Raw genomic sequence first — 57,130 nt, 5'->3', positions numbered from 1 at the left:
ACGTCGATATCGCTCCGCGCTGGTTTCAACTCTGGCATTGAGGGGAGTAAGTCGCGACTTACCGAGTTTTTTCACCAAGGCGACATCTTCCATCAGGGCAAGTTCTGGATAGCCACCCACCGCCTCATACAGGCTACGCGATATCAGAAGCCCTTGATCTCCATAAGGAAGGCCGAGGAGGCTGGCGCGCCAATTGGCCCAGAAAGCAATGCGCTTCGCAGACCGCTCTTGGCCATCAAACTGTAATCGAAAATATGCGGCTTGGTCTGGTCCATGAGCCAGATGGGCTTCACAGGCGCCAATCCAGCCTTCTAAGGGGATTGAATCGCCATGAAGAAACAAGAGCCAGTCTCCCTTGGCGGCCTTGGCCCCCGCGGCTAGCTGTCGCCCCCTACCCCGGCCCTCGGGTCCTAATTGTAGAACATGGCACCCCATATCGAGGGCAAGCTCCGCACTTTGGTCGGTTGAGCCTGCGTCCACAACGACCACATCGCGAATGAGGCCTGCCCCCAGCCCTGCCACTAAGCTCGCTAAGCAATCAGCCAATCTGGGCATGGCATTCAGGGTTGGGATGACAATGGAGAGCGGGGCAGCAGTCATGCTCGCACTAGAAGGGCTTGCGCGAGCCGGTTGCAAGAGGGTTAAGTGTAAGCCGCCTCGAAATGGGGTCGAGTGAGCAGAAAGGGCACGCCATGCGTTTGGATGACATCCGCCGATCGAGCAATATTGAAGATCGTCGTGGCGGGGGCGGTAGTGGCAACTTTGGCGGCGGGGGTGGCCCACGGCTTCCATTGCGGGGCCGCGGAGGCCTCGCCATGATTGTCATTGTCTTGCTGCTGGTCTTTTTTGGTGGGGGCGACACTTTAGGCACCTTCATGTCGATTTTGGGTGCCAGCTCTGGATCTGCAAGCCAATCAGGAGGTTTTCAAGCTGAGACGGGTCAACCAAACGGTCTCGACCAAAAAGCCAATTCAAGCCGAAGCGAAGCTGTGACCGCAGACCGTGTGGCGGCGGTATTGGGCTCAACTGAAGACTTCTGGACCCGTTATTTTGCCAAGAATGGGGCCACTTACACCCCAGCAACCTTGGTTTTGTTTAACGGCCAAACCAGCTCGCCCTGCGGGGCGGCCAGCGCCTCGACTGGCCCCTTTTACTGCCCGGGTGACAGAAAAATCTACTTAGACATAAGCTTCTTTGAAGAAATGGACCGGGGGCTGGGGGCTAAAGGCGATTTCGCCCAAGCCTATGTGATCGCTCATGAAGTTGCCCACCATGTCCAAGATGTCACGGGAATCCTGCCCCAAGCCAACCGCGCGATGCGTCAACAAGGGCAAAGCAAGGGCGCGGACTCCATGGCGGTTCGAACCGAGCTTCAAGCCGACTGCTATGCCGGCCTCTGGGCAGCCCAGTCCAATATTACCCAAGCCCTCGAGCCCGGTGACTTTGAAGAGGCGCTGGGAGCTGCCAGTGCTGTTGGCGATGACCGCCTGCAAAAGCGCGCGCAAGGCTTTGCGGTGCCCGATAGCTTCACCCATGGCACAAGCGCGCAACGCGTGGCTTGGTTTAAGAAGGGATTTGAAAGCCGCGATACACGCGCTTGCGACACCTTCGCCGCACGTGATCTCTAGCAAAGGCTTTAGGCGGTTTCTTCGCCGGGCCAGATTTTGATACGCCGGACCAAATGGCGAACTTTAACCTTCCCTTCTGGAACTGTCTGGTTCTGAACGCTCATACCTGCCTTATGCACACTGTCGGAGTCCCCACTGACCAAGGGATGCCAATCAAACAGGGGCTTGCCTTCTTGCACCAGCCGATAAGCGCAGGTCATGGGCAGCCATGTGAGCTCTCCCAAGGTCTGAGGCGTTAACTTCACACAATCAGGTACGCGGGTCTTACGCTCGGCGTAATTGCTACAGCGGCACGAACCTGAATCAAACAGCTTACAATGCACGTCGGTTGTGTGGATGTCGCCCGTATCTTCATCTTCTAGTCGGATCAGGCAGCATTTGCCGCAGCCATCGCACAGACTTTCCCACTGGGCCTCGGTCATATCGGTGAGTTTGGTGTCGATCCAGAAGGGCATGTGGGCTACCGCACAAATTTGGCCGCAATTTCGACATGCGGCGTGAAGCGAAATTGATCAAAGGTCTCTATTTCCGCAAGGCGATAGCCACCGTCGATCAAAATACGGGCATCGCGGGCAAAGCTGGCTGGATCGCACGAGATCGCCACCACCAGATCAATTTTGGATCGTGCAATCTGGGCGCTTTGGGCTTCCGCCCCCGCCCGTGGTGGATCAAAAACAATGGCGTCTAGCCCTTTCATCTCCAAAGGCGCGAGAGGTGCCCGAAACAAGTCACGGGCCTCAGCAGTCAATGTTTTTCCCCCCGCTAGACCGTCAGAAGCCTTCTTCATCGCGGCCACTGCTTGCACGTCAGATTCAATGGCACGCACTTGGGCCTTTTCCTTCAGCCGCAGCCCAAAGGTGCCAATTCCAGCAAACAGGTCGGCAACATGCTTCCGGCCTTCAGTCCACTTCAGCACGTGGGCTGCCAAAGCCTCTTCACCAGCACGCGTCGCCTGCAAAAATGCCCCAGCGGGCAATTCGACAATCGCTTGACCCATTTTTACGCGTGGAGTGACCCGGGTTAATGCTGTCTGGCCGTGAAGTGTCAGTCGTCCAATGTCTGCCGCTTCTGCAAGGGATGCCAAACGTTCGAGCCCTTTACGTTCAAACTTATCAATCCTGCCGGCATTGCGTACATCGACATCAAGACCCACTGGGGTCTCCGTAACCAGGAGATCAATTGTTTCCTGTTTGGGCGCAAGCGCTTCTGCAAGGATTGCTAAGCGGGGAATGGCAGCATTGAAGCCCGGCGTTAAAACGGGGCATGCGCTGATCGGCGCAATCTGATGGGTTTTGGCTTGGGTAAAGCCAAACAAAAAACGTGGGCCTGCTTGCTTGCCATGAAAAGTTGCCCGTCTGCGCCCGTGCCCCCAAGCTGGCTGGGTTGGCGGTAGGGTTATGTCGATACCAACGCGTTGCAATGCCCGCTCAACCAAACCCGCCTTCCACGCCAGATAGGGTCCTTCCGCCCAATGCTGCAGGGAACAGCCGCCACAGATACCAAAGTGGCCACAAACCACCTCGACCCGCTCTTTCGAAGGCTGCAAGACTTTGACCAAAGTTGCCCGATCGCCGCGTTGGTTTGCTTCGACTTGTTCGCCTGGCAAGGTGAAAGGCACATGGACCGCACGGTCCTGATCACGCGAAACACCATGGCCGCGTGCACCTATATGCTCAATGTTGAGCGTGAGAGTTTCCTGAATGCTTTTGTTCATATCTGCTCATGCGCCGTTCAGGGAGGATGTTGCAAGTTAGCTTTCACAGAAGGCCTGCACCTGCCCCCTCTATCTCATGGGTCTTCTCTGTAAAGGAGCATCGTGATGCGTACATTGATTTTCTCAAGCTTGGCTGCCGCGCTGGCCCTTTCAGCCCCCGCCATGGCTTCTGCCCAAACCTATGACAACAGCTATCCCACCTATGGATCGATCCCCCAAGACTGCCAACAAAGCCTGAACAATAATCGTTTGGCCGGTGGTGCCATTGGTGCGGTTGCTGGCGCGGTTTTGGGTAAGCAATTGGCTGGACGTAATGCGCGCAAAGAAGGCACAGTTCTGGGTGCGGTTGTCGGTGCGGTTGCTGGCTCGCAAATCGCCAAGGGCCGCGTTACGTGCGACGATCCCGTCTATCGCGGTTATGAGCCTAACCAGCGCCCTGCGCGCAAGGAAGGCTATCAGAACAACGGCTATCAAGACTATGGCTATTCGCGCGACGATCGCTTTGTCGACTATCGTTCTGGCCGTCGCGACCACCGCCGCGATCATGATCGCGCCTACCAAGCCACCTACACCCCACCTGTCGCAAGCCGCCAAGAATGCGGTTGGGGTGAAGCCGCTTTGCGTCGTCCAGACGGTCTTTATGAGCGTCAGCAAGTTTGGATGTGCCGTGATAACCGCGGCGAATGGCAAGTGGTCAACTAAAGCCAGAGCCCAACGCTTTGCCGCCCCCCTCTTCACAGGGGGGCGGCTTTGTCGTGCCAATTCGACTTCCATAGATCGAAGCTATGCCTGTGTTTTCTTTTCCCTGTTTTGGTGAAGAACAGCGCAAAATGGTGAAGAGTTTGGCATAGTGAACCGAAGTGACGAAAGAATTTCGTCGAGATTTGATTCGAACGTCCCAGAAAAGGACTTGAATATGCGCGGTGTTTTACTTGGTGTGGCACTTTCGGGCTTGTTAGCGGCCCCGGCCTTTGCTCAATGTGTTTACATGACCTGTCCCGGCGCTTCGGGTTCAAGCGCGATAGGCAGTAGCAGTAGCAGCAGCAGTTCAAATGCGTCGTCCTCCACATCAACCGTGTCGCAGCATGAAGTCAGACAAAATGTGACCGTGGCACCGGCTACAACCGAAACTTTTGTGCGCGAAGAGGTCGTGCGTGAACCAAAAGCCCATGGCGGACATCACGCAGCCCATCACCAACACACGCAGAAAGCCTATCGAGACGGTTACCGTGATGGCTATCGCGATGGCTATCATGATCGCGGCAAACCAAAGGCCCGCGCCACAAAGGCCCGGACACGTGGTACCACGTCCCAGTCAAATCACCGTCGTCCCCAGCCAAAACCGAAGCGCGCTCAGACCACGCACACCCATTCTTCCGCCTGGGTGCGTGAGAGCCGGCCCCATGTTGACCCAATCAAGGACCGTGCAAGCAGCTATGAAGCTGCCGCCCATGGCTCATCGATTGCTTTGGTGCAAGAAAGCAGCGCATCGAGCAGTTCGTCCTGGTCATCTTCTTCCTCGATAAGCAGTTGGTCGAGCCAGGGGGGTATGTCGTCTTGGCCTGCGCCTGCCGCGACGATGCAACAGGGCGGCATGATTTGTGGTTGGAGTATCCAGACCGTAACGACGCCAGATGGGCAGACCTTGCCGCCGCAACAAACCTGGGTCTGCCAATGCCCGCAAGGCTGGCGTCCACCCGGCTATTGATCGCCACACATTGATTTTTGACTTCCTCGGAGACGACAATGCGCCAAGCCATCCACCCGATTCTGATTGCAACCCTATGTGCGACCGCCATTTTCGGAGTGACTCCCGCTGTAGCCCATGGCGATCCAGAGCGCGCCGCTATGCCGCGCGCCATGGGACAGCCAGAAGCCTTTTCGGGTTCCTGTGCTGAGGCCAAATCCGGTGCGCGGGCAGCCGGTGGCGTAATTGGGTCTGTTGGTGGGGGGATTGCAGGCAAAGCTCTGGCGGCCGCAGCCGTTCAGCCTGAGGGAATCCTAGTCGGCGCTGTGGTCGGGGCCTTTGTGGGATCACAAATTGGTGGTGCCAACGTCACCTGCCCAACCGATCTTTCTGAGGATCAAGACCTGCGCCCGCATGCGCCTCGACTGACGCCACCTGAACCGCGTGTGCAGCGCGTCGTTGGTGGGGATTGGTATCAGCCCTCGCCACATTCCTATTATGGTCGAGAGCGGCGTGGGCCTCTCTATGCCGCCCCAGCCGATGTTCCCCGGCCGGCGCACGTGCCGCGCGCGTCCTATGTCGGCACCCAGCCGGTTCCAATGACAGGCGGCTTGCATCCTGGCAGCTTCCCGCCGCCCTGCATGGTTTGCACGCGCTAAAGCGTCTGTGCGGCCACGCGTCGCGCATGTAACAGATATTCCCGATTGCCATCGCCCCCGGCAATCGGGCTTTCAATCACACCCAAAACCTTGAAGCCACACAGGCCGTCTAATTCTTGGCGAACTTCCTCAGCAATGATTGCGGCTATGGCTGGATCGACGAGGCCGCGCTTGCCAACGCGTGCAGGCCCTGCTTGAAACTGCGGCTTTACCAGCGCCACGAGGTCGGCGCTTGGTGCGACAAGGGCGAGAACAGAAGGCAAGACTTTCTCCAACCCGATAAAGCTCACATCCACCACGACAAGGTCAGGCACAGGCTCGCCCAAATCGGCAGAGCTTAACGTGCGAGCGTCAGTCCCTTCAAGCGATGTAATGGCGGGATTACCCCGCAGGCTGGCGTCCAACTGATCCCGCCCGACATCAACCGCGACAACATGGGCTGCACCGCGGCTCAGCAGCACTTGGGTAAAACCTCCTGTGGATGCCCCGATATCCAAGGCATAGCGACCGGTCGCCATCACACCAAATGCGTCCAAAGCGGCGATTAACTTCAGCCCAGCCCGCGACACCCAATGATAAGCCAGTTGGGCCGTTAGCGGGCAGTCTGGCTCTAGAAGTTCTGAAGGTTTTACGATGACGCGGTCCCCAGAGCGAACCAAACCGCCCTCAATGGCTTCCCGCGCCTTGGCGCGGGTGGCGATCAATCCACGGGCCACCAGTAACAAATCTGCTCTCATGCGTTCCATGGCCAAGGGCCTATCCTGCGCAGCCTGGTTTGACCACCCCGGGCACGCATGCCCCTCAACTGAAAACGGCGGACCCGAAGGCCCGCCGCAGAGGTTTCACCTAGGCGGAGATCCTAGTCGAGTTTGTGGGGCAATTCGTTTGCGGGAGGCTCATGACCCGTCACGAATTCACCTTTGGCAAGCTTGGAGTTCCACATCCCATAGAGGAAATAGACTGCTGTGGCGCCGACTAGGAAGATAAAGAAGAAGTGCAAAACGCGCTGTTCTACCGTGAAGATCAAAGCCCCGCACGACAAAATGCCGAAGATTGGCAAAATGGGGTACAGGGGGACCTTGAAACCTCGCGGCAGGTCTGGACGCGCCTGACGCAACCAAATTACCGAGACGCAGACGATGGCAAAGGCGGCCAAGGTTCCAACCGAAGTCACATCGCCCAAGACGTTGATGTCGAACAAGCCGGCCGCAAATGCCACAATGATACCAACCACAATCGTGTTGATCCAAGGGGTTTGGAACTTGGGATGCACGCGTGAGAAGATCTTTGGCAGGAGGCCATCGCGGGCCATCGCGTAGAAGATCCGGGTTTGGCCATACATCAGAACCAAGATCACCGAGGTCAGACCAATGATCGCACCAGCCTTAATGGTCATGGCGAACCAAGCCCATTGTGGACCCATAGAATCCACAGCTACGGCCACCGGATCAGGCACGTTCAATTCCTTGTAATTGACTAGCAAGGTCAAAACGGCTGCCACCAGCATGTAGAGGATCGTACAGACCAGCAAGGACCCAATGATGCCGATTGGCATGTCTTTTTTCGGGTTTTTCGCTTCCTGGCCAGCGGTCGAAACCGCTTCAAAGCCGATATAAGCAAAGAAGACGATAGAGGCAGCGCGGAAGACACCTTCCCACCCGAACTTGCCCTCACCTTCATTTTCCGGGATGAACGGCACCCAATTCTTTGACAATTCCGGTAAGTGGGTCAGGACTTTATAGCCGCCGATCAGAATGAATGCCACGATCACCGTGACCTTGATCGCCACAATGATGTTGTTGACTTGGCTGGATTCAGAAATCCCGATGGTCAATAAGCAGGCCAGAATCAAGGTCACCAAAAAGGCTGGGACGTTGAATATGGTGGTCAAAGTCGTGCCATCTTTTAAAGTCGTCACATGGTTCATAGGACCGGTGAATTCTGGCGGTATGATAAGGCCAAAGTCTCCCAGAAGACTGACAACATAGCCTGACCACCCCACCGCCACGACAGAGGCCGCAAGCCCATATTCCAGCAACAAGAGCGCGCCCATGATCCAGGCAGCAAATTCGCCCAAGGTCGTGTAGGAATAGGTATAAGCAGAGCCTGAAACCGGCAAAGTTGAAGACAATTCTGCATAGCAAAGACCGGCACAGGCACAGACGAGACCTGCGACGACGAAGGACAACATCACAGCAGGGCCTGCGTGCAAGGCAGCCGCATTACCCGTCCGAACAAAGATACCGGCCCCGATGATGCAACCAATTCCCAAAAGAACCAAATTGATAGGACCCAAGGTCCGCTTCAACTCACTCTTTTCGTTCTCGCTCATGATTTGAGCGACAGACTTACGCGCGAAAATTCGACTAAGTCCGGTCGCCGGTTTGGTTTCAGCCATTCAACCCCCCTTAAACAGGTTTCTGTGGGTGCGACACTTTTGGGTCGCTTTCACCCCCGTGACCTCACGCTAGTGCCCTCTGCCCAGATTGGCAACAAAACAACGTGCTAATCATCGCCTCTGCTGCACTCTTGCTCGGTTTGAAGCACAATTTGGCACAGTTGCGGAGTAATGATGTATGCGGCGTGCAGTGACGAGGTGCACGAAGTTCGATTTAGCGCTACATGAGCCCTATGAGCAATTCTTCTATTTATGAGGGTCTGGGCACCCTCGGCCAAGACGTTCGTGGTTATGCTTCTCCCGAAGAGGCTATACTGGAGCGCGTCGCCAATCCCCATTCAGGTACCGCCTATCTCGCGCGCTTCGTGGCGCCCGAGTTTACAAGCCTATGCCCTGTCACGGGACAACCCGACTTTGCGCATTTGGTTATCGATTATGTGCCTGGCGACTGGTTGGTGGAAAGCAAAAGTCTGAAGCTGTTTCTCACAAGCTTCCGTAACCATGGGGCATTCCACGAAGATTGCACCGTGGCAATCGGCAAACGCTTGGTTGAGCTATTGGCCCCAACTTGGTTGCGGATCGGGGGCTATTGGTACCCGCGCGGTGGCATTCCTATTGACGTCTTTTATGCGACGGGGCCCGTGCCAGAGGGCGTCTGGATTCCAGACCAAGGCGTGCCGCCCTATCGTGGGCGCGGCTAAGTGACTGGCTTGCTCGATCCCCGCGAAGCTAATCACGCCCATTTCAGCTTGGAATTGCAAGAAGCGGCGCAGGCACGGGCTTGGGAGACCTTGGCCCGCGCCGCAGCTATGATCGAGCCCGGCATGAATGATCTCGACGGCAAAGCCATTGTCGATCAAGCCATTCTCGATAGTGGCGCTGAAAGACTGTGGCATGCAAGCCAAGTGCGCTTTGGCCCCAATACGCTTTTGCCCTTTGGCCAAGCACCAGCCACGCCCCATGTTTTGGAGGCGGATGATATCTTTTTCCTCGATATCGGCCCTTGCTATGACGGCCATGAAGGCGACGTCGGTTCAGCGTTCACCTTAGGCCAAGTTCCCGCCTTTCACAGCCTGATCGAAGATTCTAAAGCGGTGTTTGCAGCGGTAAAGGCCCATTGGGCCGAAACTGGAGCCAATGGGCTAGAGCTTTATGACTTTGCCAAGACAGAAGCTGCCAAGCGCGGCCGGACCTTGGCACTCGAAGGGGCGTCAGGTCACCGGATCGGTGCCTTCCCGCACCGTGTCCATCACAGCGGTAAACTGAAGGCTTTTGGTAAGACGCCTTCACCTGCTTGTTGGATCCTTGAAATTCATCTTATCGATCCGACCTTGAAGGTCGGTGCTTTCTATGAGGACATGCTTTAGGCCGTCTCTGGCCCGATTGCGCCAGCGATCCTATTGCGGCCATCCGGGAAGTTAGCCTTTAGGCCTTTGCCGGCAAGCTGAGCGGTGCGCTCCACCCGCTCTGCCCGTGTTTCTGGGCGTTTCGCAGAACCAATCCACTCCAAAATACCGCGCCGGCTAGAGGCCGCCATCAAGTTCCAATTCTCCATGGCAAAGGCTGTTGCCGCCAAAGCGGATTTGAGGTCGTCTGGCTCAATCAAGGCATCGACTTCATTCAAACGGTCCCATGCGCCACTTGCTTTGGCTTGTTCAATCATGGAAAGCCCACTTGGGGTGATCAATCCCTGCTCTAGAAGTTTTTCGACCCGCCGTTTGTTCACAGCAGACCACGAACTGGACACGCGCCGAGGCGACAACAGCAACATCGTTCTGTCTTTATCCAGTTTAGAAACTCGAGAATCAATCCAGCCGAAACAAATGGCCTCTTCAACAATATCATCATAGCTGACGCTTGGGCCTTTGCCCTTTTTGAAGGTTACAAGCCAAATACTCTTGCCAACGGCCGCGGCATTTTCAGACAGCCAGGCGCGCAGCTCTGCCCGACTTCTTACTTCAACTTTTTCAAAATCCATCACTTCTACCGCCGGAAATCAGCCCAGAATCGCATTTATCAAGACTTTGTTAACCATGCCAAGCCATCCCATACGGGGCGAAACTAGAATTGGTTTGAACACGCCCTGAGTCGGAGAAGCTGACGATGAACGCCCCAGAAGTCCTCGATGTTGCCCGTGATGCAATCTGGCTGACGATCGCAATGTCGGCACCGGTCATGCTGGTTGGCTTGGCTGTGGGTTTGGTTATCGGGCTGTTGCAGGCCTTAACGCAGATCCAAGAACAGACCCTTGTCTTTGTTCCTAAAATCCTTGCGATCTTTGCGGCGCTTCTTTTATTTCTGCCCTTGATGGGCGGGATGCTGGGCGAATTTATGACGCAGATGATGACTAAAGTTGCGTCAAGCGGCGCGGGCTAAAGGGCCCCGCGGATGGAACTCCTGCCCCAGACAGTATGGGTAATTGGTCTCGTCTTTGCGCGCGTTGGCGCGCTGATGATGCTTGCACCGGGTATTGGTGACCAATTTGTGCCGACGCGTGCACGCTTGATGGTCGCCCTTTTCATTGCCTTTACCTTGGCACCCGTGGTTTCTAGCAAAATTGAACCCTTGCCGTCGGATATTTCTTTGATGTTTCTGGCCATCGGCAAGGAAATCCTAATCGGTCTGTCATTGGGGCTTACCACGCGCATTTTGTTTTCCGCTTTGGCCACGGCGGGGGCGATCGCAGGCATGCAGACAGGCCTAGGCATGGCGATGGCGTTTGACCCATCCCAGCAGCAACAAGGGGCGGTGTTCGGCACCTTTTTGGCGCTATTGGGGACAGCGCTCGTGTTTCAAAGCGATGTCCATCACCTTTTCATTTCAGGGGCAGCAAAGAGTTTTGAGAACTTCTTGCCGGGCGGACCTTTGCCCTTAGGCGACATCGCGCAATTTAGTCTACGCGCCTTCAGCCAAGCCTTTTCCTTGGCGATTCAAATCACCGCGCCCCTATTGCTGTTTGGCATCGTCATCAATGTCGCTTTGGGCATCATCAACCGCGTTGCGCCTGCCATCCAAGTTTTCTTCATTGCCCAACCGGTCCAAGTGTTGTTGGGCATCATGCTGTTTGCGATCACTGCAGGTGCCGGTATGTTGGTATGGCTTGAAGCCATCGCCGCCGCTGGTCGGTCTTTGAATTGAGGCCGCCCGATGGAAGAAGATGAATCCCAAAAAACCGAAGCCCCCAGTCAGTACAAACTGGATGAGGCACGAAAAAAGGGCGACGTACCCAAATCGCAAGACATTGCAACTTTGTTTGTCTTAACAGCGGGCGTTGCGGTTCTTTTGACCCTGGGCCTGCACAGCGCCCATGATCTGACCCGCTACATGACAATTTTCATCGAACGGCCAGAGCAATTTGCGGTCGATAGCGGCGCGCTGCAGCGACTCAGCCTAGATGTCGGCGGGCGCCTCGCCATTCTTATGAGCGCAACGGTAGGTGCCATTTTCATTGCGGGCCTTGCCGGACATCTGGTGCAATCAGGCTTCTTATTCACCGGCGAAAAAATGAAGCCGAAGCTTGAGAAAATCTCGCCCATAGCCGGCTTCAAGCGCTTATTCGGGGCTGAAGCCCTTTTGACCTTCGCCAAGACCGTGGTGAAATTGATCATTATTTGCTGGGTTGCTTACGCGATCTTGGCCCCCCATGCCAAGGAAATGCAAATCTTGGTGGCGATGGAGCCGGCGGCTTTGATGCCCGTTCTCGTCAAGATTCTTTTGGAGCTGTGTTTTGCGCTGATCGGCATTATCGCGGTCGCATCGGTTGCTGATTATGCAATCCAGCGTTTTTCCTGGATCAAGCGTAACCGCATGAGCAAGCAGGAGCAAAAGGACGAGTATAAGAAGCTAGAAGGTGATCCGCAGATCAAAATGAAGCTGCGTCAGATCCGGATGCAACGCGGGCGCAATCGCATGATGGCAAAAGTGCCAGAAGCAACCGTGATTATCACCAACCCAACCCACTATGCTGTCGCCTTACTCTATGTGGCAGGCGAAACCCCAGCGCCTGTGTGTGTGGCCAAAGGCGTCGATAATCTAGCTTTGAAAATTCGCGAAATCGCCACCGAGTCCGATGTGCCGATTATCGAAGATCCGCCCTTGGCACGTGCTCTCTATGCGAGTGTTGATCTCGAAGAGACGATCCCGGCTGAACATTATCAAGCTGTAGCAAAAATCATTGGAGTGATTTTGGGTGTAGCCGCGCGGCGCAAATCAGGTGATTCTCTCCAGAGTCGAGTCCAAAACGCCGCATAGGTGCATCTTTGGACCGGTTTGGGGCGCAGAAGCATGGCTGGACTATTGAAGATGTTTTCCCGGTCGGAGTCGCACGACTGGCTGGCAAGTATGGATGGGCCTGCTGCCCTCTTCACACGCTCTGGGCGCTTCCTCGCCGCCAATGCTGCATACGACGCCCTGTATCGACCGGTCTCAATTGATCCCCTCCTGATGAGCTTGTTGGATCAGGCCTGCGCTTTTCGGGCGTCTAAAGCGGTTCGCCGTGCGTTGAGCTTAGATGAAACCCAAGGCGACATGCGGGTCCGGGTGAGTGCGATTGGCGAGCATGCTTTGGTCCGCCTGACAAAGATCGAAAACCCCGCACAGCCCCAAGCACCAGCACAAGATGGGGCCGCTTCGGTTTCCCAAGCCGCTCTTGCCGTCCAAACAACCTCGTCTCTGTTAACAGGCCTTGCACGCCTGATTGCCGAAGCGCCGGTCGGCTTTGCCCGTTTGGACCGACGCGACGCGCGCCACGCAATTATTCAAGAAGCCAATCCGGCCTTCATCCGGATTGCTGGTGCCGGCAAAGGGGCAAAGCTGTCTGAACTTGTTGCCCCTGCCCATGTCGATGATCTGGACCGCCTCGAAGTGGGTGGGCAACGTGCCATCGAACTGGATATGGCCACGACCGGCGGTCAGACCTGCGAAGGCTGGCTCTTGGAAGACGAAAATGATGGTGCTGCTCTTCTCTTGGTTGACGTCTCAACCCGGCGGGAGATGGAACACCGCCTGGCCCAGACCAGCAAGATGCAGGCGGTTGGCCAAATTGCCGGTGGCGTCGCCCACGAGCTCAATAACTTCCTTTTGGTGATCACGCTGAATTGCGATGCCTTATTGGCGCGCCATCCAGTGGGTGACCCCAGCTATGGCGAATTGCAGAGCATTCAAAACACCAGCGCGCGGGCGGCGGAACTGGTCAAAATGCTGTTGGCCTACGCTCGCAAACAGACTTTCCGGCGTGACGTTCTCGATGTTGGAGCGGTTTTGACCGAGTTTGCCGTTTTGATGCGGCAAGTCTTGGACGAACGGATCGTCTTTGAAATTACCCATGGCCGTGACCTTCCCAATGTGCGTGCCGATAAGCAACAGCTTGAAACTGTGTTTATGAACTTAGTTACCAATGCTCGCGATGCGGTCTTGATGTCTGGCAAGGGTAAGGGCTCGGTTACCGTGCGCACAAAACGCGCAACCACCCAAGACGTGCGCGCCGCACTCAAGGGCCTCTCCATCGCCGATATTGAAAATTGCGATTGGGCGATGATTTCGGTGACCGACACTGGCACGGGTATGAGCCAAGATATTGCCACAAAAATCTTTGAACCCTTCTTCACGACCAAGGAACAAGGCAAAGGCACGGGCATTGGCCTTGCCACTGTCTATGGCATCATCAAACAGTCGGACGGCTTTATCGCCCTCGACTCAGTGGAAAATGAGGGTACGACTTTCCATGTCTTCTTGCCTGCCACGACTGCCGACGAAGTCAGCGACGACTTGCCCCAAGCCCAAGCCCAAATCGCTGAAGCCCGGCCGATGGATTTGGCTGGACGCGGACGGATCTTGCTTGTTGAAGATGAAGAGGGTGTTCGCAATATCGCGACCCGTCTTCTGACCCAACGCGGCTATCATGTGACCTCCGCTGGTGACGGGGAAGAAGCACTCGAAATTCTGGAAAACGACCCCAATAGCTTTGACCTCGTCTTATCCGACGTGGTCATGCCCGGTCTTGACGGGCCAGGTCTTCTGAAGGCCGCTAAGCCCTATTTGGGCCACGCCCGTATCGTGTTTATGTCTGGCTATGCTGAGCAAGACTTTGCACAGACCCTGGAAGATGAACGCTCCATCTCCTTCTTGCCAAAGCCATTTACGCTGGCACAATTGGCAGAACGGGTCAAAACAGAACTTGCAGCGGCTTGATACGTCAAAATCGGTCGTATAAATTATAAAAAAGTAGATTAATCCACTTTGTTCCACTTGTGTTCTAAGAACATATCAGATACAAACCCCTCATGATGTGACAAGGTCTGGTTTGCACACAGCTCCACTGAGCCCATTGTGCCGATGCAGGCGGGAATCGTGAAAAGGGGTTCAAAGATGGCTACTCAGGCTTCAAATGCAGCGCTTCGCTTGGTGGAAAAAAACGATATGGACAAAGAAAAAGCACTCGAATCGGCCCTGTCCCAGATTGAGCGTGCCTTTGGCAAAGGCTCGATCATGCGTTTGGGGGAACAAGGCGCAGCTGTAGAAATTGAATCGGTTTCGACGGGCTCTTTGGGTCTCGATATTGCCCTCGGGATTGGTGGGCTGCCTCGCGGCCGGATCATCGAAATCTATGGACCTGAAAGCTCGGGTAAGACCACATTGGCGCTGCACTGTATTGCCGAAGCCCAAAAGAGTGGCGGGGTTTGCGCCTTTGTTGACGCCGAACATGCACTCGACCCCATTTATGCCCGCAAGCTCGGGGTAGATTTGAGTGATCTGTTGATCTCGCAGCCAGACACGGGCGAACAAGCCCTTGAAATCACCGATACCTTGGTGCGTTCTGGTGCGGTCGACGTTTTGGTGATCGACTCGGTTGCGGCCTTGACGCCCAAGGCTGAGATCGAAGGGGACATGGGCGATAGCCTGCCCGGTCTACAAGCCCGTTTGATGAGCCAAGCGTTGCGCAAATTGACCGGCTCAATCTCGCGCTCCAAAACTTTGGTGATCTTCATCAACCAGATCCGGATGAAAATCGGCGTAATGTTCGGCAATCCAGAAACCACAACTGGCGGTAATGCGCTGAAATTCTATGCCTCGGTCCGTCTGGACATCCGCCGGATCGGCCAGATCAAGGACAAGGAAGATGTGGTGGGCAATGTCACCCGCGTCAAAGTGGTTAAAAACAAAGTCGCCCCGCCATTCAAACAAGTTGAGTTTGATATTCTGTACGGTGAAGGCATCTCCAAGCAGGGCGAATTGATTGATCTGGGCGTGAAAGCTGGGATCGTTGAGAAATCCGGCTCGTGGTATTCTTACGACAGCACGCGGATCGGCCAAGGCAAAGACAATGCCCGCGCTTTCTTGAAGGCAAATCCTGAAATGGCCGCTGAGATTGAGCATAAAGTGCGCCAAAACGCGGGTATTCTGGCCGAAGTCTTGGCGGGTGATCCTGTTTCTGATGATGGCGACATGGACGACATGTAGAGCAGGGTGAAGGGTAGTTTTCACCCTTCATCCTCAAGAATCGACAGACGGCAAATGCCGCACGGTGAGAACAGGACCAAGCCCCAAGGCTCTGGTCCTGTTTTCGTCTTGGGTCGGTCACCTATCAACAAGGGCGTCAGGCCGCTTTGCGTACCACAATCATATAATTCATGCTGGTATCTGCCCCTAAAGACCAGCGGTCCATCAAGGGGTTGTAATTGACACCGATTGGCTGATCGAGGGTCAAGCCCGCTTCGGGTTTTAGGGCCGCTTGAATTTCAGAAGGTTTGACGAGCTTGTCATAGTCATGCGTGCCCGGCGGCAACCAACGCAAGATTCGTTCGGCCCCTATGATGGCGAGCGCCAACGCTTTTGGGGTGCGGTTAATGGTCGCGATAAACATCAATCCGCCTGGTGCCACTAAGTGGGCAGTATTCTTTAGAAAAGCTGCTGCATCGGCCACATGCTCTACCACTTCCATATTGAGCACGATGTCAAAAGGGCCCTCGCCTGCCGCCAACAAGCCTTCGGCTGTGCCATGACGATAGTCAATTTCAAGGCCCATTTGGGCTGCATGAGTCATGGCGGTCTTGATATTGGGCTCGGTCGCATCCACCCCAGTAACCTTGGCCCCTAGGCGCGTCATTGGCTCACTCAACAGCCCGCCGCCACAGCCAATATCTAAAAGTTTCAGTCCTTTAAGTGGCATTTCAGCGCCGGGGGTCAACCCGAAATGCGCTTCGGCTGTTTCGCGAATAAACCGCAGCCGCGTGGGGTTGAACTTGTGCAACGGGCGGAATTTGCCATGGGGGTTCCACCAGTCTTCAGCCATAGCTGCAAATTTGGCCACTTCAGCCGGATCGATCGAGGGCGAGCGTGGCGGCATCTCCAGTGTCGCGTCTTGGCTGGCTTTCGGCATTGGGTTCAACTCACCTGTATGACAGTTTGCAACATGTAAAAGGATTGACCTTAAGACTTCATAGAGCGAAGAGCGCGCGCGTCGAGAGCCATCGTCTGTTTGTAACAGCAGATTTCTGCGTCTAATGGCATAGCTGAGGAGCAAGGAAGCATGTCGCGTCTGGTGATGAAGTTTGGTGGAACCTCTGTAGGAGACGTCGAACGTATCCGTCGCGTTGCGCGTTTGGTCAGTGCCGAGCGTGAAGCCGGGCGCGGGATCGCCGTGGTGGTTTCGGCCATGTCGGGCGAGACCAATCGCTTGGTCGAACTTTCCCGCCAAGCCGGCGAAGGCCTGCCGCCCGAACTATTCGACGATGAATATGATGTGGTGGTGGCGACCGGCGAACAGGTGACGACCGGCCTTTTGGCCCTGGCTCTACGCAGCATGGGTATCCCTGCCCGGTCCTGGCAAGGCTGGCAAATCCGCGTGGCCTCGAGCTCAACTCACGGCTCCGCCCGCATTTCCGACATTGATGCCGATGAAGTAGCTGCAGCGATTGATTCCGGCGAAGTCGCCGTCATCCCGGGCTTCCAAGGCGTGACCGAAGAAGACCGGATTACGACGTTGGGTCGGGGCGGGTCAGACACGTCTGCTGTCGCCGTAGCCGCAGCCCTAAAGGCAGAGCGGTGCGACATTTATACCGATGTCGACGGGGTCTATACAACGGATCCCCGCATGGTGCCTAAGGCCCAACGCCTTGAAAAAATCTCCTATGAGGAAATGCTAGAAATGGCCTCGCTTGGGGCAAAAGTCTTGCAAACGCGGTCGGTAGAACTGGCTATGGCCAAACGTGTGCCCGTTCGCGTCTTGTCGAGTTTTGTTGAACCCGGTGAACCTAACCCTGGAACTTTGGTCTGTGATGAGGATGAAATTGTGGAAAAGCAAATCGTGTCGGGCATTGCCTATTCGCGCGACGAAGCCAAAGTGTCGCTGAAGGCTTTGCAGGATCACCCCGGCGTCGCGGCCGATATTTTTGGCCGCTTGGCCGAAGCCAACATCAATGTGGACATGATCGTCCAAGCTCCGTCCCGCACCGAAGGCGCGGTCAATATGACCTTTACCGTCCCCGAGCGTGAAGCCGATCGCGCCATGGCGCTGATGAGTGCTGCCCAAGAGCAAATTGGCTTTGAGCAAGTGGAAGTCAAAAAGGACGTCTCGAAAGTCTCTGTAATCGGTGTTGGCATGCGCTCGCATGTCGGCGTTGCCCGTATCATGTTTGATGCCCTGTCAAAAAAGGGGATCAATATTGAAAATATCGCGACGTCCGAGATCAAAATCTCGGTTCTGATTGATAGCTCCTATACAGAATTAGCGGTCCGGGCTCTGCATACGGCCTATGGGCTCGACGCTGCCTAAGTTTTGTGCAGCTTGCAGCAAAAAATGCTGTCGCTTTGAAGGACAGTTTATCCCTTCTCTTGTATGAGGAAGGTGACTTATGGTGTGGTCCTGCCCGTGCGGGTGCCACACCGCACCGTTTCGAGGAAGTGAATGAGCCCTGTTTCTTCTGGCAATGCGGGGGGGTCACGCGTTCTATTGCGTCGCCTGCGCGATGTCATGGTACAGGACGTCGACACCCAAACCCGCTTAGACCGGATCGTCGCGCAGATTGGCACGACGATGGTGGCAGACGTGTGCTCAATTTATCTCCGTCGCTCAGATGGGTCGCTGGAGCTGTTTGCGACCGAAGGCTTGTCGCGTGATGCGATCCACCGCACGCGGATGAAGGCCGGCGAAGGCCTTGTCGGCCTTGTTGCCGAAGGGGTCGAGCCGATCAGTCTGGCCGATGCGCCAAAGCATCCCCGCTTTTCTTACCGCCCTGAAACTGGGGAAGACCCGTTCCAATCCTTCATGGGGGTGCCAGTTCTTCGCAGTGGCCGGGTTGTTGGGGTATTGGTTGTCCAGAACCGCTATGCGCGCACCTACGAAGATGATGAAATTGAAGCGCTCCAACTGATCGCTACGGTTTTGGCCGAAATCGTCTCGGTTGAAGACCTGACTGGGGCCTTATCAGAATTTCAGATCAAGCCCACCGCTCCAGAAACCTTGAAGGGCAAAGCCTATTCGCGTGGTCTCGCCTCTGGACAGGCGCTGCTACACGACCCAGACGTTGAGCCAACGCGCTATTTGTCCGACGATCCCGTTGCAGAAGAACAAAGGCTCGATGAAGGTCTGGCCAAATTGCGCTCGGGCCTGGAAGCGCTCTTAGCGGGGGATGTGCAGACCCTTGGGGGCACCTCCTTCGAAGTATTGGAGACCTTTCATCTGCTAAGCCAAGACCGCTCGTGGGAACGCCGGTTACGCGATGGGGTCAGAAACGGCCTGACGGCAGAGGCTTCTGTCGAGCAAGTGCGGTCTGAGCACCGCGCCCGCATGACAAGTGCCAAAGACGGCTATATTCGCGACCGCCTGCATGATTTGGAAGAACTGGATAATCGCCTGCTGCGCTATTTGTCGGGCGATGCCGGTGATCGCAAGGAGGCACCCGAGGATTCCATTCTGGTTGCCCGCGACATCGGCCCAGCCGAGCTGCTCGAATATGGTCGTGGCCGCATCAAAGCGATCCTGCTGGAAGAAGGATCCCCCTCCTCTCATGCTGCCATCGTTGCCAAGGCGATGGGCGTGCCAATGCTGGGCCAATTGCCCAATTTGCTCTCCCGCGTCGAAGCAGGTGACACCATTATTGTGGATGGCAATGAAGCCCAAGCCTATCTGCGCCCAGATAGAATGGTCTCCCAAGCTTTGCATAGCCGGTTTGAAGCCCAAAGTGCCGAGCAGCAATTGTTTGCCGCCTCAAAAGATTTGCCGAGCCAAACATTGGACGGACGAACAATCCACTTATTGCTGAATGCGGGTCTGGCCATTGATTTAGAGCAATTGGAAACAACCGGGGCCAGTGGGGTGGGCCTCTATCGCACGGAATTCCAATTCATGATTGCAGACTCGCTGCCCCGCCTTGACGCCCAGACCGCACTTTATACCGAAGCGCTCGACCTTGCCAAAGGCCGACCGGTCACCTTCCGGACCTTGGACCTCGGTGGCGATAAGGTTGCCGCCTATATGCCGACAGAGCGGGAAGAAAACCCGGCTATGGGTTGGCGTGCCGTGCGCATGGGTCTCGATCGGCCTGGTCTCTCGCGCTACCAATTGCGCGCCCTTGTTCGGGCTGCCGAAGGCCGGCTTTTGCGCGTTATGTTCCCGCTTGTGGCCGTGGTGGATGAGTTCCATCGCGCGCGGGAATTGTTGGAAAAAGAACTGGCTTGGGCGCGCGCCAATGGCCGGCTTGGTCCAAGTCGTGTTGAAGCAGGCGCCATGATTGAGGCCCCCGCCTTGGCTTGGGATACCGCCTCAATTGCCGAACATGCCGATTTCTTGTCGATCGGCACCAACGACCTGATGCAATTCTTTTTTGCCGCGGATCGAGGCACCGCGAAAGTCGCCGACCGCTATGACATTCTCTCGCGGCCAGCACTCACCTTCCTGAAGCATATTCGCGACAGCGCAGGCCAAACCCCGATCTCCATTTGTGGTGAGCATGCCGGCCGCCCTCTTGAAGCGATGGCGATGATTGGTTTGGGCTTTACGCGCCTTTCGATGCCCGCAGCGGGAATCGGTCCGGTCAAACGGATGCTGATGTCCCTCAATGGGGAAGAATTCTCCAAAACCTTGATGTCTTTGTTGCTCAAAGGCGACGGGCACCTCCGCAATGCACTGAAAGACTATGCAAAAACACACAAGGTTATAGTAAACTGACACGAAATCGCGCTAAGGATTTCTAAACTAAATGCCCGCAGTGTGGTGCGGTGTAGAGATTAAGGATTGACACGATGAGTCCGGCAGAGGCCGCACGCACGTTAGACGCAGCCAAGACGCTCCATGCAGGGCGCGCGCATTTGCGTCTGGTGGGCTCTGTAGACAATCCAGATGCGGATGGTCCTGGCGCTCGTTTGCAAGCTGCCCGCCGCGATCAAGAGCTATCCATTCATCAAGTGGCCGGTGCCCTTAAGCTTAAGCCAGAGCAGGTCGCCGCCATTGAGTCGATGCAATTCCAGAAGCTACCCGGCCTTGGCTATGCGCTGGGCTATGTGCGTGCCTATGGTGAGCTTTTGGGCCTGGTCGATTGCGATGGTTTGGTGAGTGAGTTCCGCGATGCGTGGGAACCCGTCCAACGCCGACGCGAGTCTGAAATTGCAACCCAACCTTCAAAATTTGTTGCCCCAGTCGGTGCAGTTGTCGCTTTGGCGCTGTTGGGTTGGTTAATCGTGTGGGCAAGCTTGCATGCGATTAAGCCACAACCGGTTGATGTCGTTACCCCGCCCGACGAGACGATCAAGGCGTGGGCCGAAGCGCAACCCAAGGGGCCCGTCCAAGCCACGGCCGATGTGCAACCCTTATCGACTTTGAAGGCCTTGCAAGACGTGCGCATTACGCTGCGGGGTGAAGACGGTGCCTTGGTGACAGATCGCATCCTGCGCAAGGATGAGAGTATTTCCACCGATGGGCTTGGACGCTGGTTCGTCTCGGCACCATTTGGGGGCGTGCTGGAAGCCAGCGGCTATGGTGAGACGGCGATTGTTGGTGAAGCCGGGATCAAAGTCGTCAATTGGCGCGTACCTGATTTTGAAGCGATTGCAACGGCCAAAGCGAAAGCCGAAGCTGAAGCCGCTGCAGCCTTAGCTGCTGAAGAGGCTGCCAAACTTGCGGCAAAACTGGCGAAGGATCAGCCCGCCGCAAACCAAACGATTCCTGCAGACGGGGTAGCACCTGCCAGCGCGACACCTGGACCGACAGGTGCGACAACTTCATCGGTCGTAGCGCCTCCAGCGGCACTAGCACCTGCTCCGGCAAAGGCCGCAGCCCCTGCCGCCCAATAGCCAGCCGCACAGGCTCGTGACTGGAACTTCTGTGAAAGCCGTCCTATAGTTGCGCCTACGCGATAGCGTGCGGGTGATGGACTTCGCGTCTTTTGGCTCTGGTCTCAATGGCCCGTCCCATCCCGTTTAGAGGATCGGCCTTTTAAGGCAAAAGGAAGCAAGAGGTATCGACGTGGCGACTGGTCTGGAACATATCCGCCCCTGGCGCACCATTGTGCGGCGTAAGTGCCGTCAGATCATGGTGGGGAAAGTCGCCGTTGGAGGCGATGCGCCCATTAGCGTCCAGACTATGACCAATACGCCTACGCCAGACGTCGGGGCCACGATTGACCAGATCCGGCGCTGCGAAGATGTCGGCGTGGACATTATTCGGGTGTCTTGCCCTGATGTTGAGTCTACCGCTGCCTTAAAAGCCATCGTGCGCGCTGCCAAAGTGCCTATCGTGGCAGATATCCATTTCCACTATAAGCGTGCGATTGAAGCCGCTGAAGCGGGGGCGGCTTGTCTGCGCATCAATCCGGGCAATATTGGCTCTGCCGAACGGGTGCGCGAAGTGGTCAATGCCGCGCGCAATAATGGTTGTTCAATCCGCATCGGCGTCAATGCCGGGTCACTGGAAGCCGATCTTCTTGAAAAATACGGTGAGCCCTGCCCTGAGGCCATGGTGGAAAGCGCGCTCGACCACGCACGCATCTTGCAAGATCTCGACTTTCATGAGTTCAAAATTTCGGTCAAAGCTTCCGATACATTCTTGACCGTTGCCGCCTATCAAGCCTTGTCCGAGGCGATTGATTGCCCGCTCCATCTGGGCGTGACAGAGGCCGGGGCCGCCCGCTCTGGAACCGTAAAGTCAGCCATTGGCATTGGTTCGCTCTTATGGGCAGGGATTGGGGATACGATCCGGGTATCGCTTTCGGCAGAGCCTGAAGAGGAAGTGCGCGTCGGCTATGATATTCTCAAGAGCCTAGGCCTGCGCACACGTGGCGTGAACATCATTGCTTGCCCGTCTTGTGCGCGCCAGGGCTTTGACGTGATCCGCACCGTGGAAGCATTGGAAAGCCGCCTGTCACATGTGTCAGAGCCAATTTCTCTGTCTATCATTGGCTGCGTGGTCAATGGGCCGGGAGAGGCACTCTATACGGACTTAGGTTTTACCGGCGGCGGCAAGGGTGCTGGCATGGTCTATATGGCCGGCAAAGCCCATCATAAGCTCTCCAACGACGATATGATTGAGCATATAGTGGAACTGGTGGAAGCCAAGGCGGAAGAAATGCGCGCCGCGAAGGCGGAGGAAGAACTCGCAACCGCCTCATAAGAAAAATGGGCCTGACCACATCGGACAGGCCCATCCTTATTCAACCACTTGGGGATCAATACAAAGTCGCCAAAGCCTTACCATCGTAATCCATCAGATCATCGGTACGGCCTTCCTTGACCTTCTTGGCCCATTCGGGATCTTGCAGTAAGGCGCGCCCGATGGCGACCATGTCATATTCGCCTTTCTCCAAGCGGCGGACGACATCATCAAGCGGCGCTTTGGCAGAGCCTTCACCCCGGAAAGAACCGGCAAAATCACTCGACAAACCGATGGAGCCAACGGTGATGGTCGGCACGCCGGTGACTTTCTTGGTCCAGCCTGCGCAATTAAGGCCATCCTCGCCATCCACATCGGGGAATTCGGCCTCCCAGACGCGACGTTGCGAGCAATGCAGCATATCGACGCCTGCTGCCACAATCGGGGCTAAGAAGGCTTCAAGCTCGTGCGGCGTATGGGCCAGCTTGATGGTGTAATCTTGCTGCTTCCATTGCGAGAAGCGCAAGATAATCGGCATATCAGGACCCACTTGCTTGCGACATTCGGCAACAATTTCTGCCGCAAAAGTCGCGCGCTCTGGCAAAGAGCCACCATAACGGTCGGTTCGGATATTCATGACATCCCAGAAGAATTCATCGATCAAATAGCCATGTGCGCCATGGATTTCGATCGCATCAAAGCCCAGCTTAGCGGCTTCGCCAGCAGCGCGTGCATAGGCCTGCACCATATCCCAAACTTCTTCGGTGGTCGGCGCAGGTAGAACGGACTTACCGGTATGGGTGAGACCAGAGGGGCTATCGGTCGGCGCATCAGGATAATGGCCTGTGCCGGGCTTGCGCATCATGCCTTGGTGCCAAATCTGGGGGGCGATTTTGCCGCCTTGGGCATGGACGTCTTCGACCACCTTGGCCCAACCTGCTAAAGCGTCTGCACCATGAAAGCGGGGCACGTTCGGGTCGTTGGATGCGCCTTTTCGATCCGTAACCGTGCCTTCGGTGATCAACAGGCCCACATCGGCCGCAGCCCGGCGCGCGTAATAATCGGCTACATTCTGTCCAGGGACACCATTGGGCGAGAAGGAGCGCGTCATGGGGGCCATGGCAATGCGGTTTGGGATCGTCACACCGCGAATGGTGAGGGGCTGAAACAAAGCAGACACGTCGGTCATGGTCACTCCTGAGCAGAAAAGTGGGCGGCTCTTTTGTCGGCTTGCCGCTTCCAATAAGGCGTTACGATGAAGTGGCGGCTAGGTCTAGACGGCCAAGGTCCCACCGTCGCAAATCGCTTGATAGTCCGCACTAAAGCGGCCCTCCCCCACAGGTGGATGCATGTCGATCCCAGCTAAGAGACGCAGCGGCGCGCGGGAACCTTTACGAGCAGAAACTAGGACCCGTTTCGCCGGATCCCCAGCTCGGGGTCGGACCGGGCAGATTCCAAGATCCCCCGCCCTTCCTCGAAGCGCTGCGAGAATGTCAGGCAAGCGATCTGCGCGATGGATCATCAGGAAACGGCCCTTCGGCTTAGCCATGGCCAACATGGCCTTGATCCACAGATCCAAAGGTGCCCCCAAAATATAGGCAGCCTGGCGCGACACATCGGGATCGCGGATCGCCTGATCGTCGTCGAAATAAGGGGGATTGGAAAAGACGAGGTCAAATTGGCCCAAAAGGGCTTCATCTGGTGCCAAAACATCGCCCAAGACAAAATGCACCTCACCAGCCAACTTATTGCGAGCCGCATTCGCCAAGGCCAATGACCAAGCGGCCTCATCTTTCTCAAGGCCGATCAGTGCGAGGTCCGAATCAGCGCGCAAGCAAGCAAGGCTTAGTAAGGCCGTACCCACCCCACAGCCTGCCTCTAGGATTTTTTTTGCTGGAATGGCGGCTGCCGCAGCCGCTAATAAAACAGCATCTGTACCCGCCCGGTATCCCTTGCTGGGTTGCTCTATGGTCAAAGCCCCCTTCAGGAATATATCATGAGTTGTTTCGATCATACGGGCGTCCAACTATGTATCCCAACTACGTGTACAGGCGCTTGGTTGAGACGGGAAATCGGGTCTCTGTCAACTAAACTGTTTTGAACGCCAAGGTTGGAAGCAGCACATGCTTGACCCAAGCCCCCTCAAGAGGGCATGGAATTAAAAGACTTATAAGGAACAAGTTGTCGTGAATGTCACCACTCGCCCAGTTGATGCCGTGTCGGTTAATCCGACTGAAGCGCTCGCGGCCGTGTTGGCATCGGAATTGGCGGCGACTGAAGCCGAAATTGCAGCACGTATGGACAGCCCAGTCGGCTTGATCCCCGACGTGGCCCATCATTTGGTCGATGCGGGTGGTAAGCGCTTGCGCCCCTTATTGACCTTGGCCTCAGCAAGTGCCTGTGGCGGAGGTGGGGAGCCTGCAATCAAGCTCGCCACGGCGGTTGAGTTCATTCACACGGCCACTTTGCTGCATGATGATGTGGTTGATGGATCGTCACTTCGGCGCGGCAAGCGCGCTGCCAATCTGATTTGGGGCGATAAGGCCAGCGTTCTCGTCGGCGACTTCCTCTTTGCCCGTGCCTTCAATCTGATGGTGGAAACGGGCTCTCTGCGGGTGTTGGATATTCTGGCCAAGGCTGCCAGCACCATTGCCGAAGGCGAAGTGTTGCAATTGGCCACCACCAATCGCGGTGAAGCCAGTCGTGAGCGCTATTATCAAGTGATCGAAGCAAAGACTGCGGCCTTGTTTGCCGCTGCTTGTGAAGCCGGTGCCATTACGGCAGGGGCTTCTGATGAGATGGTTGCGGCACTTGCTAAGTTCGGACTGAAACTTGGCCTCGCCTTCCAACTTGTTGATGATGCTCTTGATTATGGCGGCCTTACTCAAAGCTTAGGCAAGAATACCGGCGATGACTTCCGCGAAGGCAAAGCAACTCTGCCCTTGATCATCGCGCTCGAGCGCGCCCAAGGGGAAGAGCGCTTATTTTGGCAACGGGTTTTGGCGCGCAAGCATCAGGACGAGGACCTCGCCTTTGCAATCCAAACCATGCGTCTGCGGGGGGCTGTTGAGGCTACGTTGGATGAAGCCCGGGGCCATATTGCCGAAGCGAAGGCAGCCCTTGCCCTCCTACCCGAGGGGGTCATCCCGGCCCTTTTGGCAAATCTTGCCGATTATGTTGTCGCCCGCCTGAACTAATGGTCGAAGACGGCAGCCCTTGGAAGAAATGGCTCGCTACTATTGGTACTGCTTTGCCGATTAGTCTTGAAGCCATCATCGCCATTCTGGTCCTAACGATGGTTATTTTGGTGTTGCTGATTGAGCGTATTCGCGAGCCTAACAAAGAGTTCTGCCACCCCCTCCGCAGTTGCTCCGCACCCTTAGAGTCCAATCAAACACCACCTTCAGATTTCTGACAAAAAAGGGCGGGACTTTGCGGTCCCGCCCTTCTTGTTTGTTATGCGGCCGAGCCGATTATTCGGCTGGCTTGATATCTGATGACGCGTCGGTCTTGCGGGTCTTCCACAAAGAGTAGGCAATTGCGCCGCCCAAGAGCGTCAAGGTGGCAATCAACGACCAATGTGGCTCCATATAAGGCACCATCTTGAGCTCTTTCGACAGACCAAAGTTCCAGATGATCTTACAACCAATCAAAACCAGCACCAACGACAAGCCATATTTCAGGTATTTGAAGCGCTCGACAGCTTCAGCCAACATGAAATACATCGACCGCAGGCCCAAAATCGCGAAGATATTGGACGTATAGACAATGAATGGATCGCGGGTCACGGCGAAGATGGCAGGCACGCTGTCAACGGCGAAAACGATGTCGACCAACTCAACCATCATCAAGGCCAAGAACAAAGGCGTTGCCCATAGAACCAGCCGACCCGAACCGTCTGGATGCGGCTTCTTCACGAAGAAATTGTGGTTTTCGATCGTCTCCGTCACGCGCATACGCTTCTTGACGAACTTCAAGACCGGGTTGTCTTCCAACTTCATCTCATGGTCGCCACCGAACAACATTTTATAGCCGGTGAAGATTAAGAAGGCGGCGAAGATATAAAGCACCCAGGTGAATTCATTCACGACGGCGGAGCCCAAGCCAATGAAGATTGCCCGGAACACAATCGCGCCAATAATCCCCCAGAACAGCACACGATGCTGATATTCGCGCGGAACAGCGAAGAAGGTGAAAATCATGCCGATGACGAAGATATTGTCGAAGGCCAGCGCCGTTTCCAACAAATAGCCGGTGAAATACTGGATCACCGCCTGTTGGTTGAGATTGTCTGGGCTGTTGTAATAGCGCGGATCGGGCTCATAAACGAAATAGACATAGGCCCCGAAGGCGACGGCAAGGCTGGCAAAAGCCGCCCACATTTTGGCAGATTTCGATGCCGATACCACCCCGTCCTTATTGTTGATGACCCCAAGATCAAGCCACAATAAGAAACCGATGAATGACAAAAAGGCGAGCCACAGCCATATTGGCTGGCCCGCGTAAACGGCGGTTAAAAAAGGCAGAGCATCCATAAGCCCCGGTCCCCCCACTTGATGGCTGCGTCTTCCACGAGAACAATCAATCCGACATCACGATCAACGCCTTGATCGCCAGAGGGGCCCGGACTGCGGTAGTGGGCTGCATATGGGGCTATGGCCTCGATGCGCAAGGCACCGAAGCGTGAATACAGCTCGGGGCAAGTTCACAAGACTGTGATACACCTTGCGCCGCAGTATGCGTTTCCCAAAGCCCGCTCAATCAGACCGGAGCGGTGGCTTCTTGTCCATGCTCTGCGAGGAAACGCTCGGCCTCCAACGCCGCCATACAGCCGAGACCCGCAGCGGTAACGGCCTGACGATAGGTTTCGTCAGCGACATCGCCCGCAGCAAACACGCCTAGCACATTGGTGCGCGTCGTGCCAGGCTCAACAATGATATAGCCATTATCGCGCATGGCGACTTTGCCAATGAACAAATCCGTTGCAGGTTTGTGGCCAATGGCAACAAACACGCCATGGGCCGGCAAGTCAGAAAGCGCCCCGGTCTTGAGATTCTTCAGCCGCACCCCGGTAACAGACTTTGGTTCGGGGTCAGACAAAATTTCTTCCACCGCACTATCCCAAACCACTTCGACCTTGGGATGGGCAAACAGCCGGTCTTGCAGGATGCGCTCTGCCCGCAATTCCGCACGGCGGTGTACCAAAGTCACTTTGCTAGCAAAATTGGTTAGGAACAGCGCTTCTTCGACAGCGGTATTCCCGCCGCCGATAACAACCACTTCCTTGCCGCGATAGAAGAAGCCATCGCATGTGGCGCAGGCCGAAACGCCAAAGCCACAAAGGCCTTGTTCTTCAGGTAGGCCCAGCCATTTTGCTTGCGCACCCGTCGCAATAATGAGTGTATCGCCGGTATAGACTTGGCCACCATCGCCGATCGCCTTAAAGGGGCGGCTCGTCAGATCAACTTCCATGATCCAATCGGAAATAATTTGCGTGCCAACATGCTCTGCCTGAGCGCGCATTTGTTCCATCAGCCAAGGCCCTTGGATAACATCCGCAAAGCCTGGATAGTTTTCGACTTCGGTCGTAATGGTCAGTTGCCCGCCGGGTTGGGGTCCTTCGACCAGCACGGGCTGGCGCATGGCTCGGGCAGCGTAAATGGCGGCTGTATAGCCGGCGGGCCCAGAACCAATGATAAGGACGGGGGCATGGCGGGTTTCTGACATGAGAGGCTCCTTGAGCACACCTATCTAGTGATTCCCCCCACGAATAAGAAGGGCCCCTCAGTTCATGGCGCGCCACCATAAGCAAAACCTGTCTGGCTCCACCGAAGGGCTCTGAAGCGTTGACCCAAAGATGGCTCATCTCTTCATAACAACTGGCCCTGCAAGAACAGCAGTTCCTCGTTTAGCCAAGAAGCAACCGTTGCTTTTTTGCGCTCAGACTCAACGGGTCGATCGAGCGGGCGCATGGCTGACGCTGAAATGGAAGGGCTCTATCCGCGACGGGCACGGAAGAAAGTACGCAAAATGTCAGCGCAACGATCCGCCAAAATCCCCGTTGTCACTTTGGGTCGCCAATGACAGGTCTTTTGCTCAAAAAACCGTACCCCATGCTCCACGGCCCCGCCCTTTGGGTCAGACGCGCCATAAACCAAACGGGCAATACGCGCGTGGCTGATAGCTCCAGCGCACATGGTGCACGGCTCTAGCGTCACATAAAGGGTTAGGTCCGGGGCCAGCCGATAATTGGCTAAAGCCTCCCCTGCCCGCCGGATCGCCAAGATTTCAGCATGCCCAGATGGATCGTGCAAAGAAATCGGCTCATTATGGGCTTCAGCTACCAGGACTTGGGTTTTACTATCCACCAAAACAGCCCCAATCGGGGCCTCTCCCAAGCGAGCGGCCTGCTCTGCAAGCTCAAAGGCTCGCCCCATCCAATAGGCATCCCGCGCCTGATCCTGATCGTCCAGCATCCTGCTTTGTTAGCGGCTTTAGGCGGCCGAGACCAGCCTTAGCGTCGACAACCGGCAACGGGGCCTAGCGGGACCATCCGGATATAATTGCCGCGACGCACGCTGTGGGCGGTTACCTCTTCGCAGCGTCCGGGTTTGCGGCGCACCCAATGGCCATCAACACAGACTTGGCCAGTTCGGCTGCCATAGCAACGAGGCTCAATAAACCGCCAATTGCCATCCGAAGGCAGATTGAGCGTATAGCCATAGCCATAAGCCGGTCCTTCCATGCCATTCCACGCAAAATTGACCTCGGTCTCGGCCGGATAGCCCGCAGGGGTTGTCCGACGATTGCTGGAACGATCGGCATCCTCGCCCTGACCATGGGAAGAAACATTTTGATTTGGGATGGGGGCTGCAACACTTGCTGCGTCCATGGGCCGCCGATAGGCCCCCGCTTCTGCGGAAACACTGGCGAAAGCCATTAACCCGCCAACAGCCACAGCAACATTCCACAGTTTGATACGCACGACCGGTTTTCCCCACTCATTTTGTTTCGGGCTCGCAACAAAGCTGAAATCTAAGGAAGAAGCACGCAGGTTCGTGCAAGCGGGGTGGCGATACTGGCATTTCCCCAATCGCGTAGGGACGGTAACACTAAGATTTTACTTGACGTGTGCGTAAACGTAAGCCACACGCGAGTCCAAGGTCACCTCTGGAGGTCTTTTATGTCTGATCAAACTGAGAAGAACAGGGTTTGGACGATCGGTGAGTTATCGCGTGAATTTGGTGCGACCGCCCGCGCGTTGCGCTTTTATGAAGACAAGGGGCTGTTAAGCCCAGCACGCGAAGGCCTGAACAGACATTATTCGGTGCGTGACCGTGCCCGCCTAAAGCTGATTTTGCGCGGTAAGCGGGTCGGGTTTTCCTTGTCGGAAATCCGCGAGATGATCGACCTCTATGATCTGGGCGACAATCAGCGCACCCAGATGCAGCGCACACGCGACAAATATATCAAGCAAATTGAGCTGTTGAAGCGTCAGCGTGAAGACATTGTTGGTTCGATTGAGACCCTCGAAAACGGCGTCCAATGGCTCAATGAGCAATTGGCGAAGGCCCCCGCTGATCTGGCAGTGGCCGGGGCATCTGCCTATGACGCGGTCGCGCGCGCCCGCCTCGATGGCGAAGATGTCACCTTTGTAAACGAAAAAGCCTCTTAAAAAAGCCAAGGCAAGGCCTGCTCAGGGCCCTCACGAAGAAAAACGACGACAACAACAAGGATAGGCCAGCGGCTGGTTCGGTTTGAGTTTCAAGACCCACCAGCCGCTACCGGCCGCCAAGGGAGATACATAATGGGCTATCAAGCACCCGTTCGCGACATGAAGTTTTTATTTGATGATGTGTTACAATTAGACCGGTTTTCCAACCTCGAAGGGTTTGCCGATGCGCCAAAAGATGTACGCGACCAAATCCTCGAAGAAGGCGCAAAGTTCTGCGAAAATGTGCTGGCCCCGTTGAATTCGGTCGGTGACAAACAGGGCTGCAAACTAAATCCCGACAATACGGTCACTGTGCCAGACGGCTTCACGGAAGCCTATCATGCACTGGTAGAGGCTGGTTGGCCGTTGCTGAGCGCCGACCCCGCTTATGGTGGCCAAGGCCTGCCCCATGTTGTCAACATGGCCTATAGCGAGATGACCTCGTCAGCCAATATGGCCTTTGGCATGTATCCGGGCCTGACCCATGGCTGCTATTCGGCAATCCATGAAGGCGGCACAGACGAGCAAAAGGACCTCTATCTGCCCAAGCTCGCCAGCGGGGAATGGGCCGGCACGATGAATTTGACCGAGCCACATTGTGGCACGGACTTGGGCCTCTTGCGCACCAAAGCCGTCCCCCAAGCTGACGGGACTTATAAGATTACGGGCCAAAAGATCTGGATCTCGGGTGGCGAACACTCGATGACATCCAACCACATTCACCTGGTCCTCGCCCGTATCGAAGGCGCGCCAGCAGGGGTTAAGGGCATTTCGCTCTTCATCGTCCCAAAGTTCATCGTGCACGCCGATGGCAGCTTGGGTGCGCGTAACACCGTAACCTGTGTGGGCCTTGAAGAAAAAATGGGCATTCACGGCAATGCTACCTGCGTGATGCAATATGAAGAAGCCACAGGCTATTTGATTGGCGAGCCCAATAAGGGCCTGTCCATCATGTTTGTGATGATGAATGAAGCCCGCCTCGGCGTCGGCCTGCAAGGCATGGCTGTGGGTGAATCGGCCTATCAGGCGGCGTTGGCTTTCGCAAAGGACCGCCGCCAAGGCCGCAGCCTGACCGGCCCGAAGGAGCCAGATCAGCCCGCTGACAATATTCTGGTGCACCCCGACGTCCGCCGCATGTTGATGGACATCAAAGCCCATACCGAAGGCGGCCGCGCCTTCCTGTACTGGACCGCCCTTTATGGCGACTTGCTCCACAAGAGCCCGGATGAAGCTGTGCGCCAAAAAGCAGGTGATTATATGAGCCTGCTGACCCCAGTCCTCAAAGCCTATCTGACCGACAAGGGCCACAAAAATGCGTCTGACGCGCTGCAAGTCCATGGCGGCTCTGGCTTTACCGAGCATTATCAGGCCAGCCAGTTCCTGCGCGACAGCAAAATCGCCATGATTTATGAAGGCACCAATGGCGTGCAGGCGCTAGACTTGGTTGGGCGCAAGCTCGCGGCCAATGGTGGCCGGGCAATTCAGACTTTCTTTGCCGAAATTGACGCCTTCGTGGCTGAACATGAAGGTGATGAACAGCTGGCTCCCTTTATTGCCGGTCTGGCTTCGGCCCGCGCGCAATTGCAAGACGCCACCATGTGGCTGATGGCCAATGGCATGAGCAATTTTGATAATGCCGGGGCTTCCAGCCATGATTATCTGCATGTGTTTGGGCTGACAGGTCTTGCCTATATGTGGGCCCTGATGGCCAAGGCGGCCTTTGCCAAGGCAGGTTCTGAGCCCTTCTACGACACCAAGATCAAGACCGGCCGCTATTTCATCGACCGTATCTTACCCGAAATCGCCAGCCATTTGGCCAAGGTCAAAACCGGGGCCGCCCCAGTCATGGCACTGAGCGCTGAGGAGTTTTAAGCCCCTCCCCCGCACAGCGGAGGAGGACAGGCGCAATCAAATTTCTTCTCCCCCGCAAGGCGGGGGAGGACCAGCGATAATGAAATGACGACGCTCAAGGGAGAAACACCATGACAGCCATCACCATGCCGAAAGCCGCTTGGCGCGATAGCGAAGAACTCACGATGTTTGAGGATTCCGTGCGCGGCTTCTTTGCCAAAGAAGCCCCACCCGAGGCGTGTGCAAAATGGCGGGAAAATGGCATTGTTGACCGCGAGATGTGGACCAAAGCGGGCCAAGCGGGTTTGCTGTGCGTGTCAATGCCCGAGGAATTTGGTGGTGGTGGGGGTGATTTCCGCCACGAAGCCGTGATTATGGATGTGATGGGCACCATGGGAATCGACGGCTTTGGCCTGCCTTTGCACAATGCCATCATCGCGCCTTATATCAAACATTATGGCAGCCAAGAGCAGAAGCAAAAATGGTTGCCCAAAATGGCTTCGGGTGAATTGGTTGGCGCGATTGCCATGACCGAGCCCGGTGCCGGCTCTGACTTGCAGGGGATCAAGACCACTGCGGTCAAAAGCGGCAATCACTATGTGATCAATGGCTCCAAGACCTTTATCACCAATGGTGCGACGGCCGATCTGATCATTGTCGTCGCCAAGACTGACCCAAGCCAAGGCGCAAAGGGTACAAGCCTGATCGTGGTTGAAACCAATGAGGTGGAGGGCTTCCGCCGGGGTCGCAACTTGGACAAGGTCGGCCAAGACGCACAAGATACGTCCGAGCTCTTCTTCGATGATGTGCGTGTACCAACGTCCAATCTTTTGGGGCCGGTTGAAGGCATGGGCTTCATCCAGTTGATGGAGCAATTGGCCAGTGAACGCCTGCAAATCGGCATTCAGGGCGTTGCCAGCATGGAGCGCGCCCTGACCGAAACCATCGCCTATGTCAAAGAGCGCAAGGCATTCGGCAAGTCGATCATGGACTTCCAGAACACCCAATTCAAACTGGCTGAGTGCAAGACCAAAGCCACCATCGCACGCACGTTCTGCGACCGCTGCATTGAGCTGTTGCTGGAAGGCAAGCTCGACCCTGCCACCGCCAGCATGGCCAAATATTGGGTTTCGGACGTTGAAAATGAAGTGATGGACGAATGCCTACAATTGCACGGCGGCTGGGGCTATATGAACGAAATGCCTATTGCGCGCATGTGGCGCGACAGCCGGGTCCAACGCATTTATGGCGGGGCCAATGAAGTCATGAAAGTTCTGATTGCGAGGACGCTGTGAACGATCCCCTCCACTCCGCCATAGCTGACGCGCTGGCCCTCATTGAAGCCAATGCTGAGCCCACTGATGAGACGCTGCGGGCACTCTCGGTGCGGTTGGCTCTCGCGCATGCAGCAACCGAAGACGAGATCAATCAGCTGGCGGTGGAAAGCTTCCAGGAAACGATTGACGACATGCAGGCTGACAAGAATCCAGATCATCGCGCCTATTTGTACGAGCAGATGACCACGGGACTAATGGCCTATGAAGTCCAACTTCTGGTCGACGGGGCCAAGGGATGAGCACGCACACCGCCTCCATCCTGTGGCAACGCGGCGACGCTGTCTTCTCGGACGGCAAGTATGCCCGCACGCATCAGGCCAGTTTTGATGGCGGGGTGGAAATTGCCGTTACAACCGCCCTGCCCTTGCCATCGAACACGGTGCCCGCTGCCGACCCAGAAGAAATGGTGGTAGCGGCCACAGCCAGTTGCCACATGATGTTCTTTTTGGCCTTTGCCAAACAGGCTGGCTTCATCGTCGATACGTATCAGGATACGCCCGTCGGAACCTTGGGCAAGGACGATACCGGTGTGGAACGCTTTGTTGAGGTGGTTCTGAACCCCAAGATCAGTTGGAGTGGCGATGTGATCCCGGGTGCCGCCGACATCGACCTCTTGCACCACAAGGCCCACAAGGCCTGCTATATTGGCAATTCGCTTGCCTGCCCTGTGAGGATTGGCGCATGACCGACCACGCCCAAACCTTCCTCGACATCGGTATGAAGCAGCCGTCGCAAAGCTCACAAACTTTGGGCTTCAGGCTGATTGAAATGGATGTGAAGGCTGGAACGGCGCGGGTTGAATTTGCAGGTAAACCCGAATTTGCCAATCCAACCGGCTATATTCAGGGCGGATTTCTCTCTGCCATGCTCGATGACGTCATGGGCATGATGGCGATGTTGAAAGTCGCCCCCAAAAGCTTTGCCAGCACAATTGATTTGCACGTCCATTATCTGCGCCCGGTTCGCATCGGCAAGATCGAAGTGGCCGCCCGCATCACCAACAAGGGGCCTAGCATCATGTTCGCTGAAGCAGACCTCTATGATTGTCGGGGAAAAATCTCCGCCAAAGCCACCTCTGCCTTGGCGATCACGCCCTTGCAGATTAAAGCAGACGTATAACAAAGGGAGCGCCAAAATGGCCGAAGCATTTATCTATGACGCAGTCCGTACCCCCCGGGGTAAAGGTCGCAATACCGGGTCGTTGCATGAAGTAACAGCCTTGAGCTTAGCCACCCAAACCTTACAGGCCATTCGAGACCGCAACAATCTAGACACCTCTAAAGTCGATGATGTCGTCCTCGGCTGCGTCAGCCCAGTTGGCGAGCAAGGCAGCGATATCGCCCGCATCGCGGTGCTGAACGCCGATTATGCGGAAACCACCGCTGGCGTGCAGATCAACCGCTTCTGCGCCTCGGGCTTGGAAGCCTGCAATATGGCAGCAGCCAAAGTCATTTCCGGTGAAGCTGACATGGCGATTGGTGGCGGGGTGGAAAGCATGAGCCGTGTGCCCATGGGTTCTGATGGTGGGGCCTGGGCCTCTGACCCCTCCATCGCCATCAAATCCTATTTTGCCCCCCAAGGCATTGGTGCCGACACGATTGCGACCAAATATGGCTTCTCGCGTGATGATGTAGACGCCTATGCGGTCGAAAGCCAAAAGCGCGCGGCGACGGCTTGGAAAGAAGGCCGCTTTGCTAAGTCCATCGTGCCCGTGAAGGACCAAATGGGTGCCATCATCCTCGCTCATGACGAGCATATGCGCCCTGACACCACCATGCAGAGCCTTGCTTCGCTGGACGCCAGCTTCATTGCCCAAGGCACCATGATGCCGGGCTTTGATGCCATCATCCAACAACGCTATCCGGAATTGGAAACCATCAACCACGTGCACCATGCGGGCAATAGCTCGGGCATTGTGGACGGCGCTTCAGCGGTCTTGATCGGCAATAAGAAGATGGCCAAGGCAACGGGCATGAAGCCACGCGCCAAAATCATCGCCATGGCCTCAATCGGGTCAGAGCCTTCGATCATGTTGACCGGCCCAGAATTTGTTGCCCGCAAGGCACTGGCAAAAGCCGGTATGAAGCCAGAAGACATTGATCTCTATGAACTCAATGAAGCCTTCGCCTCGGTTGTTCTACGCTTCATGCAAGCGCTCAACATCCCGCACGACAAGATCAATGTGTGCGGCGGGGCGATCGCTATGGGCCATCCCCTGGGTGCCACCGGCGGCATGATCCTCGGCACCGTGCTCGACGAGTTGGAACGAACTGGCAAAGAAACGGCCCTCATCACCCTGTGCGTCGGCGCAGGCATGGGCACTGCCACCATCATCCAGCGGGTTTAAGCCCACCTGACCTGTGACGCGGGCAGCTTGGTTGCCCGCTTGCTGGCCGACGCCCGACCGAGAGGCGAGGCCAAGACCCGGAATTTTGGAGATACGCATATGGAAAATTTCAAAACCAACCTCGATGCCGATGGTGTGTTGCACATCGCATTTGATGTTCCAGGCAAGACCATGAACACCATCACCGGTGGCGTCATGAAGGAAATGGGCGAATTGGTCGCCGAGATTAAGCGCAATGATGCCATCAAAGGGGCTGTGCTTTATTCCGGTAAAGACAATGGCTTCTGCGCAGGGGCAGACCTTGGCGAAATCGGTGGCGGCAGCATGGATGCCGACACAAAATTGTCAGAAGATGAAAAGCTGAAGAAGTCGTTCGAACAAGGCTTCAGCCTTAATCGTTCGCTGCGTGCGCTTGAAACCTGCGGCAAGCCGGTGGCTTGTGCGTTGGAAGGCTTGGCACTGGGTGGCGGTCTAGAAATCGCTTTGGCCTGCCATTACCGCGTGGCAGCCGACAATCCAAAAATCCAATTCGGTCTGCCAGAAGCCAAAGTCGGCCTGCTGCCCGGTGCAGGCGGGACACAGCGCCTGCCGCGCCTCATTGGCGTCATGAATGCCATGCCACATTTGTTGCAAGGCACCAGCATGAACCCACAAGAAGCCTTGAAGAAAGGCGTTGTCGGGGCCGTTGTGCCAGCGGGTGAAACCGTTGCTGCAGCCAAAGCTTGGGTACTGGCCAATCCGAACGCGGTCGCGCCTTGGGACGTTAAGGGCTATCGCGTCAAAGACGGCCCCTATTCTCCCGGTGGCGGCATGACCTTTGTTGGCGGCAATGCCATGCTGTCCAAGACGACCTATGGCAATTACCCCGCCCAAAAAGCGATCATGAGCGCCGTTTTTGAAGGCGTGCAAGTGCCCATCGACGCGGCTTTGCGCATCGAGACCCGCTATTTCTTGAAGAATATGGCCAGCCCTTCGGCCAAGGCCATGGTCCGTTCGCTCTTCTTATCGACCCAAGCCCTCGCCAAAGGTGCGAACCGCCCCCAAGGCTTTGACAAATATGAGATCAAGAAGGTCTCGGTTCTGGGTGCAGGCATGATGGGTGCCGGGATTGCCTATGTGCAGGCGATGGCAGGCATTGAAACTGTCCTGATCGACCAAAGCCAAGAAGCGGCTGAGAAGGGTAAGGATTATTCCAAGAAGCTGCTCGACAAGGCCGTCTCGCGCGGGAAAATGACCCAAGACAAAGCCGATGCCGTCTTGGCCCTCATCACCCCAACCACCGACTATGCCCATGTCAAAAAGTCAGACTTGGTCATCGAAGCCGTGTTTGAAAACCGCGAAATCAAAGCCGATGTGACCCAAAAGGCCGAAGCCATGATGGGCCCGAACGCTGTCTTTGGTTCTAACACCTCCACCCTACCCATCACCAGCTTGGCTACCGCATCCAAGCGGCCCAAGAATTTCATCGGCGTGCACTTCTTCAGCCCGGTCGACAAAATGGGTCTGGTCGAAATCATCATGGGCAAAAAGACCACGCAAGAAACCTTGGCTAAGGCCGTCGATTACGTCCTGAAGATCAAAAAGACCCCCATCGTGGTCAATGACAGCCGCGGCTTCTACACCAGCCGTTGCTTTGGCACCTATGTACAAGAAGGCCAAGAAATGCTGGCAGAAGGTATCAAGCCAGCCATCATTGAAAATGTGGGCCGCATGACCGGTATGCCCGTGCCGCCCTTGTCCATGGCAGACGAAGTCGCGCTCGACCTCGCCTATAAGGTCGCCCAGCAAACCAAAAAAGACCTTGGCAACAAATGGGTGGCCACACCCAGCCAATTGATCATTGAAGAAATGGTCGAAGGCCTTGGTCGCTTTGGCCGCAAGAATAAAAAGGGCTTCTATGATTATAAGGAAGACGGCACCAAGGCGATTTGGCCAGGCCTGACCTCGGTCGTACCAACCAAGATTCATGAAGCCGACCCTGCCATGGTGAAGGAATATAAGAACCGCCTTCTTTATCGTCAGGCCTTGGAAACCGCGCGGTGTTTTGAAGAAGGTGTCATCACCGACCCGCGGGACGCCGACATTGGCTCCATCCTTGGCTGGGGCTTTGCCCCTTACACGGGTGGCACGGTCAGCTTTATGGATGGCATCGGCATCGCCAATTTCGTTGCCGAAGCCGAGCGCTTGGCCAAGAAATATGGCCCCCGCTTTAAGCCCAACAAGCTCTTGAAAGACATGGCGAAAAACGGTGAAACCTTCTATGGCCGCTTCGGTGGTGAGGCCGCGAAGAAGGCAGCTTAAACGGCTTTCGCCTTCTCATGATTGCACGAAGGGCCACCCCACAGGTGGCCCTTTTTGTTTTGCTCGGGGAAAGAAGATGTGTTATAGATGACTATCTAAATGGTCAGGAAGCCAATGAAACGTGTGAGTGTGGCCGAAGCCAAAGCAAAACTGTCCGAGATTCTGGATGCTGTTATAGCTGGAGAAGAAGTGATGATCACACGACGTGGAAAAGCGATTGCGAAAATTGTGACACCAGACCTTCCAAAGGAAAAACTTGATCTTGAAAGGATGCGAACCCTGACAAGTAAGATGAAGCCTTATCCCGGCAGCTTTGTTGAAGATATGCGCAATGAGGAGCGCTATTGAAAATCTATCTCGACACCTCAGTTTTGGTTGCGCTCTGGTCCAATGAACCAATGACGTTTTCAGCTCAGAAGTGGATATCTCAGCAACGCACCGAAAATTTGAGCATCAGCCGTTGGTGCATAACTGAATTCTCTGCAGCCATGGCAGGCAAACTCCAAACTGGTTCCATTACTGAATTAGAGCGGGCCGAAGCGCTCGCTGCCTTTGGAAGCGCTGTGCGTAGAAGCTTTTCAGTATTGGAAGTTGACCAGCATGCGTTCCAGCGCGCGGCGATATTTGCCAATCAAGCCAATTTAAGGGTTCGCAGTGGCGATGCATTGCATCTTGCCATTGCCGCCGGTGAAAGCCTGCCAATTCTCACATTCGATCTTCGCATGCAGACGGCGGCGAAGGCGTTGGGGATTGGTATTGTAAAAGTTTAACAAAAGAATCGCGACCTACTGAAATCAACGCACATAGAGGCGTGACAGGCCTAATGCTCCGGCTTATGTCAGTCTTATTATGGCGAGCAAAGAAACCCCTCAGGACGTTTTCAAACGTGGCATCACCCACACGGCGCGCGCCTTGTCGCGTACTGAGGAAGTCGAAGTAAGCTTCTCTGCCGATGGGCCCAGCGTCTCGGGTAATCGCATTGGCTTGCCCCATCCGGCGCGCGCCTTGGGTGAGCAGGAGGTTTCGCGTCTGCGCGGCCATGCCGATGCGGCGGCGCTGCGCCTCGCCCACCATGATTTAGCCGCCCACCATGCCGCTATGCCCGAAGGCCCGCGTGCGCGTGCCCTGTATGAAGTCGCTGAGAAAGCCCGCATTGAGGCGATTGGTGCTTTGGCTATGCCGGGTGTGGCACAAAATCTGACGGCGGCTTTGGTCGAGACGTGCGAGAAAAAGGGCTATGCCCGCATGACCGACCGGCAAACCGCGCCGTTGGCGGATGCGTTGGGCCTGTTGCTGCGCGAACGCTTGACCGGGCTTGCCCCCCCTGAATCCGGACGCGGCATTGCAGACCTATGGCGCGATGAAGTGCAAGCCAAAGCCGGCGACACGATTGATCGCTTGATCGAACGCTTAGGCGATCAAAAAGCTTTTGCGGAAGTGACACGCGACCTTATCCGTGACCTCGATCTGGGCGATGAATTGGGGGCAGAACCTGATCCGTCTGATGAGGATGGCGAGGAGCCCGATGGTGCCGACCAGCCCCCACCCGACCCCAGCCAGAATGAGGATCAACAAGAAGAAGGCGGCGAGCAGCAAGAAGATACCCAGCGCGGGGAGTCGCAAGGCAGCGAGCAAGAAGATGTGCAAGTGCGTGTCGAGGCCGATGATAGCGATCAGCCCGATGATGATGACAGCGAAGTCGATGAAGGCACCACACCCGTACGGCCAAACTTCAAGCCCGGCGACGGCGATGGCTTTGCTTATAAAATCTATACCAAGGCCTTTGATGAGACGGTGGGTGCCGAAGATCTGTGTGACGGGGAAGAATTGGCCCGCTTGCGCAGCTATCTCGACGCCCAATTAACCCAGCTTCAAGGCGTTGTCGGCCGCCTGGCCAACCGCCTACAGCGCCGCCTGATGGCGCAGCAAAACCGCAGCTGGCAGTTCGATCTGGAAGAAGGCGTGCTCGATGTCGCCCGCTTGTCGCGCGTGGTGACAGAGCCTCTGGCCCCCCTCACCTTTAAGATGGAAGATGATACCAACTTCCGCGACACGGTCGTGACGCTGTTGTTGGACAACTCGGGCTCTATGCGCGGCAGACCCATTATGATTGCCGCGATTTGCGCCGATATTCTGGCCCGCACGCTGGAGCGCTGTGGCGTGAAGACGGAGATTTTGGGCTTCACCACCAAGGCTTGGAAGGGTGGCCAATCGCGGGATAATTGGATGAAGGCGGGTAAGCCCGCCAATCCCGGTCGCCTGAATGACCTGCGCCACATTATTTATAAGAGTGCGGATGCCCCATGGCGCCGGGCGCGGCGTAACCTAGGCCTGATGATGCGCGAAGGCCTGCTCAAAGAAAATATCGATGGCGAAGCCTTGGATTGGGCCCATGATCGCCTGCTGGCTCGACCCGAACAGCGACGCATTCTGATGGTAATTTCAGACGGTGCACCTGTGGATGACAGCACCTTGTCGGTCAATTCCGGGGCCTATTTGGAGCGCCATTTGCGCGACACCATCGCCAAAATCCAAGACTATAGCCCGGTGGAGTTAATCGCCATCGGCATCGGCCATGATGTGACCCGCTATTATCGCCGCGCCGTGACAATTGTGGATGCTGAGCAATTGGGCGGTGCCATCGTCGATAAGCTGGCTGAATTGTTTGAAGAAGAACCCAAAGCCAGCAAACTGGCCCGCGGCAAATCTGGCCCAGCAAAGGCAAGCCCCACGCCAGCGGCAACGACAGGCGGCGGCCGAATTGGGTCCCGGCCGGTGCGGTGATGGGGGTAGGGTTTGAATCACAATGTAGCTTGCCATAATCAAATTGACGATGTGCGCATCCTAAAATAGTGTTTTACTACTGGCAGTAACTTTGGGAGGGCACATGAAGTACGTTGCTGCAATAATTGGCTTGGTTTACGCAATTTCAGCCTTCCCTGCGCTTGCAGATCCGCCCAAGGGCTTTGCAATAGCCAGCTTTAATAAAGCTCAGGAAATTAGTCTAAATGTCGAAGGGAAGCGGTTTGTTCGAAGGGTAAAACCAGATCGAATTAGCTTCACCTGTCTCAATTGCCGAGGCACGGAAAACGTTGATCTCAATTTGAGTAAGAGTACCGATGGAGCAGAAGGCCGCTTCAGGTCTGGGGAAAACTCTATTGCTAGAATCGAAGCAGGATGCAAATCACGTGATCCCGCTTGTTCCATCGAAGCTATAGCGATTAACGGTGCAGTAGGATGGGTTTCAAGCACCGGTTTCGGGAGATTTGGACTTAGCATGACGTCGCTTTTCAAAAATGGCGACAAGCTAGAAATTCAGTCGATGGCAGAATCACGCGAGGCGGCATTGACCAATGCAAAGGCTGCATTGAACCAAATTGCCCCAATTATTGTCGGCAAGGAGTAAGGGACAGATTGGCGTCTGCCAGCGAACGCCACATCCTCTCATTAGTTCCGATAAGCGGGCCGCGCGATGTTGTCTGTGCTGGGCTTGTAGCGGGCGGCGAGTTCGGTAGAGCGGCTCGTCATGGGTTGGGCTTGGCCTGCTATATAGACTGCAATTGGATAGCTTTGGCCTTCCAATGGATCTCCTGACCAGATGACCACATCGGCGGCTTTGCCCGGCTCGATTGAGCCAATCTCTTGGTCCGCGCCCCAAATCTTGGCAGGATTCAAAGTGATGGCAGCAAGGGCTGCTTGATAGGGCAAGCCATGGGCCACCGCGGTGCCTGCATTCATCCGGCTTTGACGCAAATTGTTATAATCCCGGCTGCCCATGATCGAGACCTGCACGCCTGCTTGAAAAAGTATTTGGGCGTTGCGTAAATGGGTGCCTAAGGTCTCAAAACTTGCCGGTAGAGCGGCTTGGCTGTCGATGATCACGGGTACTTTTGCTGCAGCCAATTCAGACGCGACCCGCCAGCCTTCCTCTGCCCCTTCCAAAACCACGGAAAGCTTTTCTTCCCTCGCCAGCTTCAAGACTTGGCGTATATCATTGGCGCTCGATACCCGGATCAAGAGAGGCGATTTACCTTGAACCACGGGCACTAAAGCTTCTAAATCAAGACGGCTGACCATCAAGTCACGGCCCTCGCCTTTGTCATAGGCGGCGCGGTTGGCTGCAAAATGGCGCACATCAGCCAAGACGCGCTTGAGAATGATCAAAGACGCCCCGCGCGAGCCACCTGCCGCAGCTGCTGCCGACTCGCCAAATTCCAACACCATACCTGCATTGGTCTTGAAGATCAGGTCGGGCGTATTGGCAGCCAAATTAATGCCGATGCTTTGGCCAGCAAACAAGGTTGGATCATCTTGTTCATGCCCGCCTGCAGTATCAAAGGCACTGTCGTCATGGGCATGGGCACCATTGCCAGAACGACCCGCGACGGGGGTGAGGAAGGCGCGTGTCACACCATTGAGGCGCGCAAGAGCAATTGTGGGGGCGTCGGGATTCACGCCCGCAGCAGGATTAAAGGCGGCACCAATCTGCCCCCCTGCCCCGTCGTCGTGGGTTGAGGGAACCTGCTCAATTTCGGATATGCCAAGACTGGTCGTGGCTGCTACCAAACCGGGCGTAACGACTGCGCCTTTGGCGTCGATGATTTGTGCGCCCTTGGGAATGGCAACCGAAGAGCCAACGGCAATTATTTTGCCACCATCCATCACAAGCGTCGCGGCCGAGAGGGTGCCGGCTGGACCCACGGTCTCGATCTTGGCATTGATGATGGCGATAGGATCAGCAACTGCCGCTGCGGGGGCTGCCACGGCCAGGGCGAGAGCTAGAGCAACGGATTTCATTATTTTTGCTCCAAGCTGGGGCGACCAAGGTCAAAGTCGGACCGGGCGTGGGTGGCCGGGTCGTTACGGTCATAGGCGATGCCGCCGTCAATATAGACTGTTTGGGCTAGGGCATACGTCGAGAATGGATCGCGGTCCCACAACACAATGTCGGCCATCTTGCCAACTTCCAGAGTGCCCGTTTTCGCCGCAATGCCCATCGCGCGCGCCGGGTTAGCAGTAATCCATTTGATAGCATCAACACGCGACACGGGAATACCAGCGCGCGCTGCCGCGCCCATGGCCAAGGCCGCTTCTTGGTTCAGATGCTGGATCATGGTGGCGTCATCGGAGTGGATAATCGCGCACGCCCCATAGGCCTGCAGGATACCGGCATTTTCGGCAATGCCGTCGAGCGATTCCATCTTAAAGCCCTGCCAATCGGCCCAGGTAGCAGAGCAGATGTCTTCCTCCTTCAGCACAGAGGCCAGCTTATAGGCCTCAGAAGAATGGTGGAACGTGGTGATCTTATAGCCAAATTCCTTGGCCATATCGATCATCAGGGCCATCTCATCGGCGCGATAGCAATGGTTCTGGATCAAAATATCGCCATTGAGCACGCCAGCCAATGTCTCTAGCTTGAGGTCGCGCTTGGGCGGGTCACCGGCGGATTCGCCAGCGGCGACCTTGGCCCGATAATCATGCCATCGCCGATTATAGTCAGCCGCATCAATCCAAGCCCGGCGCGCCACGGCAATATTGCCCATACGGGTTGAAGGCGCGCGCGAGCGCGAGCCATACACTCGCTTAGGGTTCTCGCCGCAGGCCATTTTGAGGCCATAAGGCGCACCTGGAAACTTCATCCCCTGCTGCGTGATGGCGGGCACATTCTTGAGTGTCACAGACCGGCCACCAAACAAATTGGCAGAACCGGGCAGGATCAATAGGCTAGTGATGCCGCCTTCACGCGCCCGATTGAAACCGGGGTCTTGTGGCCAAATGGAATGTTCCGCCCACACTTCAGCTGTGTTGGGGTCGGTGGCTTCATTGCCATCGGAATTGGCTTGAACGCCGGGGCTGGGATAGACGCCCAAATGCGAGTGAATGTCGATAATGCCGGGGGTAACAAACTTGCCGCGCCCATCCACGCGCTTTGCCCCCTCTGGGATGGCGATATCTGTGCCGACCGCCACTATCTTGCCTTCTGAGAAAACAATCGTGCCATTGTCAATTTCTTGGCCTGCAGCGGTCAGGATTGTCGCGCCGACAATAGCGGTCGGCACACCTGGTAAAGGCCTGTAGGTTGAAGGAAACGGATCCAAAGCACTATGACTATCCATGCCCCTCGTGATGGGCTTTGGCGCAGCTTTCGGCTTTGCCGCGGATGCGGGTGCCGGTGCTGCTGCGGGTTGTGCCGCAGAGGTGGTGGCACATCCCGCAACCAAAGTGGCAGATAGGGACAAAGCCAAGGCGGAGGCCGATAGGATAGAGTGGCGCAGAGACACGGTGCTTGCTTTCTGACTGACGAACTTCGTTGTGTCAGGCAACACGAAATCGTGAACACGCACAAGGGCCATACCTAGCCTTTCGCAGTGGGATCGGGCCCACATCTGCGCGGCGACCTTGACCTTCGTCCACAGCGCAGACACTTGCCAGGGATGAGCCGAGATATCGTCATCCAACTCAAGGATATTGCCCTGAAGCGTGGCGGCGCGCCTGTATTCTCAGGCGTCGACCTGACTTTGCGCCGTGGCGAGCGGGCAGCGCTGGTCGGGGCGAATGGTGCAGGCAAATCGACCTTGATGGCGGTGCTGGCAGGTCTGCTTGATTATGACTCCGGCGAACGCGTTGTTTCGAATGGCACCCATGCGGCAACCCAGACACAGGAGCCAGACTTTAGTGGCGCGACAAGCCTGTTAGAATGGGCAGCACAAGATGTGCCCCACGACCGCGACGAGGCCGCGCGCCTAGCTGCCGCAGCCGCAGAACTGCATAGTTTTGGTCTTGCCCCTGATCGGCCGGTCACGGGCATGTCTGGTGGAGAGGCCCGCCGCGCTTCCCTTGCCCGCGCCTTGGCAGCCGACCCCGACCTTTTGATGTTGGATGAGCCGACCAACCACCTCGACATCGCAGCCATTGAGGAATTAGAGCGACGTCTCAAGCAGTTTTCTGGGGCAGTTTTGGTTGTCAGCCACGACCGGGCGTTTTTGTCGGCCATCTCCACCTCCTGTCTGTGGCTGCGCAATGGGATTGTGCGGCGCCTTGATGCGCCCTTTTCAAAGTTTGAGCCTTGGGCAGCCAGTATTGAGGAACAAGACCGGAAAGCGCTGGAGAAGCTCGACAAAACGCTGGAAGATGAAGCCCGCTGGTTGGCGCGCGGGGTAACAGCCCGCCGCACCCGCAATGAAGGCCGTCTCCGCCGTCTGATGGATATGCGTGAGGCCCGCAAAGGCCAAGCCGCATTGGTACGCAAGGATACCGCCGCGCTTCAGGCCGATACGGGCACCACATCAGGTAAGTTGGTGTTTGAAGCCAAGGGCGTCTCAAAAGGCTTTGATGGCCGTGGCGACATTATTAAGAATCTCGATCTGCGGGTTGTCCGCGGCGATCGGCTAGGCATTGTTGGCCCCAATGGCGTGGGTAAATCAACATTGATCAAAATGCTGGTTGGCAGCTTAGCGCCCGATACGGGGACAACCCGGATGGGTAAAAACCTTACCATCGCTTATCTCGACCAGTCACGTGCCGCCCTCGACCCCAAAGCAACACTTTGGGATACGTTCGCTCCGGCAGGCGGAGACCAGATCATGGTGCGCGAGCGGCCCAAACATGTTGCCGCCTATGCCAAGGACTTTTTGTTCGACAGCCGCCATTTGCGCCAACCCGTGGGCTCCTTCAGTGGTGGGGAACGCAACCGTGTCCTTTTGGCCCTCGCTTTGGCCAAGCCCTCCAATGTGTTGGTGCTGGACGAGCCGACCAATGACCTCGACATGGAAACCTTGGATGTGCTCGAAGATATGCTGGCGGAATATGACGGCACGGTCCTACTCGTCAGCCATGATCGGGCCTTCTTGGACGGAGTTGTAACCGCTACTTTAGCGCCGCGGGGCGACGGGACTTGGATTGAGACCCCGGGCGGCTGGACCGATCTGATGCGCCAAGGCATCCCCATTCTGGGCCATCAGCAGGCCTCTAAGCCAAAGCCCAGCGCGGCACCCGCCCTTGAGCCCGTGGTGAAGGCGGCTGCCAAGAAACTCTCCTATAAGGACGAGCGACGATTGAGCGAGCTTGAAGGCTTGATCCCAAAACTAGAGGCCCACATCAGCCAATTGGAAGAAGCGCTCAACGATCCCAATCTTTACAGTCGCGATCCGGCCAAGTTTGAAAAAACGTCCGCACAAGCCGTGCAAGCCCGCGCTCAGCTACAAGCGCACGAAGATGAATGGCTGGCGCTGCTGGAACTCAAAGAATCTTTGGCTGCAAACGCCTAAATCTGCGATTTGAATCCAAACTTAATTCTACCTTAACCGGCGCACGGCACCGATACCTCCCATATTAGGAGAGAATGTATGCGTGCGCGTAATTTCGCCTTCTGGCTGGCCTTTGCCTTTGCTGGTCCCAGTTTTGCCCAGAATGCCGCCTATTCACAATTTCCTGCGGCAAACGCTGATTCTTGTGCAAAGGCTTGTACGAGCGACAGAATGTGTGCGTCTTGGTCGTTTGGCGGAGCCGTCGCCACGGGGGAAACAACGAGCCGCTCAAAGAAAAAAATGGGGCCACCGCCACGCATGTGTGCGCTGTCGCAGTCGTTAAGCCCGGCGCGCCAACCTGGCTTCGAATCAGGCTTACCGCGCAGAACAGCCGTTTTAACCCCAACAGGGCGATATGGTGAGGGCTCTAGCAATTATGAGGTGCGCCCAGCGCCCTGGCTCGACCCCCGCGCCCGCACGCCCCAACCTGCACCTGGCTCCAATCAAGGTGCACCCATCGCTCCGCCCCCTGCCCCGCCTGCTGCGCGGATGGAGTTTTCCCCCCAAGCGGCCCCACGGCCCGCCGCACCGGTAGAAGCCAGCCAAAGCCGGTCAGGCGCACGCGGTACACCCCGCATCAGCGTGCGAGACATGCCACCGCAGCCACCCCCGCAAGCCTCTTTTGAAATGCCGCAGGCTCCCGCCGCAATGTCTCCACCTATGGCGCAACCCAATCCGCCACAGATGAGCTTCACGCCACCGCCTGCACCGCCAGCCATGCCAGCCGCCGCGCCGATGCAAAGCCCAGCACCAGCCCAGCAAGCCACTGATTTATCGAAGTTTAGAGGATCTGACGGCATGGTCGATGCGGCTGCGATGCGGCGCGCCCAAATCAATTCCGCCCGCGCCACGGGTCAACCTGCCTATGCGGTCCAACGTGAGTGGGAGGCGGTTGAACAAGAGCGTCAACGCGCTGCAGCCAATGGCGAAGTGCGTCCAGACCCCTTGGCTGGAACCGTGCCTGTGCCACAAGCGCCGCAACCGCGATCATCCAAGCCAAGCCGAGGCTTTGAGCCAAATCCGTCGAGCCTCGGTGCCGAAGAAGAATCTGACAGCCCTGAGACCCAAAAGCCCGCCAGCAAACCAAAGGGCGCGCGGGGGACGCCACGGGCGGAGCAATCCACCTCATCTCGTCAAAGCGCCCTGAACCAAGCAGTGCGCAATCGTGCCCGTAACCCTTCCTACATTGACCGCGAGCCCCGATTGGGCGGTGGTCCCGGCGGGTAAGTTCTTTCATTTTGATGAATTCTGACCACCAAATGTTTACGCTTATCCTGTAGAACAGACGCAGAAACGGGAAACTGAGATGCAAGTTGGCGAAAGATACGCTAAGCTATTAGAGGTTGCGAGCGAAAGCTCCAGCGAGAAACGTCGCGTTCTGCTCAATGAAGTAACTGATTTATTCTTCGACTCTCAGGAAAACCAAAGTCCAGTTGAGACCAAGCTCTTTGGCGATCTCATTGCTAAAGTGGCTTATGAGCTGGATACAGAAGTCCGCAAAGAATTAGCCCAGCGTTTTGCTGGTGGCGAAGCGCCGCGCACGCTTGCTGTGATGATGGCGAATGATGAGGAAATTGGCATTGCGGGCCCGATCCTGCGTCGGTCGACCTCTCTGACCCAAGATGATCTGATCCGAGTTGTTGAAACCCGTGGTCATGCGCACCAGATGGTCGTGACCCAGCGCCCAGATGTGGGTGAGGAATTGTCCGATGCCCTCGTCTCGCACGGGAATGATTTGGTTGTTGCCTCTCTGGTTAGCAACCAAACCGCCAAGGTTTCTGAAGAGACCTTTGATAAGATCGTAGATCGTGCGGCCAATAATCCTGATCTGCATCGCCCGATCGCCGAGCGCAAAGTTATCTCGCCCGAGCATTTGAACCGTCTCTATACGATCGTAGAAGGCCCAATGCGGCGCGAGATTCTTGAGCGGAATTCAGAATTTACCGAAGAAGAAGTTGAGCGCGCCATGCGCCGTGCCCAGACACGTGTTGCGGTCGTGAACGGCACCTTGCCAGCAGATTTTGAAACGGTGCACCGCGAATTCACCCAGCAAAAAGCTGCCAATGCGATTAACCGCGCCATGTTGCCGACCCTGTGGCGCAACAAGGAATCGACCAAATTCATGATCGCTTTCGGCGATTTCACTGGCCTCGATTTCTATCAAACCGCTCTCTTGTTTGAGAAAAAAGACATCGACACCATGGCCATGGTGTGTCGGGCTGCCAATTTTGAGCGCGCTTTGTTTGTGACTATTGCCGTCTTGGTGCTCGGCAATGAGGGCATGGGTCAGGCCCAAATCCTCGGCAATATGTATAATGATGTGCCACCAGAAGCCGCTCAGCGCGCGCTGCGCTTCTTGCGTTTGCGGGCAAACGTCTCTGCCCAAGCCGCCTAGATCATCCGCTCACGCACATTGGTGAAGCGGATTTTCGGAAATTTTTCAGCGACATAGCCGATTTCCCATGCATTCTTTGCAAGGAAGACGTCTGCACCGTCTAAATCGGTACCCATGCCGGCGCGATTGCGATCGGCAAATTGCTCCAGATCGGCCGCGCTATCGGCAGAAATCCAGCGCACACCATTAAAGGAACAGGTCTCAAATACGACCTGCAGCCCATATTCGGCAGCCAGACGCTCAACCAACACGTCAAACTGCAACGGCCCAACAGCTCCCACGATCAAGTCTGAGCCAAAATGGGGGCGGAACAATTGGGTCACGCCCTCTTCTGCCAAGGATTCCAGCGCCTTCTTCAAATGCTTGGCTTTCAGCGGATCTTTAACCGAAGCGCGACGTAAGATTTCCGGTGCAAAGTTTGGAATGCCCGCAAACTTCACCTGGCCAGTTTCCGACAAACTATCGCCAACACGCAGAACACCATGGTTTGGCACGCCAATCACGTCGCCCGCCCAAGCTTCATCGGTGATCTCACGGTCTTGGCCCACAAACATCAAAGGCGCATGCACGCCAATCTGCTTGCCAGACCCTGTTTTCAACCGCATGCCACGCTGAAACTTGCCAGAAGCCAAGCGCACCATCGCCACGCGGTCACGGTGCGCAGGGTCCATATTGGCTTGAATCTTGAAGACAAACCCGGTGACTTCCTCGCGGTCGGCTTGGACTTGGGTTTCAACCCCTTTATCGAGCGCCTTTTGGTCGCGTGGCGAGGGCGCATAGTCGCGCAGACCATCCAGCAACTCGCGTACCCCGAACTGGCGCAGCGCGGAACCAAAGAAGACAGGCGTCATATGGCCTTCGCGATAGGATTGAATATCAAAGGCCGGATAGCCACCTTGCACCAACTCAGCCGAGCTACGCAATTCTTCCATCTCTGCTTGGTTCAAGACTTCGGCGATCGCGTTCGACGACAGGTCCATGGTATCATGTACCAATGGACCCGTATCGCCCACTTGTGGACGACGGAAAACGGTAAAGCGGTCATTGCGCAAATCCACCATACCTCGGAACCGATTGCCTGAGCCTTGCGGCCAGAAGATCGGCGCGGGGTCCAGTGCAAGCTTGGAAGCCACTTCGTCCAATAATTCCATCGGATCTTGAGCTTCGCGGTCCATCTTATTGATAAAGGTCAGGATTGGGATGTCGCGCAGGCGGCAAACCTCAAACAACTTCAAGGTCTGCGGCTCAATCCCTTTGGCTGCGTCCAGCACCATAACGGCCGAATCTGCAGCTGTTAGCGTGCGATACGTATCTTCAGAAAAGTCTTCGTGGCCCGGGGTATCCAACAGATTGATGATGCAATCATCATGCTCAAACGTCATCACAGACGCCGATACCGAAATGCCGCGTTCGCGCTCAATCTTCATCCAGTCCGAACGCGTCCGACGCTGTTCGCCGCGGGCACGGACTGCCCCTGCAGCCCGAATGGCCCCGCCCATCAGCAAGAGATTCTCAGTCAGCGTGGTCTTGCCGGCGTCTGGGTGGGAAATGATGGCAAAGGTGCGACGGCGCTTAACTTCACGCGCAAGTTCGGCTGACATGATTGGGGCCTGACTAAGACGAATGGGTAAATCGGGAAACGGCCTGAATGCTCAAGCCCTTGAGCCCCCCATCTAGCCGAGGCCATGTCACAATTAAAGGCCCTAGAGCAATAGGAAATCTAGGCTTTGCTTTAGGCCGCGGCAGATTGCCAGACAGAGGTATTGATGATGCCCGGCGTCAACCGGCCCGCATCCTGTTGGGCTTTGAGACTGCCCAATGTTGTCAACGAAACGGTTGCCAATCGGAAACCGACTTCTTGTGGACGTCGACATTTTGGCGGCGCGATAAACAAAATCGCATTGGCGTCGCTACGACTGGCAATGAGCCACGCCAAAGCGGCGGCCTTTTGTGGGGCCTCTGATGCCAAGTTTGGCATTTCCATGATCGCGGTCTGAACGGCCAAAATGGAATCATTGAGGGTGTAACGTGCGACTGCCGTTGCTGGAATGCCTGCATTGATCACCGCGTCGGCATTACCCGTTAGCATGAGAACGCGGTCATTGAAGAGAAAAAGCATCCAAACGTCTCCAGTCGAGCACAAAAGCTTAGAGCACTTGGGTTAATAATCAGTCCACGCGCTCTGAAAGAAAACTTCTGCCGAGCTTGTCTTCAATTTCAACGATCCAAATGTCCTGGTCTTGAGAGGCTCGCTTAGACAAATAAGCATCGATGGAGGGCTCGTCTGGCCCCGCTGTTTTACCTGTGAGGTCAAGATAAATCCGCTCCCCAACGCCATCGCGTGCGGGAATGAGTAAGCGCGCCGTGCCATCCAGACGCGCGACTTTCACCAAGACTGCGCCTGCGGTTTCATCCCCTTTCCGCACGACAAAACCCGCAGCGCCAAGACTCTGCGCTGTGCGCAAAAGCGCTTGCACCCAAATATCACTGCGGAGATCACTGCTGCTCATGGCTTTGTGTGCACCGGGCTTAATCGAAGTGAAAGAGTGGCAACTGTAGATATGTGCCATGAATTTCTTTCATCGTGCCGCCCTGTGTTTGACACTCTTTTTGCCGGTTGCCAGCCACGCCCAAGTCAATGGGCTAGAGCGCAGCTATGCGGAGCGCATGGCAATGCGCGCCATTGATGAACGCTGCAAACTTCTTGAAAGCGGTCCACGGCGCGCCTTGGCAGGCTTTACCGCCCAAGCCCGTGGTGCTGCCCTGCGGTCGGGATCCAGCACGCAGCGTCTCGACTTAATCGCAAGCCAAGCCAAAACAGCCGCAGCCGCCAAAGCCTGTCGCGATCCTGCCGTACAGACCGAAGCCCAACGCATCATTGCGGCCCATAAGGGCTGGCGCGCTCAATTGACCAGTACTTATGCGGGCCCGGTCCGGGCTTGGCGTGTGGATCGCGGTGGCAAAGACATTTGGCGCGCCGTTCAAGACACAGGCAGCGCCACACGCGCGGGTCTGGTGGCAAGCGGCGCAGGCTTAAGCTTTGCGGTAGAGACCCCGGATGTCGATGCCTCCGGCGCACGATTATTCTTGCGCGACCTCACCAAGCTTGGCCCACCACAGCCCAGCCGAACCCTCTCCCCGCCTTTGCGCAATGGCACGACCATTCATGTCGCTGCCTCGCGACGGCCTGCGGCAACCCGGGCTAGGGTAGAATCACGTCCGAGACCGGGGACATTATTTGTCTTTTCAGATGCAACCACACGCGCCGTTCTCAATGCCGATCCACGCGACACCTTTGAGATTGAAATCACCAATCGCTCGGGCGGGGTGACCCGTCTTTTGGTGGAAGTCGGGGATTTGGTCGCAGCCTTTACCTTTGCTGCCGAGTTTTAGGACCTTGGCTTGTCCGAATTGGCATAAGGCAAACTGACTTTTGCAATCGTGCCTTTACCCAGCGTGCTCTCAAGCCAGAAGCGACCGCCCTGTAGTTCGGTCAAGCGCTTCACCACCGCCAGACCTAAGCCAGAGCTACGCACCACGCGGCTATTGGCGCGGCTTTGATTATCACCTTGCGCCCAAGGCTGTCCGATGCGGGCAAGGTCTGCTGGACTGATCCCAGCCCCATCATCTTCAATTTCCAAACAGGCCTGCCTGCCTTCGGCATCGGGGCGAATTCGCAACGTTACCGCGCCATCTTTTGGCGTGAACTTAATCGCGTTTGACAATAGGTTGAAGGCAATCTGACGCATCGCGCGCGCATCGGCCCGCACGCTGATGGGGGGGCCAACTTCATGGCGGATCTGCACCCCCGCAGAACGCGCCGCCCCACTCGAAAGGGCAATCGCCTCAAACAGAAATTGATCAAGGCGAATATCTTCCAGTCGAACTTCGTAGCGGCCCGCTTCGATTTTCGAGATATCAAGCAAGTCCGAAACAAGATCGAGCAAATGGCTGCCACTGGTATGAATTAGACCCGGATAATCTTCATAGCCCTTTGGCAGCGGGCCAAATACGCCTTCACGCATCGTATCAGCAAATCCCAGTATCGCATTGAGTGGCGTACGAATTTCGTGACTCATCTCTGCCATAAACCGGGCCCGATCATGGTTTTCTGCTTGCGCCATCCGGGTTTCAGCCTGTGCCGCATCGCGGCTATCGAGAGCTTGTTTTGCTTGGTCGCGAGCTGCGCGCCGCACCCGTTCAATCACACCACCTGCGCGCGCGCAGATTGCTAAAGCCAAAGCAGCACTGGCCCAAAGCACCAGAAGCTTTGGGATGAGTGCGCCCCAGGACCCAGCCGTAAAATTGACGTTGCTGGGCAAGAGCGGCGCTAAGATCAGTAAAGCGACAGCCACACACAGGGCAGCAGCAATGCCATTAATCAGCGCAACCCCGGCGGCCCCAACTGCAAGCAAAGGCCAAATCACAGCGGCAAAGGCAATGCCATTCGTCCCCCCCTCTAAACTGCCTAAGCCCAAAGCAGCCCCCGCCCAGAGCACGGGGATAATCACCGCTTGGCGGGCTTGATGGGTGTAAGAGGTCACAAGAAAGGCTGTCATGGTGCAGATAGCGACGCAGGCTAGGCCAAGCAGCAATCGCGCCTCACCCAGCCAAATGGCATAGGCTAAAGCCAGCGCAGCCAAGGCCGCACTGCTGCCGCTGGCCCATTGCGCAGGGGTTAGGGGTTGGTCCGATACGGTCCAAGCCTTTCCGCCGACTTTGGAATCAGCCAAATCTGAGTGTCGTGTCGCGTCCACACCCGCTTTTAGCCGAAGGTAATCAGAAAGTCGCCTGAGTTCGCGTGACTGGTGAAGTTTGGGAATTTTTGCGTAATTTTGGTTGTGATTTATTCAGACACCCTCTGGCATAAGGTGTAGAGACAAGCGGTGGGGCGCTTAAAGGAGATGGTAATGAGCAAAAAGTGGCTCGCATGTGCCGTTGCGACGTTGTTCGTCAGTGCAGGTTTGGCCGTTAGCGTCGATGCCTCCGCCCAGCAACGTCCAAAGGCTAGCGCCACCAAAGCTTCGGCGAAGAAGGCCCCTGCCCGCAAGGCCCCCGCCAAAAAGGCCGCGGCGACCAAAGCCGTTGCAGCCCCAGCCGCACCGAAAGGCCCGGTGGGCCTTGCCCTTCCAACTGGGGCGAACACATTAGGTGCCCATGCCGCTCTTTATGCTGCCTATGCCGCCGATGTGGATGGCCTTAATGTCGCGTCCATCACCACAGGCCGCGCCCTGACACAATCCACCGAGCGTATTGCCCGCCACCTCAATTCAGATCGGTTGGCCCTTGGCATTGTTGCTTATGGCGCGGCTTGGGCAGCGACCCAGGATGAGTTTGTCGGCGAAGTGCGCAAACTAGAAGCGCGGATGGGCCGGGATGCCTTGATTGCCAAATTGCGCGGCGAAATTGCATTTGCGCGCAGCCTGCCCGGAGGGGAGCAAGCAGCCCAGCTTGCGGCACGAGCCCTTTTGGCCGATGCCGCGAAGATTCAGGAAGAGGGCGATGCCTTCAAACAGGCCGCCTATGATTGGCAGAAATATGCGTGGGCAAAAGTCAGCACGGCGGATTCTAAAGCCCGCAATGCGGCCCTGCGCACCTTGGTCGCCCCGGTGCCCGCAACCGATCTTGCCATCAACTTTTCGGCGCTGCCCGAAGCCAATTTGTCACCGCAATCAACCCAAATGCGCACCCTAAGCCTCCAGCGCAGCGTGCGGCTGTCCACCCAATCGGCTCGAGACGGGATCAATTTGGCCGAGCCTATTCGCGCTTGGTCGCCGATTGATCGCATGGTTTCGCTCGCAGCCCTTTCGGCAATTGGCGGGCCGGCCGATCGCCGCGAAGATACCGAAGCCTTGATGCGCGATCCCCGTCTGGTTAGCTGCGTGAACTCCTCGCGTCTGAACATGCAAATGTGCAATGCAGCCACCAAACAGCCCTATGAACGCTCCTTTTGCTTGGCTGAACATCCTTTAGGTGAAATTGCCAAATGCATGGCCAAAACAGTTCGATAATCCACAGATGAGTGACCCGCGGCTGGAAGACCTTATCGAAGAATTCTCCTTTCTCGACGAATGGGAGGAGCGCTACCGCTATGTCATCGACTTGGGGCGCACATTGCCGCCGTTAGACGAAAGCGAACGGGTGGAAGTCGCCAAGGTGCGTGGCTGTGCAAGTCAGGTTTGGCTTGTGTCGACAAAAGATCCCGAAACTGGCTTCATTGAGTTTCGGGGCCAGTCAGATGCCGCCATTGTTCAAGGCTTGCTGGCGATTTTGGTTCGACTCTATTCGGGTCGTTCAGCCGCGGAGATTTTGGCACTTGACGCACAAGCCGCGTTTCAGGCCTTGGGCCTAGGTGATGCGCTCACGCCACAGCGATCAAATGGTCTCAAGGCGATGGCATTGCGCATGCAGGATGTGGCCAAAGACGCTTTGGCCAATTCCCAAGCCTAAGCGGCCTGTTTGTCGAAAGTCAGGCGCGGGGCCGGTGCCGCCCGCAGGGCCGCCTCCAACTGATCAAGCATATCATCGACTTTTGGATCGTCACGACGGTCCTCAATCTGATGGCACGCATGCGCGACGGTCGAGCGGTCGCGCGCAAAGGCGACTGCCACGCGGTGCAGGCTCATCCCAAAGGCCACATGGGTTAGATACATGGCCACTTGCCGGGCAAAGGCGTGCTGGGCCGTGCCACGATCGGGCACGAGAAGGTCGGCTCTTATCCCTAACGCAAAGGCTGCGGCATCACAGGCAAAACGTGCCCGGGCACAATCCAACTGAAATCTCTCTTCTGGCTTCATCGCTGTCCCACCTCGGTCAATGCGCCAAGATTGGCATGTGCCGAGACGGGTGAGGATGAACGCGAAACTATCCCCCAGTCAGCCTGTCCAAGCTGACAGGGTGTTTTGCCGCTAAGCCTTTGGGCTTGCAGACTGGAACGTGCGATAGCCGAAGAATAAAATCGCCAGCATAACGGCTTCAACCACCATGGGGGCAGGCGCGGTTGGGGCCATGCCATCAAGCGCGAGGCTGAGGAACCGACCCGCCAAGGCAAGGCCCAGCATCACCATTGGAACTAAGAGAGCCTCCGCCCGCATTTTCCAAGCTCCATACAGCGCAAAGACCGATGCGCCGATAAAGAAGCCTGTGAAATCTGCCCGCAGGGTCGCAAGACCCTGACTGCCCATAGGCGACAAAAAGAAGGCTGCTGCGAGTTTCGCTGGCTGCAGCAGAAAGCCCAAACCGATAATGAAGTTGAAAAGACCCAAAACCAAAATGAGGCCCCGCGCGAGTATAGTCATCTATTTCTTCCCCCCTGCCTCACCTGCCCTAAGCAGATTGGGTGGATTTGCCTAGCGCGTCGCCACCATTGTTAGGAGGACTCATGCATCCCCCCGTTTGGCAGCTTAGTATCGTGATCTCGCGGCGGTCCTCGCTTGCTGCTTCCTTCCGGCAGGGATGGCATTGTTTCGGACTTCTTTTTATCTGGACGCGCTTTGGTGACCCTTCTGGTCACCCAACCGCTTCCTCTAGCGTGATCGGGCGATTTGTCGCGTCAAATCGCCCATCAACAATTGAGTTTGGCCTTTGGGGCAGGCACAGCCTGCACCAAAGCCTTCCAGATAAAAACCTTTTTCACGGTGTCATCCCGGACGGCGCGAGCCGATCCGGGATCATTTTCCCCATATGTGCATCTGCGTAACGGGGTCCCCGCTCTGCGCTTCGCTCCGGCGGGGATGACGGTGGTTTTGGTTAGGTTTTTATCTCGAAGCGCTTTGGTGACCCTTCTGGTCACCCAACCTCTACCTCAATTGTTCTTGCGACATCGGGGTAGTCAAGTGCGCAGCTTTGCTGCGTCGCGACGCGATCCGTTTTCGAAGAAAACGGACACGTGACGACCCAGATGTCGCGGCCATGCTCGATACTCCATTTTGGTGAAACAGCGTTTCCACCAAAATGGGTCCAGATGGAATCTCCCCTCTCCCCCTGGGAGAGGGGTAGGGGGTGAGGGCTTACACTCCCAATTAGCAAGGAGTTATGACCTATCCTAAGCCCCAAAACACACTATCGTTTTGCGCCCGATAAGCCCTCACCCCCGCCCCCTCTCCCACAGGGAGAGGGGAGCGCATAAAACAAAACCTATCCTCCTGTATCCAAGCCTCGCATAAGCTTTACCCATCTCCAATGAGAGGGCGTTGTTGCTGCAGCGGCAACA

At 56.2% G+C, this 57,130-nt stretch carries 55 protein-coding genes (1 of these 55 cut by a window edge); 34 read left to right on the top strand and 21 right to left on the bottom strand.

The window, feature by feature from the left end; all coding sequences use genetic code 11:
- Positions 1 to 600, bottom strand: the 5' portion of a protein-coding gene (locus B7364_RS05715; RefSeq protein WP_085338969.1) for a TIGR04283 family arsenosugar biosynthesis glycosyltransferase. It extends 96 nt beyond the left edge of the window; 600 of the gene's 696 nt are visible here — the first part of the coding sequence; it begins with the start codon at positions 598 to 600; its stop codon lies off the left edge, out of view.
- A gap of 92 nt (positions 601 to 692) precedes the next feature.
- Here B7364_RS05715 and ypfJ point away from each other — a divergent pair, with 92 nt between their 5' ends.
- A complete protein-coding gene (gene ypfJ, locus B7364_RS05710) occupies positions 693 to 1,628 on the top strand; it encodes a KPN_02809 family neutral zinc metallopeptidase (RefSeq protein WP_085339021.1) in 936 nt (311 codons plus the stop codon).
- An 8-nt stretch (positions 1,629 to 1,636) separates the two neighbouring features.
- On the opposite strand, the gene B7364_RS05705 is transcribed toward ypfJ, so the two are convergent.
- Together B7364_RS05705 and B7364_RS05700 are read right to left on the bottom strand one after the other, a co-directional pair.
- Complete coding sequence (locus B7364_RS05705) at positions 1,637 to 2,083, bottom strand: YcgN family cysteine cluster protein (protein ID WP_085338968.1); 447 nt, start codon at positions 2,081 to 2,083, stop codon at positions 1,637 to 1,639.
- Positions 2,084 to 2,088: 5 nt separating this feature from the next.
- Positions 2,089 to 3,342: a class I SAM-dependent RNA methyltransferase gene (locus B7364_RS05700; RefSeq protein WP_085338967.1), complete on the bottom strand. Its 1,254-nt coding sequence runs from the start codon at positions 3,340 to 3,342 to the stop codon at positions 2,089 to 2,091.
- A 105-nt stretch (positions 3,343 to 3,447) separates the two neighbouring features.
- On the opposite strand from B7364_RS05700, the gene B7364_RS05695 reads away from it, so the two are divergent.
- From B7364_RS05695 to B7364_RS05685, 3 genes are all read left to right on the top strand, one after another.
- The gene (locus B7364_RS05695; protein WP_085338966.1) at positions 3,448 to 4,044 is read left to right on the top strand and encodes a glycine zipper 2TM domain-containing protein; all 597 of its coding nucleotides are present in this window, start codon (positions 3,448 to 3,450) and stop codon (positions 4,042 to 4,044) included.
- Between the two features lie 406 nt (positions 4,045 to 4,450).
- On the top strand, positions 4,451 to 5,050 hold the full coding sequence (locus B7364_RS05690; protein WP_157893522.1) for a hypothetical protein: 600 nt from the start codon (positions 4,451 to 4,453) through the stop codon (positions 5,048 to 5,050).
- 38 nt (positions 5,051 to 5,088) lie between these two features.
- Complete coding sequence (locus tag B7364_RS05685) at positions 5,089 to 5,688, top strand: hypothetical protein (RefSeq protein ID WP_085338964.1); 600 nt, start codon at positions 5,089 to 5,091, stop codon at positions 5,686 to 5,688.
- Here the strand turns inward: B7364_RS05685 and B7364_RS05680 are convergent.
- Positions 5,685 to 6,434, bottom strand: coding sequence for a TlyA family RNA methyltransferase (locus tag B7364_RS05680; protein ID WP_085338963.1), 750 nt, complete (start codon positions 6,432 to 6,434; stop codon positions 5,685 to 5,687). The genes B7364_RS05685 and B7364_RS05680 overlap by 4 nt on opposite strands.
- 113 nt (positions 6,435 to 6,547) lie before the next feature.
- Positions 6,548 to 8,086, bottom strand: coding sequence for an amino acid permease (locus tag B7364_RS05675; protein ID WP_085338962.1), 1,539 nt, complete (start codon positions 8,084 to 8,086; stop codon positions 6,548 to 6,550).
- 233 nt (positions 8,087 to 8,319) lie between these two features.
- Between B7364_RS05675 and queF the strand changes: the two genes are divergently transcribed.
- Together queF and B7364_RS05665 are read left to right on the top strand one after the other, a co-directional pair.
- On the top strand, positions 8,320 to 8,787 hold the full coding sequence (queF, locus tag B7364_RS05670) for a preQ(1) synthase (protein WP_085338961.1): 468 nt from the start codon (positions 8,320 to 8,322) through the stop codon (positions 8,785 to 8,787).
- On the top strand, positions 8,788 to 9,453 hold the full coding sequence (locus B7364_RS05665) for a M24 family metallopeptidase (protein ID WP_085338960.1): 666 nt from the start codon (positions 8,788 to 8,790) through the stop codon (positions 9,451 to 9,453).
- On the opposite strand, the gene B7364_RS05660 is transcribed toward B7364_RS05665, so the two are convergent.
- The gene (locus B7364_RS05660) at positions 9,450 to 10,064 is read right to left on the bottom strand and encodes a YdeI/OmpD-associated family protein (protein ID WP_085338959.1); all 615 of its coding nucleotides are present in this window, start codon (positions 10,062 to 10,064) and stop codon (positions 9,450 to 9,452) included. The two genes, B7364_RS05665 and B7364_RS05660, sit on opposite strands and share 4 nt — an antisense overlap.
- A gap of 125 nt (positions 10,065 to 10,189) precedes the next feature.
- Between B7364_RS05660 and fliQ the strand changes: the two genes are divergently transcribed.
- The 5 genes from fliQ (at position 10,190) to recA (ending at position 15,544) form a co-directional block, all read left to right on the top strand.
- On the top strand, positions 10,190 to 10,462 hold the full coding sequence (gene fliQ / locus B7364_RS05655; protein ID WP_085338958.1) for a flagellar biosynthesis protein FliQ: 273 nt from the start codon (positions 10,190 to 10,192) through the stop codon (positions 10,460 to 10,462).
- Between the two features lie 12 nt (positions 10,463 to 10,474).
- Entirely contained in the window at positions 10,475 to 11,224 is a 750-nt protein-coding gene (gene fliR / locus B7364_RS05650; protein ID WP_085338957.1) for a flagellar biosynthetic protein FliR, read from the top strand.
- 9 nt (positions 11,225 to 11,233) lie between these two features.
- Positions 11,234 to 12,337, top strand: coding sequence for a flagellar biosynthesis protein FlhB (flhB, locus tag B7364_RS05645; RefSeq protein WP_085338956.1), 1,104 nt, complete (start codon positions 11,234 to 11,236; stop codon positions 12,335 to 12,337).
- Positions 12,338 to 12,388: 51 nt separating this feature from the next.
- Entirely contained in the window at positions 12,389 to 14,275 is a 1,887-nt protein-coding gene (locus tag B7364_RS05640) for a response regulator (RefSeq protein WP_232780821.1), read from the top strand.
- Between the two features lie 228 nt (positions 14,276 to 14,503).
- A complete protein-coding gene (gene recA / locus B7364_RS05635; protein WP_232780820.1) occupies positions 14,504 to 15,544 on the top strand; it encodes a recombinase RecA in 1,041 nt (346 codons plus the stop codon).
- Positions 15,545 to 15,680: 136 nt separating this feature from the next.
- Here the strand turns inward: recA and ubiG are convergent, their stop codons facing one another.
- Positions 15,681 to 16,463 (bottom strand): bifunctional 2-polyprenyl-6-hydroxyphenol methylase/3-demethylubiquinol 3-O-methyltransferase UbiG, encoded by a 783-nt coding sequence (gene ubiG, locus B7364_RS05630; protein WP_085338954.1) that lies wholly within the window; start codon positions 16,461 to 16,463, stop codon positions 15,681 to 15,683.
- A gap of 150 nt (positions 16,464 to 16,613) precedes the next feature.
- Here ubiG and B7364_RS05625 point away from each other — a divergent pair, with 150 nt between their 5' ends.
- The 4 genes from B7364_RS05625 (at position 16,614) to ispG (ending at position 22,688) form a co-directional block, all read left to right on the top strand.
- Complete coding sequence (locus tag B7364_RS05625) at positions 16,614 to 17,858, top strand: aspartate kinase (protein WP_085338953.1); 1,245 nt, start codon at positions 16,614 to 16,616, stop codon at positions 17,856 to 17,858.
- Between the two features lie 132 nt (positions 17,859 to 17,990).
- Complete coding sequence (gene ptsP, locus B7364_RS05620; protein WP_085338952.1) at positions 17,991 to 20,252, top strand: phosphoenolpyruvate--protein phosphotransferase; 2,262 nt, start codon at positions 17,991 to 17,993, stop codon at positions 20,250 to 20,252.
- A gap of 74 nt (positions 20,253 to 20,326) precedes the next feature.
- Positions 20,327 to 21,373, top strand: a complete 1,047-nt coding sequence (locus B7364_RS05615; RefSeq protein WP_085338951.1) for a helix-turn-helix domain-containing protein — start codon at positions 20,327 to 20,329, stop codon at positions 21,371 to 21,373.
- Between the two features lie 172 nt (positions 21,374 to 21,545).
- Positions 21,546 to 22,688 (top strand): flavodoxin-dependent (E)-4-hydroxy-3-methylbut-2-enyl-diphosphate synthase, encoded by a 1,143-nt coding sequence (gene ispG, locus B7364_RS05610; protein ID WP_198534060.1) that lies wholly within the window; start codon positions 21,546 to 21,548, stop codon positions 22,686 to 22,688.
- A gap of 55 nt (positions 22,689 to 22,743) precedes the next feature.
- On the opposite strand, the gene B7364_RS05605 is transcribed toward ispG, so the two are convergent.
- Together B7364_RS05605 and B7364_RS05600 are read right to left on the bottom strand one after the other, a co-directional pair.
- The gene (locus B7364_RS05605; protein ID WP_085338950.1) at positions 22,744 to 23,856 is read right to left on the bottom strand and encodes an NADH:flavin oxidoreductase; all 1,113 of its coding nucleotides are present in this window, start codon (positions 23,854 to 23,856) and stop codon (positions 22,744 to 22,746) included.
- Positions 23,857 to 23,940: 84 nt separating this feature from the next.
- Complete coding sequence (locus tag B7364_RS05600) at positions 23,941 to 24,681, bottom strand: tRNA1(Val) (adenine(37)-N6)-methyltransferase (protein ID WP_085338949.1); 741 nt, start codon at positions 24,679 to 24,681, stop codon at positions 23,941 to 23,943.
- A gap of 172 nt (positions 24,682 to 24,853) precedes the next feature.
- On the opposite strand from B7364_RS05600, the gene B7364_RS05595 reads away from it, so the two are divergent.
- The gene (locus B7364_RS05595; RefSeq protein ID WP_232780819.1) at positions 24,854 to 25,864 is read left to right on the top strand and encodes a polyprenyl synthetase family protein; all 1,011 of its coding nucleotides are present in this window, start codon (positions 24,854 to 24,856) and stop codon (positions 25,862 to 25,864) included.
- A gap of 276 nt (positions 25,865 to 26,140) precedes the next feature.
- Here B7364_RS05595 and B7364_RS05585 read toward each other — a convergent pair whose 3' ends face one another.
- From B7364_RS05585 to B7364_RS05570, 4 genes are all read right to left on the bottom strand, one after another.
- Entirely contained in the window at positions 26,141 to 27,202 is a 1,062-nt protein-coding gene (locus tag B7364_RS05585) for a TerC family protein (protein ID WP_085338947.1), read from the bottom strand.
- A 226-nt stretch (positions 27,203 to 27,428) separates the two neighbouring features.
- Positions 27,429 to 28,394 (bottom strand): thioredoxin-disulfide reductase, encoded by a 966-nt coding sequence (gene trxB / locus B7364_RS05580; protein WP_085339017.1) that lies wholly within the window; start codon positions 28,392 to 28,394, stop codon positions 27,429 to 27,431.
- Positions 28,395 to 28,663: 269 nt separating this feature from the next.
- The gene (gene tadA / locus B7364_RS05575; RefSeq protein ID WP_106407568.1) at positions 28,664 to 29,143 is read right to left on the bottom strand and encodes a tRNA adenosine(34) deaminase TadA; all 480 of its coding nucleotides are present in this window, start codon (positions 29,141 to 29,143) and stop codon (positions 28,664 to 28,666) included.
- A gap of 38 nt (positions 29,144 to 29,181) precedes the next feature.
- Positions 29,182 to 29,652: a hypothetical protein gene (locus B7364_RS05570; RefSeq protein ID WP_085338946.1), complete on the bottom strand. Its 471-nt coding sequence runs from the start codon at positions 29,650 to 29,652 to the stop codon at positions 29,182 to 29,184.
- Positions 29,653 to 29,850: 198 nt separating this feature from the next.
- Between B7364_RS05570 and B7364_RS05565 the strand changes: the two genes are divergently transcribed.
- From B7364_RS05565 to B7364_RS17840, 12 genes are all read left to right on the top strand, one after another.
- Positions 29,851 to 30,342 carry a MerR family transcriptional regulator gene (locus B7364_RS05565; RefSeq protein ID WP_085338945.1) on the top strand — a complete coding sequence of 164 codons (492 nt, stop codon included), beginning with the start codon at positions 29,851 to 29,853 and terminating at the stop codon, positions 30,340 to 30,342.
- 132 nt (positions 30,343 to 30,474) lie between these two features.
- Positions 30,475 to 32,253: an acyl-CoA dehydrogenase C-terminal domain-containing protein gene (locus B7364_RS05560; protein WP_085338944.1), complete on the top strand. Its 1,779-nt coding sequence runs from the start codon at positions 30,475 to 30,477 to the stop codon at positions 32,251 to 32,253.
- A gap of 110 nt (positions 32,254 to 32,363) precedes the next feature.
- Positions 32,364 to 33,527 (top strand): acyl-CoA dehydrogenase family protein, encoded by a 1,164-nt coding sequence (locus B7364_RS05555; RefSeq protein ID WP_085338943.1) that lies wholly within the window; start codon positions 32,364 to 32,366, stop codon positions 33,525 to 33,527.
- Complete coding sequence (locus B7364_RS05550; RefSeq protein WP_085338942.1) at positions 33,524 to 33,808, top strand: hypothetical protein; 285 nt, start codon at positions 33,524 to 33,526, stop codon at positions 33,806 to 33,808. Before B7364_RS05555 ends, B7364_RS05550 begins: the two co-directional genes overlap by 4 nt.
- Positions 33,805 to 34,254 (top strand): OsmC family protein, encoded by a 450-nt coding sequence (locus B7364_RS05545; RefSeq protein WP_085338941.1) that lies wholly within the window; start codon positions 33,805 to 33,807, stop codon positions 34,252 to 34,254. The genes B7364_RS05550 and B7364_RS05545 overlap by 4 nt, the downstream gene beginning before the upstream one ends.
- Positions 34,251 to 34,688 carry a PaaI family thioesterase gene (locus B7364_RS05540; RefSeq protein ID WP_085338940.1) on the top strand — a complete coding sequence of 146 codons (438 nt, stop codon included), beginning with the start codon at positions 34,251 to 34,253 and terminating at the stop codon, positions 34,686 to 34,688. The genes B7364_RS05545 and B7364_RS05540 overlap by 4 nt, the downstream gene beginning before the upstream one ends.
- Positions 34,689 to 34,704: 16 nt before the next feature.
- Positions 34,705 to 35,916, top strand: a complete 1,212-nt coding sequence (locus B7364_RS05535) for an acetyl-CoA C-acetyltransferase (RefSeq protein ID WP_085338939.1) — start codon at positions 34,705 to 34,707, stop codon at positions 35,914 to 35,916.
- 99 nt (positions 35,917 to 36,015) lie between these two features.
- Positions 36,016 to 38,217, top strand: coding sequence for a 3-hydroxyacyl-CoA dehydrogenase NAD-binding domain-containing protein (locus B7364_RS05530; RefSeq protein ID WP_085338938.1), 2,202 nt, complete (start codon positions 36,016 to 36,018; stop codon positions 38,215 to 38,217).
- Positions 38,218 to 38,331: 114 nt separating this feature from the next.
- Entirely contained in the window at positions 38,332 to 38,565 is a 234-nt protein-coding gene (locus tag B7364_RS05525) for a type II toxin-antitoxin system Phd/YefM family antitoxin (RefSeq protein WP_085338937.1), read from the top strand.
- Positions 38,562 to 38,987, top strand: a complete 426-nt coding sequence (locus B7364_RS05520; RefSeq protein WP_106407567.1) for a type II toxin-antitoxin system VapC family toxin — start codon at positions 38,562 to 38,564, stop codon at positions 38,985 to 38,987. Before B7364_RS05525 ends, B7364_RS05520 begins: the two co-directional genes overlap by 4 nt.
- A 79-nt stretch (positions 38,988 to 39,066) precedes the next feature.
- The gene (gene cobT / locus B7364_RS05515; RefSeq protein ID WP_085338936.1) at positions 39,067 to 41,001 is read left to right on the top strand and encodes a cobaltochelatase subunit CobT; all 1,935 of its coding nucleotides are present in this window, start codon (positions 39,067 to 39,069) and stop codon (positions 40,999 to 41,001) included.
- Positions 41,002 to 41,104: 103 nt separating this feature from the next.
- Positions 41,105 to 41,623, top strand: a complete 519-nt coding sequence (locus B7364_RS17840) for a hypothetical protein (RefSeq protein WP_157893521.1) — start codon at positions 41,105 to 41,107, stop codon at positions 41,621 to 41,623.
- A gap of 41 nt (positions 41,624 to 41,664) precedes the next feature.
- Here the strand turns inward: B7364_RS17840 and B7364_RS05510 are convergent, their stop codons facing one another.
- Entirely contained in the window at positions 41,665 to 43,014 is a 1,350-nt protein-coding gene (locus tag B7364_RS05510) for an amidohydrolase family protein (protein ID WP_232780818.1), read from the bottom strand.
- A complete protein-coding gene (locus B7364_RS05505; RefSeq protein WP_408606325.1) occupies positions 43,014 to 44,498 on the bottom strand; it encodes an amidohydrolase in 1,485 nt (494 codons plus the stop codon). Before B7364_RS05505 ends, B7364_RS05510 begins: the two co-directional genes overlap by 1 nt.
- Before the next feature lie 144 nt (positions 44,499 to 44,642).
- Between B7364_RS05505 and B7364_RS05500 the strand changes: the two genes are divergently transcribed.
- The 3 genes from B7364_RS05500 (at position 44,643) to B7364_RS05490 (ending at position 48,918) form a co-directional block, all read left to right on the top strand.
- A complete protein-coding gene (locus B7364_RS05500) occupies positions 44,643 to 46,484 on the top strand; it encodes an ABC-F family ATP-binding cassette domain-containing protein (protein WP_106407570.1) in 1,842 nt (613 codons plus the stop codon).
- 78 nt (positions 46,485 to 46,562) lie between these two features.
- Positions 46,563 to 47,750, top strand: coding sequence for a hypothetical protein (locus tag B7364_RS05495; RefSeq protein WP_085338932.1), 1,188 nt, complete (start codon positions 46,563 to 46,565; stop codon positions 47,748 to 47,750).
- A 79-nt stretch (positions 47,751 to 47,829) separates the two neighbouring features.
- A complete protein-coding gene (locus B7364_RS05490; protein ID WP_085338931.1) occupies positions 47,830 to 48,918 on the top strand; it encodes a DUF2336 domain-containing protein in 1,089 nt (362 codons plus the stop codon).
- Here B7364_RS05490 and B7364_RS05485 read toward each other — a convergent pair.
- From B7364_RS05485 to B7364_RS05475, 3 genes are all read right to left on the bottom strand, one after another.
- Positions 48,915 to 50,519: a peptide chain release factor 3 gene (locus B7364_RS05485; protein ID WP_085338930.1), complete on the bottom strand. Its 1,605-nt coding sequence runs from the start codon at positions 50,517 to 50,519 to the stop codon at positions 48,915 to 48,917. The genes B7364_RS05490 and B7364_RS05485 overlap by 4 nt on opposite strands.
- 131 nt (positions 50,520 to 50,650) lie before the next feature.
- Positions 50,651 to 51,037 carry a hypothetical protein gene (locus B7364_RS05480; RefSeq protein WP_085338929.1) on the bottom strand — a complete coding sequence of 129 codons (387 nt, stop codon included), beginning with the start codon at positions 51,035 to 51,037 and terminating at the stop codon, positions 50,651 to 50,653.
- 49 nt (positions 51,038 to 51,086) lie between these two features.
- A complete protein-coding gene (locus B7364_RS05475; protein WP_085338928.1) occupies positions 51,087 to 51,428 on the bottom strand; it encodes a DUF1491 family protein in 342 nt (113 codons plus the stop codon).
- A 58-nt stretch (positions 51,429 to 51,486) separates the two neighbouring features.
- Here B7364_RS05475 and B7364_RS05470 point away from each other — a divergent pair, with 58 nt between their 5' ends.
- On the top strand, positions 51,487 to 52,311 hold the full coding sequence (locus B7364_RS05470) for a hypothetical protein (protein ID WP_085338927.1): 825 nt from the start codon (positions 51,487 to 51,489) through the stop codon (positions 52,309 to 52,311).
- Here B7364_RS05470 and B7364_RS05465 read toward each other — a convergent pair.
- Complete coding sequence (locus tag B7364_RS05465; RefSeq protein ID WP_157893520.1) at positions 52,308 to 53,651, bottom strand: sensor histidine kinase; 1,344 nt, start codon at positions 53,649 to 53,651, stop codon at positions 52,308 to 52,310. The genes B7364_RS05470 and B7364_RS05465 overlap by 4 nt on opposite strands.
- A 177-nt stretch (positions 53,652 to 53,828) precedes the next feature.
- Between B7364_RS05465 and B7364_RS17835 the strand changes: the two genes are divergently transcribed.
- Both B7364_RS17835 and B7364_RS05455 read left to right on the top strand, forming a co-directional pair.
- Positions 53,829 to 54,929, top strand: a complete 1,101-nt coding sequence (locus B7364_RS17835; protein WP_085338925.1) for a hypothetical protein — start codon at positions 53,829 to 53,831, stop codon at positions 54,927 to 54,929.
- Between the two features lie 7 nt (positions 54,930 to 54,936).
- The gene (locus B7364_RS05455; protein ID WP_085338924.1) at positions 54,937 to 55,368 is read left to right on the top strand and encodes a SufE family protein; all 432 of its coding nucleotides are present in this window, start codon (positions 54,937 to 54,939) and stop codon (positions 55,366 to 55,368) included.
- On the opposite strand, the gene B7364_RS05450 is transcribed toward B7364_RS05455, so the two are convergent.
- On the bottom strand, positions 55,365 to 55,715 hold the full coding sequence (locus B7364_RS05450; protein ID WP_085338923.1) for a helix-turn-helix domain-containing protein: 351 nt from the start codon (positions 55,713 to 55,715) through the stop codon (positions 55,365 to 55,367). The two genes, B7364_RS05455 and B7364_RS05450, sit on opposite strands and share 4 nt — an antisense overlap.
- Positions 55,716 to 55,826: 111 nt before the next feature.
- Positions 55,827 to 56,216: a DUF4345 family protein gene (locus B7364_RS05445; RefSeq protein WP_085338922.1), complete on the bottom strand. Its 390-nt coding sequence runs from the start codon at positions 56,214 to 56,216 to the stop codon at positions 55,827 to 55,829.
- Positions 56,217 to 57,130 lie beyond the last annotated feature (914 nt).

The organism is Aquidulcibacter paucihalophilus, assembly GCF_002105465.1.
Classification (GTDB): domain Bacteria; phylum Pseudomonadota; class Alphaproteobacteria; order Caulobacterales; family Aquidulcibacteraceae; genus Aquidulcibacter; species Aquidulcibacter paucihalophilus.
Note: the sequence above shows the minus strand (reverse complement) of the source record. Positions and strands in the feature narration are given on the sequence as shown.

Coding starts and splice junctions, on each gene's coding strand:
- ypfJ (WP_085339021.1), top strand. CDS start 693: ATGCGTTTGGATGACATCCGCCGATCGAGCAATATTGAAGATCGTCGT.
- B7364_RS05705 (WP_085338968.1), bottom strand. CDS start 2,083: ATGCCCTTCTGGATCGACACCAAACTCACCGATATGACCGAGGCCCAG.
- B7364_RS05700 (WP_085338967.1), bottom strand. CDS start 3,342: ATGAACAAAAGCATTCAGGAAACTCTCACGCTCAACATTGAGCATATA.
- B7364_RS05695 (WP_085338966.1), top strand. CDS start 3,448: ATGCGTACATTGATTTTCTCAAGCTTGGCTGCCGCGCTGGCCCTTTCA.
- B7364_RS05685 (WP_085338964.1), top strand. CDS start 5,089: ATGCGCCAAGCCATCCACCCGATTCTGATTGCAACCCTATGTGCGACC.
- B7364_RS05680 (WP_085338963.1), bottom strand. CDS start 6,434: ATGGAACGCATGAGAGCAGATTTGTTACTGGTGGCCCGTGGATTGATC.
- B7364_RS05675 (WP_085338962.1), bottom strand. CDS start 8,086: ATGGCTGAAACCAAACCGGCGACCGGACTTAGTCGAATTTTCGCGCGT.
- queF (WP_085338961.1), top strand. CDS start 8,320: ATGAGCAATTCTTCTATTTATGAGGGTCTGGGCACCCTCGGCCAAGAC.
- B7364_RS05660 (WP_085338959.1), bottom strand. CDS start 10,064: ATGGATTTTGAAAAAGTTGAAGTAAGAAGTCGGGCAGAGCTGCGCGCC.
- fliQ (WP_085338958.1), top strand. CDS start 10,190: ATGAACGCCCCAGAAGTCCTCGATGTTGCCCGTGATGCAATCTGGCTG.
- fliR (WP_085338957.1), top strand. CDS start 10,475: ATGGAACTCCTGCCCCAGACAGTATGGGTAATTGGTCTCGTCTTTGCG.
- flhB (WP_085338956.1), top strand. CDS start 11,234: ATGGAAGAAGATGAATCCCAAAAAACCGAAGCCCCCAGTCAGTACAAA.
- B7364_RS05640 (WP_232780821.1), top strand. CDS start 12,389: ATGTTTTCCCGGTCGGAGTCGCACGACTGGCTGGCAAGTATGGATGGG.
- recA (WP_232780820.1), top strand. CDS start 14,504: ATGGACAAAGAAAAAGCACTCGAATCGGCCCTGTCCCAGATTGAGCGT.
- ubiG (WP_085338954.1), bottom strand. CDS start 16,463: ATGCCGAAAGCCAGCCAAGACGCGACACTGGAGATGCCGCCACGCTCG.
- B7364_RS05625 (WP_085338953.1), top strand. CDS start 16,614: ATGTCGCGTCTGGTGATGAAGTTTGGTGGAACCTCTGTAGGAGACGTC.
- ptsP (WP_085338952.1), top strand. CDS start 17,991: ATGAGCCCTGTTTCTTCTGGCAATGCGGGGGGGTCACGCGTTCTATTG.
- B7364_RS05615 (WP_085338951.1), top strand. CDS start 20,327: ATGAGTCCGGCAGAGGCCGCACGCACGTTAGACGCAGCCAAGACGCTC.
- B7364_RS05605 (WP_085338950.1), bottom strand. CDS start 23,856: ATGACCGACGTGTCTGCTTTGTTTCAGCCCCTCACCATTCGCGGTGTG.
- B7364_RS05600 (WP_085338949.1), bottom strand. CDS start 24,681: ATGATCGAAACAACTCATGATATATTCCTGAAGGGGGCTTTGACCATA.
- B7364_RS05585 (WP_085338947.1), bottom strand. CDS start 27,202: ATGGATGCTCTGCCTTTTTTAACCGCCGTTTACGCGGGCCAGCCAATA.
- trxB (WP_085339017.1), bottom strand. CDS start 28,394: ATGTCAGAAACCCGCCATGCCCCCGTCCTTATCATTGGTTCTGGGCCC.
- tadA (WP_106407568.1), bottom strand. CDS start 29,143: ATGCTGGACGATCAGGATCAGGCGCGGGATGCCTATTGGATGGGGCGA.
- B7364_RS05565 (WP_085338945.1), top strand. CDS start 29,851: ATGTCTGATCAAACTGAGAAGAACAGGGTTTGGACGATCGGTGAGTTA.
- B7364_RS05560 (WP_085338944.1), top strand. CDS start 30,475: ATGGGCTATCAAGCACCCGTTCGCGACATGAAGTTTTTATTTGATGAT.
- B7364_RS05555 (WP_085338943.1), top strand. CDS start 32,364: ATGACAGCCATCACCATGCCGAAAGCCGCTTGGCGCGATAGCGAAGAA.
- B7364_RS05545 (WP_085338941.1), top strand. CDS start 33,805: ATGAGCACGCACACCGCCTCCATCCTGTGGCAACGCGGCGACGCTGTC.
- B7364_RS05540 (WP_085338940.1), top strand. CDS start 34,251: ATGACCGACCACGCCCAAACCTTCCTCGACATCGGTATGAAGCAGCCG.
- B7364_RS05535 (WP_085338939.1), top strand. CDS start 34,705: ATGGCCGAAGCATTTATCTATGACGCAGTCCGTACCCCCCGGGGTAAA.
- B7364_RS05530 (WP_085338938.1), top strand. CDS start 36,016: ATGGAAAATTTCAAAACCAACCTCGATGCCGATGGTGTGTTGCACATC.
- B7364_RS05525 (WP_085338937.1), top strand. CDS start 38,332: ATGAAACGTGTGAGTGTGGCCGAAGCCAAAGCAAAACTGTCCGAGATT.
- cobT (WP_085338936.1), top strand. CDS start 39,067: ATGGCGAGCAAAGAAACCCCTCAGGACGTTTTCAAACGTGGCATCACC.
- B7364_RS17840 (WP_157893521.1), top strand. CDS start 41,105: ATGAAGTACGTTGCTGCAATAATTGGCTTGGTTTACGCAATTTCAGCC.
- B7364_RS05510 (WP_232780818.1), bottom strand. CDS start 43,014: ATGAAATCCGTTGCTCTAGCTCTCGCCCTGGCCGTGGCAGCCCCCGCA.
- B7364_RS05495 (WP_085338932.1), top strand. CDS start 46,563: ATGCGTGCGCGTAATTTCGCCTTCTGGCTGGCCTTTGCCTTTGCTGGT.
- B7364_RS05490 (WP_085338931.1), top strand. CDS start 47,830: ATGCAAGTTGGCGAAAGATACGCTAAGCTATTAGAGGTTGCGAGCGAA.
- B7364_RS05485 (WP_085338930.1), bottom strand. CDS start 50,519: ATGTCAGCCGAACTTGCGCGTGAAGTTAAGCGCCGTCGCACCTTTGCC.
- B7364_RS05480 (WP_085338929.1), bottom strand. CDS start 51,037: ATGCTTTTTCTCTTCAATGACCGCGTTCTCATGCTAACGGGTAATGCC.
- B7364_RS05475 (WP_085338928.1), bottom strand. CDS start 51,428: ATGAGCAGCAGTGATCTCCGCAGTGATATTTGGGTGCAAGCGCTTTTG.
- B7364_RS05470 (WP_085338927.1), top strand. CDS start 51,487: ATGAATTTCTTTCATCGTGCCGCCCTGTGTTTGACACTCTTTTTGCCG.
- B7364_RS17835 (WP_085338925.1), top strand. CDS start 53,829: ATGAGCAAAAAGTGGCTCGCATGTGCCGTTGCGACGTTGTTCGTCAGT.
- B7364_RS05455 (WP_085338924.1), top strand. CDS start 54,937: ATGAGTGACCCGCGGCTGGAAGACCTTATCGAAGAATTCTCCTTTCTC.
- B7364_RS05450 (WP_085338923.1), bottom strand. CDS start 55,715: ATGAAGCCAGAAGAGAGATTTCAGTTGGATTGTGCCCGGGCACGTTTT.
- B7364_RS05445 (WP_085338922.1), bottom strand. CDS start 56,216: ATGACTATACTCGCGCGGGGCCTCATTTTGGTTTTGGGTCTTTTCAAC.